Here is a 57,671-nt window from a genome sequence, read left to right on the forward strand (position 1 = left end):
TGCAAGACGAGGAAACAGCCGCCCGCATCACGGTTCGCGCACTTCTGAACCATCGCAACGGAATCGACGGTGACCTCTTCATCGACAAGGGTCGCGGAGACGACGTCGTCGAACGCTACGTCGAGGGCCTGCGCGACTTCCGTCAGGTTCATCCCCTCGAGGACGGCTTCGCGTACTCGAACTCCGCGTACGTCCTTGCAGCTCGTATCGTCGAGGTCCTTCGCGGAGGCATCTGGGACGACATCCTCAAGGAGCGGATCATCGATCCGCTCGGCCTCGAGCACACACTCACGTTGACCGGAGATGCTCCGAGATACTCTGTGGCAGCAGGACATACGGGAAACTCTGTCGTGATGCCCGTCTGGCCGATCACGCGCTCGATGGGGCCGGCCGGCTGCATCACTGCCAGCATCGGAGATCTACTCACGTTCGCCGAACTCGGACTCCTCGAAGGACAGAGCGTCGGCGGCGTGCGGATCGTGTCGGAGGAATCAGCCGCCGCGATGCGTACACCCGAAATCGACATCAGCGATCTGTTCCCGGACAAGTCGGGTTGGGGCTTGGGCTGGTTCCACGAAACCTGGTCGGGCGAAGAAATTTTCGGGCACGACGGCAGCACCATCGGGCAGCATGCCTATCTGCGTATCTTCCCCCGCCACAATGTCGCGATCGCGCTGCTGACCAGCGGCGGCAAAGCAGACGGCCTCTACCGCGATCTCTTCACCGAAGCCGCGGCCGCGTTGGTCGGACTCGAACCTCCGCAAGCCCTCGCCCCGAACCCCGCGAGTGTGGAGTCGATTCCGGATTCGGTTCTGGGTAAGTACAGCTCGGGCGGAATAGCAATCGAGTTCCGTCGCGGAGAGTCCGCTGACGAAGCCGTGATCACCGTCATCGGCGACGTCATCCCGAATCCCGAGGAAGACGAAACAGCTCCCAAGAAGCCTGCAGCGGTAGCCACTCTCGTACCGTCGCAGATCCCCGGAACCTGGACCACCCGTCAACCGGGAGCCGCCGGTTGGACGACGGTACGGCCGCACCGCGACGGCGTATACGTCGGATTCCGCTTCCTACCACGGGTTAACGCGTGACCATGACCGATACACATACGATTGCGGAAACACAGAACGCCGAAACACAGAACGCCAGCGAACTCGAGGAATCAAAGATGCAAGAACAGCTTCAAGAACTCGTCGATCAGTGGAGGGTCGAGGCAAACATCCCCGGCGTCTCGGTCGGTATCGTGCACGGTGACAAGGACATCGTCGTCACCAGTGGCATCGAAAGCGTCGAAACCCAGCTCCCGGTCACCGACAAGACGATGTTCATGATCGGCTCCACCACAAAGGTGTTCGCCGCAACAGCCGCGATGGCACTCGTCGAGGACGGACTGCTCGACCTCGACACCCCGGTGGTCGAGTACGTCCCCGAACTGACCTTCGCCGACGAAGAAGCCACCCGCACAGTCACGATGCGTCATCTCCTGACCCACACCGGCGGATTCACCGGCGACGCGGGCCTCTCGGCAGGCTGGGGCGAAGACGCCCTGGGACGCTCGGTTTCACGGCTGAACGAACTGCGACAAGAGTTCCCTGTCGGAGAAGTATTCTCCTACAGCAACTCCGGATTCGTTCTCGCCGGACATGTCGTGGCCAAGATCAGCGGACTGACCTTCGAAGAGCTGGTCAAGCAGCGTGTTCTGGACCCTCTGGAAATGAAGAATTCGGCGTTCCTGCCCTGGGACGTGATGACCCACCGGTTCGCACTCGGCCACTACATCCGCGACGGTGTGCCGTTCGTATCCAACGAAACCGGACTGGACCGCGGCATGATTCCCTGTGGTGGAATGTGGTCCTCGGTGCGAGACCAGCTCGTCTGGGCACGCTACGCGCTGTCGGGCGAACGCCCCGGAGAAGGACAACCACTCGACGAGTCCACTCGGTTGCTGATGCAGAAGCCGCAGCGTCCCGCAGCGATGATGTTCGAGGAAGTCGGCCTGGGATGGCTGCTGACTCGGTACGGAACCACGCAGGTAGTGCGGCACGGCGGAAACGTCAGCAATCTCCAGGTCTCCGAGTTCATGACGGTGCCCGAGAAGAACTTCGCCGTCACCGTGCTGACCAACGCACTCGGCGGCGGAATCGGCAAGAAGATCGTCGACTGGTCCATGGCCAATCTCACTGAACTACCCGCGCCGGCATCCCTCGACGTGGTCGAGCCCGAACCCGCTGCCGTCGATGCAGTCCTGGGCAAGTATCAGGCAGGCTCGCTGACGATGACCGTCGCCCCCGGTGACGAGGGAATCGGCATCCGGATGGGTAGCGCGCAGGACCTCGGCGAATACGAGGACATCGTCTGGCCGCCGGCGATCCCGATCGCCTTCGTCAACGACCATGACTTCGCTGCTCGCGCCGACACCACCCGGGCGTTGGGCCGCTTCGTCACCGACGAGACCGGTCGCGCCGTGATGCTCGAATTCGGCGGGCGTACCGCCAAGCGAGTGGCGTGATCCTGTAGGCGGGTGACGCGGTCCGAACAGGTGCGATCGATCTCTTCGGTCTCACCGGACCGCGTCACCCGTTTTTGCGTCTGCGGGCTGCCGACCATTGCTCGGTTCTGGCAGAACATCGACTTTGGTGACAGTGAGAAAGGCGACCAGCGCGACGATCACGATCGTGAAGACAATGCTCACCACCGTCGGCCCGAATCCCAATCCGCCCTCATCTCGGTCTTGGGTCAACAGGTCACCGATGGACGCCCCCAGCGGACGAGTGACAATGTATGCGATCCAAAATGCAAGTACAGCATTGAGTTTCAGGCCGAAGTGAGCGGCGGCCACTACGGCGATCACGACGCCGAACAACAACGCAGACTTCGCATACCCCAGGTCCACCTGTTCGGCAATCAAGTCTCCTGCCGCCGTTCCGAGTGAAAATGTGAACAGGATGGCGAACCAGTAGAACGCTTCGCGCTTCGGTGTGCGAATGCTGTGGATGGACAACGTCCGTTCACTGGCAAACCAGATCCCGAACGTAGCGGCCAGCGCAACCGCAAAGATTCCCGTACTCACTTCGAGCGGTACACCGAGATTGTCGGTCAGAATATCGGTGATGAGCGTTCCGACTACGCTGATCAGAACTACCACCAGCCAATAGATCCACGGTACATACTGTTTCCGCGTGAACTGGATGATCAGCGCGATGACCAAGAACACCGAAGTCAACGCAGCGGTGCCGATCAGCCCGATGCCGAGATCCGCGTCGAGTGAATCCGCGGCAGTCTCCCCCACTGTCGTTCCCAGAATCTTGATCAGCCAGAAGTACAGCGTGACCTCAGGGACCTTGCTCGCCATTTCACGCGTGAACGCCATGTCGGCCAGCGTGGCACGTGGATGTTGAAAGGAAGCTGAGAACGTTCGCCGCGGTTGCGCCCGAGAGTACAGACTGGACGTCATGGAGCATCTTGCGTCGTCGATTCTGCACCCGTCCCGGTGGAGCGTGCGCGCCCGTTCGACCGTGGCATCGACACTCGTGATCGCCTTCTGCCTGGTGATCGCCGGGCTTGCACTGGTTTTCGTGCTGGCGAACTCCCTGCATCTGTCCGCACTGAACAGCTCCGAAGCCCGTGCCACGCAGTTGGTCCAGCAGCTCAACGGAAAGAACCCGGCCGAGCTTGATCCTTCGCTTCTGTCCACCGACAGTCAGATCGGGATCGTGCAGATAGTCGACGCCGATCATCGAATAGCGGCGCAGTCTCCCGGAACCGAGAGCGGCCTACTGTCCGAACAGCTTCTCGGCCCCGACGAGTCGGACACCTTCGGAAGGGTCAAGAAGTCCGACGACGAGGACTACTGGCTGATCGGGCGAGGTGCTCAGACGCCGACCGGACCGGTCACCGTCTTCGTCGGCGCTGACCGTGAACCGGTTGAAACCGTAGTGACCACCGTTGCCGTTCTGCTGGCTATCGTCGGCCCCCTCGTGCTGGGGCTGGCTGCGTTTGCCACCTACCGCCTGGTCGGTTCGGCCCTCGCTCCCGTCGAACGCATACGCGCTCGGGTGGCCTCGATTTCGAGTGGGCGACAGGGTGAACGAGTGCCTGTCCCAGCTGGGAACGACGAGATAGCCCGGCTGGCAACAACAATGAACGACATGCTTGCACGCCTCGACGAAGGTGCACTGGCTCAGCAACGATTTGTCAGCGATGCCTCACACGAATTACGTAGTCCACTGTCCACGATCACGACGGCTCTCGAACTGGCACACCGACGCCCGGATCTCCTCGACGACGCGTTGATCGAAGACGCACTACTTCCCGAGGCGCGCCGCATGCGGCAGCTGATCGAAGATCTGTTGATTCTCGCGCGCTCGGACGAAAGCGAACTCGAAAAGATCGGTACCTCCGTCGATGTCGACCTGGACGACATCTTGTTCGCCGAGAAGAAGAGGATCGACGGTTTCTCCGAGGTTGCGGTCACCGCCACCGTGGCGCCGGTTCGCGTCTCCGGAGACCCCCGAGCGTTGACACGAATGGTGCGCAACCTGGTCGACAACGCAGTACGGCACACCGAGACCCTAGTGCATCTCGAGTGCTCCGAGGCAGGCCACGATGCCCATATCGTGATCGAGGATGACGGCCCCGGAATCCCTGCAGCAGAACGCGAACGAATCTTCGGGCGCTTCGTACGCCTCGATCAGCCACGGTCGAGGCAAGGAGGTGGGTCCGGACTTGGACTTGCCATCGCGTCGGAAATCGTTGCGGCGCATCGCGGAACGATCACCGTCAGCGAGAGAGCAGGTGGCGGAAGTCGATTCGAGGTGACAATTCCGGTGCCGAACGGATGAAGATCAGGCGGTGCCGACAAACCGGTACCCGACACCTCGGACGGTTTCGATGCTGTGAGTTCCGAACGGCAGGTCGACCTTCTTACGTAGGTAACCGATATAGACCTCGACGATGTTCTCGTCACCCTCGTAATTGGTGTCCCACACGGACCGAACGATCTCGGTCTTCGTGACCACAACTCCGTTGTTGCGCATCAAGAACTCGAGAACGCTGTACTCCCTTGGCGTCAAGGTCAATTCGTTTCCCGCTCGGCTGACCAGATGTTTAGCCGGGTCGAGAGACAGGTCGCCCACGGTGAGTATCGCCGGACGTTGCGGAGCGCCACGACGTACCAATGCGCGCAGCCGAGCGAGAAGCACGACAAACGAGAAAGGCTTGACCAGGTAGTCGTCGGCACCGAGGTCGAAAGCATCGGCGAGGTCGTATTCACCGTCCTTCGCCGACAGCATCAGGATCGGCGTCCAGATCTCCCGGGCGCGTAGGTCCCGAACGATGTCGTATCCGTGTTTGCCAGGCAACATGATGTCGAGGACGATCACGTCGAATTCCTCGCTGCTGGCCGTCGCGAATCCGTCGTCTCCGTTGTGCTCAACGGCGGCCACGAACCCCTCGGCGACTAATCCCCGCCGGATCGTCTCGGCCAGGCGTACTTCGTCTTCGACCACCAGTACTCGCACCACCGGCCCCGTTTCGTCGACACGCAGTTGTTCGGATGCATCCAGTAGAGCAGAGAGTTGGCCCAAGGCCGAGTTCCGTTCAGCGTTTCTTCAGCTTCGGATCGTCACACTGCATTCATGCCTGCAACTGTGTCGACCGTGCGAAACGTGGTTACCGAAGTCCTGACCGAGAGCACCACCGCGGAGATTGCGGTTGCCGCAATCGTGGTGGCCGCAGCGCTGTTCGCATTCGGTTCGATCTATCGGGCGTCCAGCGTTCGCTCGACAGTCCTCCGCGCTTGTGGACTCGTGCTGGCACTGGTGACGCTATCGATCCAGGTATATCGAAACGGGTGGTTGACAAGCCTCGACGGGCCGGTGACCGACTGGATGGTCGATCACCGGAGCGGCGCCCTTGATCAGATCGCAGTGGCAGTAACAGATCTCGGCAGCCCTGTCGCCACTGCACTGCTCGGGATCGCCTGCGGTGCACTCATCTCGTGGCGAGCACGCTCGGTGGTCCCGGGCTTGATCGTGGTCGGAACCGTCGGCGCCGCGGCGGTCGCCAGCACGGTAGTCAAAGCGCTTGTCGGTCGCGAACGTCCGCCGACCAACATCCAGGTGCTTCTCGAGACCGACCACTCGTTCCCGTCTGGTCACGTCACCGGGACCGCTGCACTGTTCGGCATCGTCGTCCTCGTTCTGAGCGCGCACCGCACACACGCCGTCAAGAGACTACTGATGCTCCTCGCCGTGACAGTCACAATCGTCGTAGCCCTGACTCGCCTGTATTTGGGAGTTCACTGGCTCACCGATGTCATCGCCGGGGCCATTCTCGCGACGCTTGCGGTCACCGCGGGCGGCGCCGTCTTCCGGTTCGTCGAAGGCCGCTCCAAGACGAACGACCGCACTTCCTCTGCCTCTCGCGATAGGGCGCTCGTATGACGCTCGCACTCACCAGCGGAATTCTGAACCCCGATACCCTGCTCTCCACGTTCGGTCTGATCGGTTTGCTTGGGGCGGTATTCATCGAAACCGGTCTTCTGTTCGGGTTTTTTCTTCCCGGCGATTCGCTCTTGTTCACAGCTGGTGTCCTCGTCGCACAGGAGCAGCCATTCGTTCCGCTATGGGTTCTCCTCGTGACCATCCCCATCGTCGCTGTGATCGGCGACCAATGCGGCTACCTTGTCGGACGCGCAGCGGGCCCTGCGGTTTTCGATCGACCTGGAGCCAAGCGGCTTGGTCCCGATCAACTTGCGCGGGCAGAAGCATTCTTCGAGAAGCACGGACCTCGTACCGTCGTCCTTGCGCGATTTGTTCCCGTCATCCGAACCATCACCCCAGTAATGGCGGGTACTTCACGGATGCCGTATCGAACCTTCCTGACATACAACGTCATCGGAGGACTCGCTTGGGGAGTTCTCGTTCCGGTACTCGGCTACATGCTCGGAGGAATCGAGTTCGTTCGCGCCCACATCGAAATTATCCTCATCGCTGTCGTCGTCGTCTCGATTCTGCCTATTGCTGTGAATTACTTGCGCTCTCTGCGAGTACCGACCATCCAGGCTGAACAAATCGAGATTCCCGAGTGATTACTGCCGCTGCAGTGAGCTCTGCAGAACTTTCAGCACTTCACGAGCCGCAGTCGGCCCGGTATTGAGGTAGAAGACGTCGTCGTCGACAGCAACGGCGTGGTTGGCAACAACACCATGTAGCTGCGCCCACAACGGCGCGTTCGTCAACGCCGCCGGGTCCCCGCCCTGCACTCCGTAGAAGATCCAATCAGCGTCCGCCACGTTCAACTCCTCCTCACTGATGTCTCGGGAGGTGTCGTCGAATTGCTGCGACTCCGGACGCGTCAGGCCGGCATCCTGGGCGATACTGCCGGTGAACGAAGGAATGCCGAAGATGCGCAGGCGATTTCCATTCTGCCGGGTGAACGACACCGTCGGCGGCGACGAGAGGGAAGCTCCGAGTTCTGCGGCATCCGCGTTGAAGGTATTCAGTAGTGCTGTCGCCTGCTGTGCCTTGCCTACTCCGTCCGCAACGAGCAGGAAGTCCTGCTTCCAGTAGACACCGGTCCCCTGCGTTGCCACGGTGGGTGCGATTGCCGAAAGCTGGTCGTACAGCGAATCAGCATCCTTCCCTGCAACATTCATCAAGATCAGGTCTGGATCGAGCTTGACGATCGCTTCGAAGTTCGGTGTGAAGCGCCCACCTGCGTCGACGACATCACTTAGCTGAGTTCGGAATTCGGGGTATGCGGCCAACAGGTACGGCGGCACCAGGTCCGCACCGTCACCACGGGTCGAACCTGCCGGCACGACACCGAGCGACAGGAGTGCATCGGCCTGTCCGGTCGAGATCACTACAACCTTCTCCGGCTGTGATTCGATCGTGGTGTCCCCTTTAAAGTGTGAGACGGTGCGGGGAAATTCGCCGTCCGACTTCCCGCTCCCCATGCCGGCGGGGACTTTTCGCGGAGCGACAAACGCAGAGTCCGACGGCGCCGACGCACTGATCTCAGGATCTGTGGTCGAAGCGTTCTCACTCGCGCAGCCACTGAGAGTCGCCACCAAGGCCAGTGCGCCGATCAGCAGCGCACTGCGTGACTTTATTCGAAAATTCATGATCGTGTCCCGTACGTCGTGAAGCATGGCTGCTTCATGTTCCGTCATGGTTAGGTGAGCCTACCCTTTAGAGAACTGTAAACTATATCTGTGCCAGATACAGTTTCAGGGCGTGGCTCACACGGGGCTGATCGCTACCCTGATCGCGTGCCCACAGCAGAAGAATCATCGAGATCACTCATCGCTGCGGCCTTCGAATTACGTCGAGCGCTGCGCGAATACATGGCTACGTCAGGCACCGACGCGACGTTGCCCGAGGCACAATCCGAAGTACTTCACGATGTTGCACACCATCCGGGCACTCGCATCGGGGCTGTCGCCGACCGTCTCTCCAGACGCCCGAACACCGTCAGCACACTGGTGCGCACACTCTCCGACAAAGATCTGATCGAGCGACGGCCCGATCCCACGGACGGCCGAGTGAGCACGCTTTACGTGAAGGACGAGCGAAGCGCGCGACGGGACCGTCGGTCCGAACTACGCATCGGTGTCCTCGCCGAAGAACTGGAGTCCCTCGACGAGGGCGACCTCGGCACATTGACCGCTGCCATCGGCATCCTCGACCGGGTCAATCGATCATTGCGAGATCACGCACCGCGGTGATGCTGCTCAGGTGACTTTCCCGCTCTTCTCGTAGACGTCGGCAAAACGCTTCATCTGCTCGGTGATGCCCGTCAGGCTGTACCCCGTACGAAGTTCGACCGACGCAACCTGGCCTGAAACCACAGCCGGAAGCCTGGTGAAAGTCGGCGAATTGAGCTCCGGTGCATCCGACCAAGTCGGCGGAATCAGGAGGAGATCAGCCGGAAAGACGCCCGGCTCTTCCCAACTCGCCGAAGCCCAGAAACCGTCCTCGCTGTCGAGCTTCGCAAATTCGACGCCCATCGTTTCGAGAATACTTCCGAGCGGAGTCCATCCCGGCACCGCGTAGTCAAGGCTCGACTCCAACGGAATCACGTATGCAACAGAGATATTCGACCGCGAAGTGGCCAAGTCGCGCACCCGGTCACCGAGTGCACTCAACTCTTCCCGCTTCGCCGCGTAGACCGGCGAGGCGTCGGTGCCGCCGATACCCTGGACCAACGAACTGAAGCTGTCCAGCGCCGCTTGCGCCCCGTCGGTGATCTTGACGCCGGCAATGGGAGCAACCTCTTCGACGCGAGCGATATCGTCACCCCAGATGCTGCCGAAGTTTCCACCGTTGTACGAACTCCAGATGTCGATGACGAGATCCGGGTCCACTGCCAGGAGTTTCTCGGCACTGATGTCTGTGTCGGTCTCGCTGACATGGGCGATTCCGCTGAAGTCGAATGCATTCAACGTGGATTCGTCGAGCCTGGAGAATCCGATGATGCCGACCGGAACGACGCCGTATTCGAGTAGCACCGGCGCGGTGTCCGCCGTCGCCACAATGCGTTCGGGGACCTTGTCGAGCGAAATCTGCTGCCCACGCGCATCTACATACGTCCACGCTTCACCGTCGGACTTCGTGTCGGTCGTCGAGGTGCCACACGCTGCCAGCACCGTCGAAAGTGCCACTGCCACAGCCATGAAGATGGCCCTGCTACCGCGTTGGGAACGCGGCGCAACAAAATCGTTCACTTCTGCCCCATGCTGTCGAGCGGGTTTCGGGAGAACCCCGAACCCGGAAAGTAAAGTAAGCCTCGCCTACATGGTTAACGGTAGAGCGGATCAGGAATTGACGCAATAACGGAGTTTTGTCAAAGAATGTCGAAATCCGATCAGCGGTCCGCGTTCTTTCGAAATGCCATCGGCGTGACACCTGTGGACTGCTTGAAGGCTGCGACGAAACTACTCGGCGTCGAGTATCCGATCTGCTCTGCCACATCAGCCACCGCAATGCCTTGGCCGAGCAGGGACATCGCCACGTTCATCCGAAGCAGTACGCGCCACTGGCCGAAACTGACGCCGGTATCCACTTTGAATCGACGAGCCAAAGTGCTGGTACTGACACCGATCTCGTTCGCCCAGTCTTCGAAACTGCGTGGATCGTCCGGTTGGGACAACAGGTCGAGCGCAATCCGGCCGACCGGCCCCGAATCGGGAATCTTCATCGCTCCGCGCTCGTCGCCTGGAACAACGAGGTCGAAGAACACTCGCTCGGCGCGGCGCCTCGCTTCGTCCGTCATCTCGCGAGCACTCAGATGAAGAAACAACTCGTACAGAAGCGGCGTGCCGTGCACCGCAACCGGGTGATCACCGAGCGAAGGTCCCTGCCCTACAGCGCAATACACGGTCAAGAATTTCGCACCCGCGGCAACGCGCACCGAGTGCCGAACCAGTGCCGGTATCCACAGCCCTCTGCCCGGCAGCAACGTCCACATCTGAGCGCCTGAGCGTACAACCACAATGCCGGAACGAGGAAACAGAATCTCGTTCGATCGGTGTGCGTGGGTTTCCCACGTCACCGGCTGATCAGCACTCGACGCACCACCCCACAGAACCAAATCCTCGGGCTCGTCGTCCAATTCGTGTTCGGATACCACCAACTCGTCGTTCGACGGCACGCCCCACCGGAGCCAGTCACCGTCGATCTCGGATTTTGTCCGCCTCACGTCTACATCCCTGGATCGAGCGTCGTCTGTCCAGGTGACTGTAACCGCTACCCACGCCGAACAGGTGCGGTGGAAGTCGATCCCACCGCACCTGACCGCGAGTTGCCGCTCTAGTTCATGTCGTTCGCAATGATGTTCTCGATATTCCGTTCGGCCAGAGCGGTGATGGTGACGAACGGGTTGACTCCGACGTTGCCCGGAACGAGGGATCCGTCCATGACGTACAGACCCGGGTACTCCGGCAGACGACCGTAGCCGTCGGTCGCCTTGCCGAGCACACAACCGCCGAGGGGGTGGTACGTCAACTGGTCGCCCCACGTCTGTGTCGGGCCGAAGAGGTCGGTCCGGTAGATCGTGCCTTCCTTCTTGTTGATCTTGTCGAAGAGCTTCTTCGCCATGTCGATCGACGGCTGGTTCTGCGAACGCTGCCAGTTCAAACCGACTTTGCCTGTTGCCGAGTTGAATTGGAACTGCGCACGTTGCGGATTCTTGGCAATCGCCAAGTACAGGCTGACCCACAGTTCGGTGCCGGCCGGGAAGGGTGCGATTTCCGCGAAGACAGGTGCGGATGCATCGGCCCAGTTGTCGATACCCATCACGGGGATCGCCGACTGCTTCGCACCGGTGGCATCCCACATGTGATTGGCGCGGCCCACCATCACGTTGCCGTTGTGACCCCATTCCTGGCCCACAGCACCCGGCAAATTCGCCAGCTGCCCTTGCGCTTTCATCGCGACCAGGAGCTTACTGGTGCCGATACTGCCGGCTGCGAAGAAGACCTTGTCCGCCGTCACTGTCTTGGTGCCGACAGTGTTGCCCTGCTCGTTGATCTGATTCATCACCACTTGATAACCACCGCCGGTCGCGGCCGGGGCAACCGAGGTCACGACGTGCAGAGCTGAGATGGTGAGCTTGCCGGTGGCGGATGCCGCAGCGAGGTACGTCTTGTCCAGAGACTTCTTTCCCGCGTTGTTCCCGTAGATGACCTCACTCACCAGGGCGGACTTGGTGACCTGGCCTGCAGCTTCCTGCTTCATGTAGTTGAAGTCGTAGACATTCGGCACGAACGTTGTTGTGTAACCGGATCTCTCAGCGGTCTTTCGCCCGGTCCGCGCGAACTTGTAGTACTCGGTCGATTCGAACCAGGCCGGGTCGATGTTGTTGACTCCGAGCGCGGCGTTGGCCCGCGGGAAATACGTCGAGTACATCTCGTTGGAATCGACCCCGGGCAGGATCTCTTCGAAATAGTTGCGCTTGGGTGTGACAGCCATACCGCCGTTGACCAGCGACCCACCGCCGACCCCTCGGCCCTGGTAGACCTTGATCCCGCCGAAGTCCTCGGCGTCGAGAACACCGACATACCGGTTGATGTTCTTGTCCACCGAGCCGCCGGAGAAGTGTGAAACCGGTTGAACTGTACGGTCTCTGAGCCAGAAGGATCGACCGTCGGGCGACAGCATCGGGCAGAAGATCTTGCCGTCGGACCCTGGTGTGGTCCACGACTTCCCCATTTCGACCATGTGTGTGTCGATGCCGGCCTGCGTCAACCGAAGTGCCGCAACGGCCCCGCCGTATCCGCTCCCGATCACAAGCGCGGGGACACGGTCTCCGTCGTTCAATGCTCGCCTGGGCGCAGCGGCCGCCGTAGTCCACGAGGACGAAAGCGCAGCGGCGCCCACAGCTAATCCTGTTGCTGCCAAGAAGTTTCTACGCGAGAGCGTGGAATTGGTACGTGCGTGCCGTTCGTTGGATCCAGCGCGAATGCTCAAGTGTGCCCTTCTCTTTCCGTGACCCCCGCGCTGAGATATACCGGGAGAAACCGAACGAGAAGTCCATACTCATGGGTAACTTCGAGGAACCGTTGATTTTCCATGAAAAGGGCCGATGAACAGAAAGTTCACCGGCCCTCCGAAAGAACGAGTCAGGGAATTGAGATGCGACCTTCGACGGCGCCGAGTCCGATGTCCTTGCGGAAATGACCGCCGGGAAGCTTGACGTCGGCGATCTTTGCGTAGGCGTCGTCACGAGCTTCGGTCAGATCCTTGCCCACTCCGACAACACTCAGCACACGTCCACCGGCCGAGACGACGGCTCCGTCTTCACGCTTCTTGGTACCGGCGTGCAGGACTCCGTCGGCGTCTGCTCCGGTGATCACGTCGCCGGTGCGCGGGGTTGCCGGGTAGTTCTCGGCAGCAATCACGACCGTGACGGCGGAACCGTCGCGCCACTGCAACGGACCGACCGCATCGAGGGTTCCGGTCGAGGCTGCATTGAGTAGACCGCCGAGCGGCGTTTCGAGGAGAGCAAGCACGGCCTGAGTTTCGGGGTCACCGAACCGGCAGTTGAATTCGACCACGGCCGGGCCGTCGACGCCGATCGCGAGACCAGCGTAGAGAAGGCCGGAGAAGCTGCTACCGCGCGCCACCAACTCGGCAGCGACGGGCTTGACCACGTCGTCGACGATCTGCGTGATCATCTCGTCGGGCAGCCACGGCAACGGTGTGTATGCGCCCATGCCGCCGGTGTTGGGTCCGGAATCTCCGTCGCCGACGCGCTTGTGGTCCTGCGCCGGGAGCAGAGGGATCACGGTTTCGCCGTCGACGAGGCAGAAGAGCGAAACTTCCGGACCGTCGAGGAAGGACTCGAGGAGCACCGGGTGTCCGGTCTCGAGCAGTTCAGCGGCGTGATCGCGCGCGGCGAGACGATCCGTCGTGACGACAACACCCTTGCCTGCAGCCAGTCCGTCGTCCTTGACCACCCAGTTCGGTCCGAAGCGGTCGAGCGCGTCGTCGAGCTTTGCCGGATTGTCGACGATCTCGCTGTGTGCGGTCTTGACGCCGGCGACAGCCATCACGTCCTTGGCGAAAGCTTTCGAGCCCTCGATGCGGGCGGCGTCGGCCGACGGCCCGAAGCAGGCGATACCTGCTGCGCGCACCGCATCTGCGACACCGAGAACCAGGGGAACCTCGGGTCCGATGACGACGAGGTCGGCCTCGACTTTCTTGGCCAGCGCGGTAACCGCGTCACCCGAAGCAACGTCGACGGGATGCTGCTCGGCGATTTTCGCGATCCCGGCATTGCCAGGCGCGCAGATCAGGGCCGTGACACCTGGATCGCGAGCAAGAGAGAGAAGGAGGGCATGTTCACGGGCTCCGGAGCCGATTACTAGTACGCGCACGGGGAACAGACTACGGCCTGCGGTAACAGCGCTCTCGGAGTGCTACGGGTGGGGCCAAGGTCGCAGGGTTCGGCCTTTGTGCGAAATATCCGTTTCGAGATGAGATCATATGAATACCTGAATAGGTGAACAGATGTTTTCGGACACCTGTCCACCGAGGAAAGGACTCCCGTGAAACTCCACAAACCAGGCGTTCTGACGCTCACCGCAACCGCCGCAATCGGCGCACTTCTGATCACGTCGTGCAGTAGCCCGACTGGCACCAACTCTCCGGGCAACAACGACGGCCTGGTCTTGGCCGACGGCTACGAACTGGGCGGCTACAACCCGGTCGCAGGCTTCGGCGCTGCCGGTGAAGCCAAGATGTACGACGGTCTCGTCCGGCTCACCGGCGGCACCGGCATGCCTGGATTCGAGCCGTCTTTGGCCGCGGAGATGCCGACGGCCAACGCCGATGCGACAGTCTGGACGGTCAAGCTCCGTGACGGGGTCACCTTCTCCGACGGATCGACCTTCGATGCCGCCGACGTGGTTGCCACGTACCAGGCGATCCTCGATCCCGCTTCCGCCTCGGAGGCACGGTCGTCGTACGACATGATCAGCGATGTCGTGGCCGTCGACGACAGCACAGTCGAGTTTCGCCTCGCCTACTCGTATGCGCCGTTGCTGACGAAGATGCTGATCGGCATGGTTCCCTCGGAGTTCCTCGCGACACCCGGACTGGCCGCCGAGTCGCCGTTGAACACTGCGCCCGTCGGTACGGGTCCGTACACACTCGTCGACCTCTCACCGGATCGAGCGGTCTTCGAGGCGAACGAGAACTACTGGGACGGAGCGCCGGAGATCAAGAAGCTGACTCTTCTCTACGTTCCCGATGACAACACCCGCGCCCAACGAATGGTGTCCGGTGAGATCGACGGAACCAATCTCCCTCCACTGCTTGCCAATACGTTCTCAGGCAAAGACAACATGTCCGTGACAGCCCATCAGTCGGCAGACTGGCGCGGCCTCTCACTCCCCACGAACAATCCCGTCGCAGGCGACAAAGCCGTGCGCATGGCGCTCAACCTCGCCGCCAATCGCCAGTCGATGATTGACAACGTCCTGGGCGGACACGGCAGAGTTGCCGCCACTCCGATCCCCGAGGTCTACGGCGACTCGTACAACCCGAACGCGACCTTCGCCTACGACCCGGCCGAGGCCGAGCGAATTCTGACCGAGGCCGGCTGGATCGAAGGTGCCGACGGAATCCGTTCGAAAGACGGCCGGCGCGCGCAGTTCACGATCATGTACAACTCCGTCGACACCGTCCGACGTGATCTCGCTCAGGCATTTGCCTCCGACGCTCTCGCCGTCGGCATCGAGGTGGATCTCGAAGCGCTCTCCTGGGACCGCATAGACCCTCGCATCAACCAGGATTCGACACTTCTCGGCGGCGGAGACGAACCTTTCGACCCTGACACACAGGCGTACGACGCGCTGAACTCGAAGTACATCGCACCCGGGGTCGGCAGCATCTACGACAACGCCAGCGACTACTCCAATCCAGCAGTCGACGCAGGCTTGGAAGTAGGACGCCGCAGCCTCGATCCGGCAACGCGTGACGCCGCGTATCGCGACGTTCAGCAGGCGTACGTCGAAGATCCTGGATTTGTCATCCTCGTCTTCCTCGACCATACGTACGTATCGAAGGATTCCGACTGGCAGATGTCCGGACCGGTACTCGAGCCACACTCACACGGTGTGACCTGGGGCCCGTGGTGGTCACTGCAGACGTGGGCCCGAGGGCAATGACAGCGGTCGACGTTCGGGCAGACGCGCCGGCGTCGCGGGGCCACCGTGACAACTCCCGCCGAAAGGCCATCCTCACGATGGTCGGTCGGCGGGTGTTGTTCATCGTGCCGGTGATCGCCGTGGTGTCCGCGGGACTCTTTGCCGCCGCGGCAATTTCACCGTTCGATCCACTGGTCGGCTATCTCGGCACGCGATACATGACGACCAGCGACGCGGACAAAGCGTTGATCGCCGATCAGATGGGTTTCGACAACCCCTGGTACAGCACGTACTGGAATTGGCTCCAGGGTGTGTTCACCGGCGATCTCGGGATCTCCAGATCGTTCAATCAGCCTGTTTCCCAGGTTATCTCCGAGCGTCTGCCGTGGACCCTGCTGCTGGTCGGCATCTCACTCGTCATCGCGATTCTCGCCTCGCTGGCACTCGGTGTTCTCGCCGGAATCCGCAGTGGAGGATTCCTGGACAAGATCGTGTCCGGGCTGAGCGTCGTCGTTCAGGGACTTCCGCCGTTTGTCTTGTCACTGGGGGCCATCGCGCTCTTCGCTTTGACTCTTGGCTGGCTCCCGGTCGCCGGGCTGACCGACGGGGGTGCCGATCCCACACCGGGACAGGTCGTCCGACACTTGGTCCTACCGGTGACGGTGCTCGCCATTTCGCAGATGCCGTGGCTCCTCCTCGCCGTCCGAGAATCCGTCGTGGGTTCGAAAGGCGAAGGGTTTGTGGCGGGCGCAGTAGCGCGCGGAATCCCGACGCCGACCATTACGAAGCGCCACATACTGCCGACGTCACTGGCGCCCTTCGTGAACATCGTCGGCGTGCGATTGCCCGAACTGATAGTCGGGGCGGTGCTGGTGGAAGAGGTCTTCAGTTGGCCGGGGATCGCCGGCGCCATCGTTTCCTCTGCCCGCGACCTCGACATGGCCCTGCTCGCATTCCTCACCGTCGGTACGACATTGACGGTCATGCTCGGCTCACTGCTTGCCGACGTCCTGGTTGCAGTACTCGACCCGAGAGTGAGTACCGATGGCTGAGCGACGCTTCAAGATCGCCCTCGGCGTGCTGATCCTCGTTGCGCTGTACGCGGCGCTGGTCCCATGGTTGGCCGACGTCGACGACCGAGTCACCGACTTCTCGGCGGCCCGCCTGGCTCCATCCTTCGATCACCCGTTCGGAACGGACTCTGCGGGACGAGATCTGTTCGTGCGCATAGCTGCAGGCATTCGAACCTCACTACTCATCGCACTCGCCTGCGCGCTGCTCGCCACGGTGATCGGCGTCGCCGTCGGTACCACGGCTGGGCTGGTCGGCGGCTGGGTGGACAGGTTCGTCATGCGCGGCACCGACGCCGTCAACGCACTCCCCCACCTGTTGCTCGGCATCGTCATCGTCGCGATGTTCCGCGGAAGCATTGCCGCCATCGTGCTTTCGATCGCACTGACCCACTGGACCCAAGTGGCCCGGATCATCCGCTCCGAAATCTTGAGTCTGCGCGAACGACCGTACATCGACGCCGCCATTCTGGCGGGGGCAAGTCGACGTCACGTGATCATGCGCCACCTCGTGCCGGCGACGGCGCCGCAGGCCTTGATCGCGGTCGTTCTCCTCTTACCCCACGCCGTGTGGCACGAATCGACGTTGTCCTTCCTGGGTTTCGGCCTTCCCCCGCACAAGCCCAGTCTAGGAACGCTTCTCGAAGAGGCTCGCAGTTCTCTGCTCCTCGGCGGTTGGTGGACGCTGGTATTCCCCGCCGCAGTCCTCGTGATCGCCACCGTCGCAGTTGCCGTCGCCGGTTCGGCCCTGCGGTCGATGCTCACTCCCCCACGACCTTCGGAGTTGCGACTGTGAACCACGGCCTACGCATCGAATCCCTCACCGTCAGGATCCCTCTACCCGGAGGATCCGTAGTCCACGCTGCGAGCGACATAGACCTCTCGGTCCCGGCCGGCACGGTGACCGCACTCGTCGGCGAATCCGGGTGCGGCAAGTCGATCGTCGCCACATCGGTCATGAACATGTTGCCGCCGACAGCTTCTCGAACTGGAACGGTCACCGTTGGCACCCCCGATCAGGAGATCGATGTCTTCTCCGGCACCGCGTTCCGGGGGCGACATGCTGCGCTCGTTCCACAATCTGCCGCAACACATCTCACCCCCGTTCGAACTGCGAGATCGCAACTGCAAGAAACCATCGACGCGCTCGGCATCGATCACACCTGCGACGCCTTGGCACTTCGCGTCGGACTCGAGCCCTCGGCTCTGGACTGCTACCCGCACGAACTGTCGGGTGGCATGGCGCAACGCGTCGCCATTGCCGGTGCGTTGGCCGGGAATCCGTCGGTGATCGTGGCTGACGAACCCACCGCCAATCTCGACCGCGAACTCACCGACCACGTCATGAGCCTACTTCGCGAGTGCGCGGACGCCGGGGCGGCAGTCCTGCTCATCACCCACGACCTGACATCCCTCACCCGCAGCGGCGTCGCGGATCGACTTGCCGTCATGTACGCATCACGCATCATGGAAACCGGTCCGGCTACTCTGGTGTTCCAGGATCCACTCCACGACTACACCCGAGACCTACTCGGCGCCTTACCTTCCCGCGGTTTGAATCCGATCCCCGGCTCGCCACCGCAACTGACCGATCTCCCCGACGAGTGCGTCTATCACCTACGACGCCCGGAGTCGAAACAGTCCGGTGGACCGACCGAGTTGGTAACCCTCGGCGAACGCACGTACCGAACATTGCGGAAGGTGGGCTGACATGAGTCTGCAGGCATTGGGAATCACCAGTGGGTACCACCGAAACCGACCGGTGCTCGAAAACATTTCCCTCGAGATTCCGTCGGGAAAGTTGATCGGCCTGACCGGGCCGTCGGGAACCGGAAAGTCCACACTTGCAAGAATTCTCGCCTCACTGGATGCACCATGGTCAGGTGAGGTGCGGATCGACGGATCACCTGTCGTGGGTACCAAATTCTCGGTGCCTGCGGCGTTGCGCGGCACGGTATCCATGCTGTTTCAGTCACCTCGTGCATCGACCGACCCTCGGCAGACGCTGGCCTCGATCATCGGGCAACCCGGTGATATTGCCGGCAGGACAATCGATGTGGTCACGCTGGCCGCAGAAGTGGGCCTCACCCCCGATCTCTTGTCCCGCAGACCACACCAGGTCAGCGACGGCCAACTGCAGCGCGCCTGCCTGGCGAGATCGCTGGCACAACAGCCGAAATACCTCATCTGCGACGAGGCGACGGCGATGCTCGACGCTGCCACGACGGCCGCGCTCATTCGGTTGATCGAGAGTCGCGCCGCCGAAACCGACGTCGGCGTACTACTCATCAGCCATGATCGCGAATTACTCGACGCCTGCTGCGACACGGTCCACGACCTCGACGTCATTCGCGCTTAGCGGTGGCCCGAGCAGGGCGTGTGGGCTCGGCTACTGGAGAACACTTTCCCTCGCGCAGCAGTCGGGAATCTGGACTGTTTCGTTGCCGCCTGCACCAAAGAGGCGCTTACTGATCAAACGGCACCGTGAACGACACTGGTTTGCCGGTGGCGCGCGCATACGCGACCTCTCGGCGCGTGGACTCGCCGATGTATCCGGCTGGGTTGACGACCAGAACCCGATCAGCCAGGTCGATCTTGCGCAAGTGGAGCGCGTCGAGCAGTGCCTTCTGCTCGACAGAGATCACCTCGCCTGCTTCACCCGGCGCGACGACGATGACGCCTGCGAACGTCAGGTCGCGGTTCACCTCCCGCATCTCTTCAGCGAATCGGGCAGAGCCGCAAATACAGACAATCTCAGGTCGATCAGGCACGGTTCAGTCTCTCATCGACTCGAGAGCCCGCGGTAACAACAGTCCCATCTGGCACCTCGAGCAATACACCCCAGCCCCAACGAAATTGACCCTTGACTCGAACTGGTGTTCGAGTATGCTTCAGGGAGGGGATCGGGGGATTCAATGAGTGTCTTGTCGTCGGACGTTGTTTCGGGTTCTGCGGTGGGGTTACGCGGACGGTTGTGGCAGTTGACTGCTGCCGAGTTACGTAAGGCTGCTATCGAGGCAAGTGCAGAGATTCTGCGCTTGGAAGCCGTTCGGGTAGCGGTAGTCGACGAACTCTCGATGCGCCCGGACGATCAGGTGATTGCGTCCCGTGGAGTCGGTTCCTGGTTGGCGGCCAACACGATGCTGCAGGTTCGGGACGGAAAGAAGATCGCCGCCCTGGGCGCCGCGCTGCGGCCGTTTCCCGCGGTGGCAGCGCAATTCGATTGCGGGGATTGCTCGGTCGATCATGCCGTGTTGATCGTGGCGTTCTGTGAATCCCCACCGAAGGGGATGCCGGAGGAGGCGCTACCGAAGTGCATCGATTTGTTGTTGGCTGCTGCGTCGGGTGTGGAGGCGACAACGACGAAGGTGCGGAACGTGATCGCGACTTTGGAGCGGTTGTTCGAGTCCGATGAGATTCCACCTGCCGAAGACATCGACCGGAACGAGCTCCGGATCGCCTCGACACTCAATGGCCGGGTGGTGGTGCGTGGGGATTTCGACGCCCTCACCGGCGAAATGCTGTTATCGGCGTTGTCGAATCTGACGATGCCCACCCCAGCACCGGACGGAACTCCCGACGCTCGGTCGGCGGCGAAGCGGACGGCGGACGGGTTCACCGAACTGATCCGCCGGTATCTGGATTGCGCCAAGACCGGAACCGATGGTGGTCAGCGACCGCATGTGAACGTGCACATCAGCGCGCGTGATCTCGCTGAGCACCGGGACTGCGCCGCTGCGCCTTCTGATGGCGGAGAGTCCCCGTCTGATCTTGATGTGGGGCACATGCCGTGGCTCGGGCCTCTGTCGGTGTCGCAGACGCGGTTGTTGGGGTGCGACTGTTTCCTCTCGACGGTGTTGCTCGACGCTCACGGCGCGCCGTTGGATGCGAAACCCGGAAAACGATTGGTCAACGCCGAACAGAGAGTGGCGTTGATCGCCCGAGACAAAGGCTGCGCCTTCCCCGGCTGCACATGCGTACCAGCCTGGACCGACGCACACCACATCCGGCACTGGGCGAACGGTGGTCCGACGGTGATGAACAACCTTGTCCTACTCTGCCGCTCGCACCACCGCTTGATGCACCGCAAAACGGGGTTCGTCGGAAAATGGGAAATCCGCATCGGCGTCGACAACAAACCGTGGTTCATCCCGCCGCCCTCGATCGACCCCGGGCAGCACCCGAGGCCGGCGAACACCACCTTCAAAACCTGAGAACAGCTTCTCGGGCACAACAGAACACGGCCAGGTCCGCATCGGAAGTGCTCCTCCGATGCGGACCTGGCATGCGCTCTTGCTGGTCAGCCCCCAACCGTCAAGTCGTAGAGGGTAACTCCGTCCACTGTTGTGGCGGTGAAGTTTTCGGTCACCCACGTCGAGATAGCGGTAGCGGTGCCCTCGGCGTTCATACCGCCACCCATCCCGCCGCCGGCGATGAAGAAGTGAATCTTGCCCTCTGCCACGTACTGCTGGAACTGCGCGAGCGTCGGCGACGGATCGCTGCCGTTGAACCCTCCGATAGCCATGACCGGTGATTGCGTCGCAAGCTGATAACCCGAGGCGCTGTTGGACCCGATTGCCGCGGCTACCCACGTGAACTGGTCGGAGTTCTCTTCAAGTGTGGACACAACAGCGGCTCCCGGCGTGCTGCCCTGAAGTAGACCACCAGCGCCGCCTCCCATTGCGCCTCGCGTTCCGTCAGTGGTCGATGTGGTGGTACCTGGAGGTGTTGCACCACCGGGTATCTGGCCCATTCCTGCAGGTGGCGTTCCGTCCGTCCGACGGTTACCGCCATCAGCCGTGCCACCGAATCCACCGAAGCCTCCGCGGCCACCGCCGGGCCCGCCCATTCCACCTTCGACGCTCGGTCCGGCCGAAACTATGGAACCGGTATGCGGAGTGTTGATCGTGTCGATCGCGTATGCAGTCGGACCTGCTAGACCGGTGAAGATCGCTGCGAGAATCACTGCCACAGCCAATCGACCTCGCGTCACTGCCGGAATCAGCACTGCCACGGCAGCGACGATGCCGACCACCAGAATGGCCCACCGGAGCCACGGTACGAATGAAGGCGAGCGTCCGAGCAGTACCCACGCCATCGCGACGGTTGCGGCCAATGACACCGCCAGAATGATGCGAACCCAGAGGACGCCACGGTGACGCCACGCCACTACGGATCCTGAACCGATCAGTGCGGCGATCGCCGGCGCCAGCGCAACGGTGTAGTAGGCGTGGAAGATTCCCGCCATGAAACTGAAGGTCAGTCCGGTCACCAACAGCCACAGGCCCCAGACGATGAATGACGCACGCTGTGTATCAGCGCGGGGCGCCTTGCCTCGCAGCACGATTCCAGCCACTAGAAGTATCAGCGAGGCAGGAATCAACCAGGCAATCTGTCCGCCCTGGGCAGATTCGAACAGGCGCATAATGCCGGTACTTCCCCACATACCGCCGCCGGCTCCGCCACCTGGTGCCATACCGCCTGCTGTCATGCCACCTGCTGCCTCGCCCATTCCCGGGAAACCTCCCGCAGCAGCGCCGGCCGCAGCATCACCAGCACCGCGCATTCCGCCGCCGCCGACGCTGCCGGTCTCGTTGCCGCTCAAGCGTCCGAGCCCGTTGTAACCGAGCGTCAGCTCGAGAATCGAATTGTTCTGCGAACCACCGATCCATGGACGTGAGTCGGCCGGCCACAGTTCGACGATTGCCAACCACCATCCGGCGGAGACGATCAACCCGCCCAGTGCAGCAAACAGTTGAAGGACCCGCTTACCCAGTTTCGGCGGTCCGGCGATCAGATAGGTGAGTGCCAGTGGCGGAACCACCAACATGACCTGCAATTGCTTTGTCAGGAAACCGAATCCACAGAAGACGCCGACCAACACGAGCCAGCGGGTTCGGCCGTCCTGCACGGCGCGCATCATCGCCCACACTGCTGCGATCATCAGGAGCACCAGCAGGGCATCCGGGTTGTTGAACCGGAACATCAGCGCTGCTACGGGAGTAAGCGCCAGCACCAAACCGGCGAGGAGTCCGGCAGCGGCACCGAAGTAGCGTCGAACCGTTCCCCACAACAGCGCTACGGATCCGACCCCGAGGAGTGCCTGCGGCACCAACATCGCCCAGGAGTTGAGTCCGAAGATGCGAACCGACAGCGACATCAACCACAGGGACATGGGCGGCTTGTCGACGGTGATCGAGTTGGCAGCGTCCGAAGAACCGAAGAAGAAGGCCTTCCACGACACCGAACCTGCCTGTACCGCAGCGGCATAGAACGAGTTGGCCCATCCGGATGCACCCAAGCCCCAGATGTAGGCGACTCCGGTCCCCACCAACAGCACTCCGAGCGCCCATGGTTCCCAGCGCACCCGACGCTGCGGTTCCGGCGCCGGCACCGACGCGGCGAGTCTCTCTGCAGTGGCGGTCATCGATTGGCTCCTACGGGTTGTGCGGTGCGAAACACCCAGCGCAGTGCGATGAATCGACTCACTGTGGCAACGAGATTGGCAATGACAAGTACTGCAAGCTCGACGTGTTTGGACGCATCGGGTGCCACAACGTCGAGCACGAACAACGATCCGCTGGTGAGCAGCAAGCCGAACCCGAATACGAGCAGGCCCTGCATTTGGTGACGGGCGGATCCTTCCGACCCCCGGATCCCGAAGGTGAAGGCGCGATTGGCGGCGGTGTTGAACACCGCGGTCACCAACAATGCGACGGCATTGGCCCACTGCGCACCCATAATCGAGTGCAGTGCGAGATAGAGCAGCGCGTACGCAAGCGTAGAAATGACTCCCACCACGGCAAAGCGTGAGAGCTGCCCGACCATGCCTCGCGGAACACCCGGAACCAACGGTTCACGTCCGAAACTCGCCCTGAGCTCGGCCAGTGGGAGTGAGCCGGTCGAGAGTGCTCGCCCGACGCGCACCACACCTTTGAGGTCGGCGACTGCCGTGGCGACGATGTCTACCCGACTGTCCGGATCGTCCACCCAGTCGACGGGGACCTCGTGAATTCGCATCCCGGCCCGCTCGGCCAGCACCAACAATTCGGTGTCGAAGAACCATCCGGTGTCCTCCACCAGCGGAAGTAGTTGTCGCGCAACGTCGACGCGCATGGCTTTGAAACCACACTGAGCGTCGGAGAAGCGAGCATGCAGTGCGCTTCGGAGAATGAGGTTGTAACTACGCGAGATGAACTCACGCTTGGGGCCACGGACCACGCGGGACGAACGTGCCAACCGAGAACCGATGGCGATGTCCGAGTGCCCCGAGAGCAGCGGAGCAATCAACGGCATCAGGGCGTTGAGATCAGTCGAGAGGTCGACGTCCATGTACGCGACCACGTCCGCGTCGGAATCGCTCCACACCTGCCGCAGTGCTCGGCCGCGGCCCTTGGCATCCAGGTGCACGACCCGGACGTCGTCGAATTCTTCGGCGAGGGAACGAGCGAGCGCCAACGTACCGTCGACACTGGCGTTGTCCGCGATGGTAATTCGGGCAGAAAATGGCACCTGCGTGCGTAAATGATGGCGCAAGCGGCGCACGCACGTCTCGAGGCCCGCCTCTTCGTTGTATACCGGGACGACCACGTCCAGCACTACAGTCGTCGCGGAGAGCTCCCCTGCGTCCGTGCTGCCCGCGGTCTGCATGGCTTCTGTCGTCATGCGTCCTAGATTTGTCGGGCCGGCTCCGACGAACCTGCATCCAGCCTGGGAGTTTCCTGGCAACCGGACGCGGGCTAATCTCGGGGTATGCCTTCAGTCTTCAGCGCCATCATCAACGGGGATCTACCAGGACGTTTCGTGTGGGAGGACGACGACGTTGTCGCGTTCCTGACCATCGCACCGGTAACGCAAGGTCACGTACTTGTCGTACCGCGCGCCGAGGTCGATCAGTGGCAGGACGTAGATCCTGAACTCTTCGCCAAGGTCACCGCGGTTGCCCGCACCCTGGGTCAGGCTGTGAGGAAGGCGTTCGACGCGCCTCGGGCCGGTCTCCTCATCGCAGGTCTGGAAGTTCCGCATCTTCACGTTCACGTCTTCCCCGCATACGACATGGGGAACTTCGACATCAGTGGCGCCGACACTTCTCCGTCACCCGAATCTCTCGACGAGGCACAGACCAAACTCAAGTCGGCACTACGCGACCTCGGCTTCGAGGCAACTGTCTCGACTCGTTGATCGCGTACCTTCGACCGAATTTCGCTGGCCGATAACTGGACTCCCCGCCGCAGCCTCCAACGGAGGTTGCGGCGGTCGCATTTGTCGCTCCTACCGACCGTGACCTGCGATTGCACACCGAACAGTCCGTTTCGCGCTGTCGCGCGAGCACGAGTTTCGCTGCTACCGTGGGGCGCTGGTCCGGGACCTAGGGCCCTAAAACTAGTTCACGTGTTAACAGTCGGAGGACAAGGGAGCAATGCAGGAACGTGCCAAGATCAGTCGGCGTCAGATTCTTCGTGGCGCTGCCGATCGGTTCGAAGTCACGGGGTACGGCAGCACGAGCATGAACGACATCGTGTCCGCGGCGCAGATGACCAAGGGCGCGGTCTATTTCCACTTCTCGTCCAAAGACGAATTGGCTCAAGCTGTCATCGAAGAACAGCACCAGATCTCGATCACCGCCTTCACCGCAGTTGCAGCCACAGGCGCACCGGCACTGGAACAACTCGTCATGGTGTGCCACGAGATGGGCCGCCAACTTGTCGCGGACCCGATTGTTCGTGCGGGAGTCCGGCTTACCCTCGAATTGGCATCTGCCGACGGTTCGCAAGGTCCGTACCTCGCGTGGATTCGCGAGCTTCGAAAACTGGCCGAGGCCGCGAAGCGCGAAGGCGATATCCGCGACGCCGTGGAGCCGGAATCTGTGGGCCGCGTAGCGATCTCGGCATTCACCGGCGTCCAACTGGTTTCGAACGTACTCACCAGGCGAAGCGATTTGAACGACCGCATCGACGAGTTGTTCACTCTCCTGTTGGCAGGCATCGTCTCCGACAAGCGCCGCGGGGATCTCGACAGCCTTGTCCGCTGCCGGCTCGAAACGTACGCCTCCTGATCTGGAGAACACCCCGACGCCCGGACGATTCGGCGTATCAGCACCGAACCGTGGGCCAACCTTCGTCGATTCGTACAAGACCCTCCGGCACCGACTCACTATCGTCAGATCCACGAATAACCCAGATATACGGATACCGACGAAAGGGCTTCTCGAATGACCGACACCGCCACGTACGTTGAGAGCGCACAGCAGGAGATCGCTGCTGTACTGGCCGAAGCGAAGACAGATGCGTTCGTCCACGCGCGCGACATCGATTCCGGCGAAGAGTTCGGCTACGGCGCTGACGAAGGTGTCATCCTCGCCTCCGTGTTCAAGATTCCTGTTGTACTCCAGTACGCCCGTGAAGTAGCGGCAGGCACACTTGATCCGACCGAGCACGCCACGGTGACCGCCGAGTTCCGCTCCGGCGGCATCGGTATCGGCGGTTGCGCCGACGATGTCACCGCCAGCTGGCGAGATCTCGCTCTGCTCATGATGAGCTTCAGCGACAACGCCGCCACTGATTTCTTGTACGAGCGTCTCGGACTCGACAACATCGTCGCAACGCTGCGCGGGCTCGGTTTGGAGAAGACCAACCTGGTACGTGATTGCCGCGGTCTCTTCAAAACAGTCTACGAAGACCTCGGAGTCGACAAGGAAACCTTGCTGGAATACCCCCCGATCGAAATTCTCCGGACGATTTCCATCATGGATCCGGCCCGCTCCAACTCCAGCACTCCTCGTGAGATCACAATGTTGCTGGCTGCAATCTGGCGGGACGAAGCCGGCCCTGCTTCGGCCTGCGAAGAGGTCCGAACGATCATGAGCAAGCAGGTCTGGCCGCACCGCCTTTCATCTGGCTTCCCCGACGAGGTCACCGTCGCTGCCAAGACCGGAACGCTGGGACTGGTACGAAACGAAGCCGGCGTCGTGGTGTACCCGGACGGCAAGCGCTATGCCGTCGGTGTCTTCACCAAGTCCCACGAGCTCACCCATCGCGCCCCGAAGATCGACGCTTCCATCGGAACCGTCGGCCGCATCGCTGTCGAAGCTCTCCGCAACAACAGCTGATCTGAACCCGCTGAGCAGAACCCGCTGACAAAAAATGCGGGTCGCGCCGAGAAGCCGGCGCGACCCGCATTTTTCGTCTTTCGAACTAGCGTGGACCGCGCAGACGAAGATGCACCATCAACCGGAAGCGGACGTTGGGGTCGTCGAGATCCAACGCGGCCATACCCTTCAACTTGCTGAGTCGATACCGAAAGGTGTTGGGGTGCACGTGCAATGACGCCGCTGCGTCACCGACGTCACCGAAGGCGTTGAGCCACGCATCGAGGGTGTCGACGAACGAGGTCGCATGGGCAGCGTCGTGGCTGGCGATCGCCTCGATAGGCCCGAGGTCCGAAAACCCTTCGGCTGCGGCTTCCGATGCGATCTCCAACAGAATGGCGTCGACGTGGACGCTACTGAAAGTGGCGACGCTGCCCGACGCTCGTCCCGCCAACAACACTTCGAGGGCATGTTCGGCGTCGCGTTTCGATCGGCTCAACTGAGCCGGTCTGGTCACGACCCGGCCGATCCCGATGATCGTGTCGCCGGACGCTCCGGTGCGGTCCAGGAAATCCGAGGCCACACGGAATGCCTGCAGCTCGGCTTCTGCCGGGGAATGCCCTCTCACCGACAGCACCGCGTAGCCGGTTCCGTTGACCAATGCAGCCGCCGACTGCGAGTGGACGGCGCCGAGATGCATGGCCAGAGCGTCGGTCAGCCGCACCACGTGGGCGGCGTCGTCCGGTTTCGATGATCCCTCGAAAGACCTACGGCCCAAAGCCATCACGAGTGCGGGACCGGTCCCGAGGCCGAGGCGATTCATCGCGTCGACCGCACCGGACCCACCGTCGAGCAGGGTTGCGATCAGGTCTGCGCGCAGTCGACGCTCGGCGTCGGCGCCGCCGCGCAACCGCAACATCTGCAGCGCGATCAACCCGGCCGAATCGCGCAGTGCACGCATCCGGTCCTCGGACATCGGCTCACCGGTTGCCACCCACATGGAGCCGAGGAACTCGTCGCCGGCTCTGATGGACACGGCGATACGTCCCATTTTGGTACCGAGGGTCTCGGCAGAGACCCACACCGGATCGTCGCTGCGATAGAGCCGGTCGAAGACCCCTGCCTCTTCGAGCACTCGAATGTACTGGTCAGGAACCTGCCGCTCCAGAACGGTCGCGATACGTGGACCGTCTCCTTCTTCCTGGCGGCCGGAGAAGGCGATGACCCGTGAGCTTCGGTCCTCGATCGTGATCGGGGCATCCAAGAGTGCGCTGACGGCGTTGGCGAAGGCGAACAGATCGCCGGCCGGTCCACCTCCGCGTGAGTGGATATGCCCGACTTCGTTTCGGGCGGAGAGCACCGAATGAAGCAGGCTTGTCAGCTGAACCCACGAAACTCCACGCGACAGAGCCAACAGGACGACACCGGAGGAGATGACGGATTCGCGGTCCGCATCGCTGACCTCGGTGGTCACCCGCGCGACCACCACGCGCACTCCGCGCTCGGCCAGGCCGGCGACGGACTCCGCGATACGTTGACCGCCGGTGATCCCGACCAGCAGCACCATGGAGTCAGCCGTCGAGGGTGAGTCGTCGTCGGGGTCGTGAATGACTACCGAGGCGATCTCCTGGACCGCCTCCGGGTCACCGACAACCGGATTCAGCACCGTAGTTCCCACGTCTTCGAGAAGCCGCACCAAACTGATGCGAGGTCGTACGGTGCCCACGTCTATCACTCCTTCGTCCTGTGAACGAAGTGTGTCATAGTGATTCGTCAAAGCCGATCCATGCCGATCCATTCGACCGACGTGGTAATTGCTTCGAGCAGGTCAGGGATCGGTTCGACGCCGATGCCCGGTCCTTCCGGAACTTTCACGTAACCGTCGTCGAGCACGAACGGCTCGGTGATGTCTTCGGCGAAGTACCGGTCGGAGGCTGACGTATCGCCTGGTAGGACAAATCCAGGGAGCGCGGCAAGAGCGACGTTGGCGGCCCGGCCGATTCCGGTCTCGAGCATTCCGCCGCACCACACGGCAATTCCGTTGGCCTTGCAGACGTCGTGGATTCGACGCGATTCGAGATAACCGCCGACACGTCCCGGTTTGATGTTCACCACGCTGCACGCGCCGATGGCCAGCGCGTCTGCAGTGACCTTGGCGGAGGTGATCGACTCGTCTAGACAGACGGGCGTCCGCATCATCTCGGCCAACCTGGCATGGCCGCGCAGTTCCTCTTGGGGAAGCGGCTGCTCGATCAGCAGGAGGTCGAAGTCGTCGAGCCGCTGGAGATGGCGCGCGTCAGCCAAGGTGTACGCGGTGTTCGCGTCGACCTGGAGGAGTACGTCGTCGCCGAACCGCTCGCGGACTGCGCGAACCGGCTCGATGTCCCAGCCCGGTTCGATTTTCAGTTTGATGCGTAGGTATCCGGCGTCGAGGAAGCCGCCCACCTCGTCGAGCAGTTCGTCGATCGAGTTCTTGATACCCACCGAAACACCCGCGGGTACCCGATCGACCACTGCGCCGAGATACGAGGACATGCTCGTCCCGGCGGCGCGCAATTCGGCGTCGAGGAAGGCGGTTTCCAGGGCAGCTTTGGCCATCGGGTGCCCGGCGAACTGTTCCATCGTCGCGCTCAGTGCGTGCACGTCGGGATCGGTGAGTTCACCCAGAGACGGAATCAGGAACTTGCGAAGGACTTCGGCGGCGCCGTCCGTGTATTCGGAGCAGTAGCGAGGATCGGACATCGCTACGCACTCGCCCCAGCCCTCCGACTCCGAGGTGACGACCTTGACGAACAACACGTCCTTGGTGGTCTCCGTGCCGAACGAGGTTCGAAACGGCGCCTTCAACGGCATTGCAGCCCGGCGCAATTCAACTCCGTCGATCTTCACGATGTAACCTCCGCTGTTGTCCTGCCGACCTGTGTTCCCGGCGCACGGTCCAGCACGTACTTTCCGGTTCTGGTGACGGCGAGAACCACTCCGTTCTCGGCGAGCACGCCCCCGAGAGTTTCGCGGACGGCCAGTCGCCAATCGTTCGCCGCCACCGGGTCCGACTTACGCAGTGCGTACACGTCATTCGGTGTAGCCACCGTGACGAAACGATTCTTCGTCGACTTCAACACGGGCAGGCCGGCTTCGGAGACGGACAGCAGTTCGCTCGCCCCCAAGGACTCGGGAGTCGGGACTTCTCCCGAACCGGCGACGACGTCGGAAACCTTGCTGCTACCGATCTCCCAGTCGATCAACAACCGGTCGCTGTCTGCGCCGCCGTTGAGGCTGTCGTTCATCGGCGCGTAGAAACGCGGCAGATACTGGACTGGAAACGCACCGAGTTTCGAGACGTTGAAATAGGCATTGCGCGCGACGAGCGGGTCGAAAGTCCACCGCACGTGGAGGATTCCTCGTTCCAGTGCCCACGCCCGCTGGAACAGTTTCAACGCCAGGCCGATGTGCCCGTTCTGCACGTTCGGGAGAATCCCCGTGATGTGAGAATGCAACGAACGATGTTGTGGCTCTTCGAAGAAGGCGACCGAGCCACCGATCAGGTCTCCGCCACGAAAAGCACCGGCGACGTAATTACCGGAGTGCGAGAGCGCTTTCATCATGTCCCGGTGTACGGGCGGATTTCCGCTCTCCGGCTGCCACACCTTCTCGAACAAGCCGAATACCTGTTCCAACTCGGCATGCCCGGTGACGGTTTCGATGGTCACACACGCAAGCAGAGCGGCCTGTTCGGCTTGGCTGATCGCCTGACGCATCCGCGAAGGCGAAACACCTCCCACCGGTTGAGCAATCTTGCGTTGGACATTGTTCGGCGACGTCATCGTCACAGTCCTCCCTCCAGGACTCGAGTCACCAGACCGGCCAGCAACGTGGCGCGCGGGATCATCTGATCTATCTCTACGTGTTCTGTGGCTGCATGGGCCCCACCGCCGACGGCACCGAGGCCGTCCAACGTCGGGGTTCCGACTGCAGCGGTGAAGTTTCCGTCCGAGGCACCGCCGACGGCGCAGTCGCGCAGCATTCCCAACCCGCTCTCACTGCTGACCTGATGAGCGAGAAAGTACAGCTTCTCCGACGACGCGGATTCCAGGGGCCCACGGTTGGGTCCTCCGGTCACCGAAATTCGACTTTCGGCCAGCACCGGCACCAGCGCGCGGATCGAACGATCGATGCGTTCCTGTTCCTTCGCCGACCACATTCGAACGTCACACCACAGTTGCGCTTGCGCTGCAACGGTATTGGTGGTGGTTCCGCCACTGATCACCGACGGCACCACCGACGTTCCCGCCGCCGGGTCCGCGAGCTCCACCACGGCCTGAATCTGATGTGCGAGCTCCACTACAGCGTTCACACCGCGTTCCGGTTCCAGTCCGGCGTGTGCAGCGCGTCCCTCGATGTCGACGCAGTACAGCGACATACCCTTGCGCGCGGTCTTCACTGCGCCGTCGGCTGCGGCTTCGAGGACCAGCACTGCGTCGACCTGACGCGCTTGCTCCTCGATCAGTGCGCGCGAGGTCGGGGAGCCGATCTCCTCGTCGGAATTGAGGAGCACGACCACTCCGTCGAGCGACGGAAGCGATGCGAGCGCATGAAAGAGCTGGACGATGCCGGCCTTCATGTCGAAGACTCCGGGTCCGGTGGCGATGTTGTCGGTGACCGACCAGGGCAACTCCGCGAGCGTTCCGAGCGGCCAGACAGTGTCGAAATGGCCCAGGAGCATCACCTTCGGTTCCTTGCCGAAGGACCAACGCAAGTGCTGACGACCGTCGATGCGAATACGTTCCGGTGCGCTCCCGAGATGGCGTTCACCGATCTCGGCCACCACGTCCGCACACGCATCGACTGCGCTGAGGTCGGAACTGGGCGACTCGGCGGTTACCAGTGCCGCCAGGTCCGCCACCATTGTCTTCTTGTCCACTCCGACGCTCTCCTGTCACCGACTTGCAACTTCGCAAGTTCAGCTTGGTCGAACCACCCCGGTCGGATCTTGTCGAAGACTCCTGTCCTTCGGGCCGGGATTCGTCGTGTGCCACGAACGGCTGTCTGTAATAGGCAGCCGTGTCATGAAGCAGGTATGTCAGGTTCCGATCTCGGTTCGAGCGGCTAACAGCTCGGGGAAGAAGCTCAACTCCAACGCACGTTGCAGGAACCCGGCACCACCACTCGATCCGCCGGTCCCCTTCTTCATGCCGATCACGCGCAGCACCGTCCGAAGGTGCCGGAACCGCCACAACTGGAAGCTCTCCTCGAGGTCGACCAACTCCTCGAATGCCTCGTACGCCGTCCAGTGCTGTTCGACGTTCTCGTAGATCGCCTTGACCAGCGGAATCAGTTCGTCGTTTCGCACGTAGGGCGCGCTGACGTCTCGTTCGAGAGCCGACGCCGGAACGTCGTACCCCTGCCTGGACAGGTACCGCCAGAACTCGTCGTACAGTGTCGGCTCCCCGAGCAGGGTCTCCAACAATCGATGGGCGGACGGATCCGATTCGAACACCTTCAGCATGCCGGCGTTCTTGTTTCCGAGCACGAATTCCACGGCGCGGTACTGGTACGACTGGAACCCCGACGAGTTGCCGAGAACGCCCCTGAACTCCGCATACTCCGCCGGCGTCAGTGTCGCCAACACCGACCACTGCTCAGTCAGTGTGGCCTGAATGTGTTTGACGCGCGCGATGCGCTTGAAAGCGACCCGGATGTCGTCGGCAGCTATAGCTGCTCTGGCCGCCCGTATCTCGTGGAGAAACAGCTTGAGCCACAACTCGCTGGTCTGGTGCTGAATGATGAACAAGAGTTCGTCGTGGTGCTCCGGATCGCTCACCGGATGCTGCGAATCCAGGAGGGTATCGAGTCCGAGGTAGGCCCCGTAACTCATCTTCTCGGAAAAATCGGTGACGACGTCGTCTTCGATCTTTCGTGTGCCGTCCGTTGCCGACATCTTCGGTCTCCTTCTCAGAATTTCGCTGGGGTCTGCGGAACGATCATGGCCACCAATGCGGCAGCGCTCGTCGCTCCGACCAGGACTCCGAACGCAGCCATGTACGAGAACTGGTCCACCATCCATCCCATCACGAGCGGCGTGACGAAACCGGCGAACTGACCACAACCGTTGATCAAACCCATTCCGGAACCGAGGAATTCGGCAGGAAGTGCCCTCAACGGCATCGCGAAGATCGACATCGAACACAGACCGCTGATTCCTAGAGCCAAGGTCTCGTAGAACGTGAACATCGCCACGGTGTCGGCGGTGGTCATCAGGAACAACAGGACTGCCGACGTGGCCATACACGGAACCAGAAGAATCCGGGCCCGGTCGTGGAAGTACTTGTCCACCAATCGCCCGCCCAGAATCGTGGCCAAAGCCGTGACGATGAAGGGGATCGCGGCGAAGATCCCCGTGTCGATCAGCGAGAGCCCCTTGTCGTTGAGCAGATAACTCGGCACCCAGGTCATCAGCCCGTACGCGGACATGTTGCTCAGACAGAACAGAATCGCAAACTTCCAGACGGACGCGGACTTGAACACCGCGGCGCGCGAGTGAGCACTCGCCAGCGGTTGCAGCGCAGCCTCGGGATCTTCCGAGATCTTCGTGTCCAACGGTGCCGGCAGCACCAACCACACCACCGTGCCGATCGCGGCGCCGACGATCGCCACCAGCCAGAACGCGTCACGCCACCCCACCGCCATGAGAACCGGTGCGATGATCAGCGGTGCGACGCCAGGGCCGAGATTGTTGGCGCCGAGCATGAAACCCATCGCGGTTGCTCTGGTTTTCGGACGCGTCCGCTCTGCCAACGCCTTGAACGACGCAGCCGGAAAGAGCCCCTGGCTGATGCCGAACATCGCACGCATGACCATCAGCGAGACGAGACCCCACGCGAACCCTGTCAATGCGGTGAACACCGACCACAGGATCAAAGCCACGATCAACAGTGGCCGGGGTCCGTAGCGGTCGGCCAGCATGCCGCCGGGGACCTGCCCGAGCATGTAGAAGATCGCGAAGACCGAGACTACTCCGCCCAACTGTGTACTGCTGAGGGAGAATTCGTCGCCGATCATCGGAAGCGCAAGCCCGATCATCACACGATCCACCATGTCGATCAACCAGATCGTACTGAGCAGTCCGACCGTAACGGTGGTTGTGCGTCGAATCGACTTGTTGTCCATCATTGTTCGAACCGCTCCACCACTTGTGTGCGATGGTTCTTCGACTGTGACGCGTTCCGCCTTCATCAAGCCTCCCGGATTGTCTTGTGCCACATGGACTAGAACGTTGAAAGCCTGATGAAGTGTGACAGCGAACACGTCTACCGCATTGGTTCGTCCCACCAATACCCGAGGCAACGTTTGGTCGATCGGAACATGTTCTGCCCCAACAGATGACAAATGCCGCCGACACACACGGTGTCGGCGGCATTCGAGGTCGAGTCGTTACTGCATTACGTGCGATTGGCGACTGCCACGATCGTCGAGACGCCTGCGGCTGCAAGCCGAGCATTGACAGTGATCAGACCGAGAATGTCGTCGACGCTGCCGAGTGTGTGCGAAATCGTGCGGTCCGAAATCCGTCGCGAGCCGGGAACAGCCTCGGCCAGTTCAGCTCCCGTGGTGGTGGGGTGAACGATCTCGAGGGTCCATTCGTCACGCAGCTCGACCGGCTTCAGAGTGTCGGCCTTGCGCACTGCACGCTCGGCGCCTGCCCGGATCTGCTCGCACGCCAACGACGGCGGCAGCGAATTGGTTGCCGACCATCCATGTGCCTTCTTGACCTCGACGGTCTCCGTCGTCGGCGAGGCCGCGTCCACCAGGCCGCAGATGATGTCGTCACCCGTCACCAGGCCGACGGGAACGCCCTGCGTCGCCGCGTAGAGAGTGTTGACGTCGGTCTCGGAGACGGACTCGCCGTCGAGGCGGACGTCCGCGAACAAACTCGAGAACGTGTGAGCCAGGACGCCGGGGCCACCGGCGGGTGCGTGGTAGCCGACGAACAGGGCGACGTCGTGATCGGACGTCAGTCCCTCCGCCATGCACTGCATCTTCGGTGTTCCGAAGATCAGACGCGCCCGTGGATCCAGGTCGGCGTGAAGCAGATTGTCCATCGTTCCGTGGCTGTCGTTGACCAGGACGCTCGTCGCACCGGCGTCGAACGCACCGGCGATCGCAGCATTGGTCTCGGCGGTCATGAGCATCTGCGCACGGTGGTAGCCGCCACCGCCGCGGATCGTCTGATCGAGCGTCGCGATACCCGCGATACCCTCCATGTCCACCGAAATATAGACGTGCATTCCTGTCCTCCATCGATCTCAATCGGCTGAATTGATAACTTCGCTTTCACCTTCACACTCGAGCGCATCCGTTTCTTGTCCGCTCGAACGGTGAGTCGGCCTCCATTTGGGACGTTCACACCAGAATCCGATACCCGAGCCGTGAAACCATCGGGACATTCGCCGGGCCAGGCGGTTCGACCAACGACAGGAGTGCAACTCTGATGCAGGTCCACGACATCGTGTTCACCGGCGGCCGCGTCGTCGATCCCGCATCGGGAACCGACGACGTTCGGGGCATCGCGATCACCGGCGGCAAGGTCTCGGCGTGGGGTCACGACGCGATCGAAGCCCGGCAAACGATCGACGTGACCGGTCAGGTGATCTGCCCCGGATTCATCGACCTGCACAGCCACGGACAGGAAATCGCCGAGCAGCGACTTCAGGCGTTGGACGGAGTCACCACGGCCCTCGAACTGGAAGCCGGTGTCATTCCTGTCGCGAAAGCATATGCGCGGGCCGGCGCCGAGGGCCGCCCGATCAACTACGGCTACGCGACGTCGTGGGCTCACGCCCGAATGATCGAACTCTCGGGAGCCGATCCCGACGGCGACATCAGAACGCTCCTGCACCATCTCGGTTCCCCGAGCTGGCAGGGCGAACCATCTGCCTCGCAGCGTGCACACATTCTCGAACTTCTCGAAAACGATCTGGCCGCAGGCGCTCTCGGTATCGGAGTGGTGGTCGGGTACGCCCCGAAATCCGATCCGACCGAGTACTTGCAGGTGGCGAATCTCGCGGCCCGCGCCGGTGTTCCCACCTACACCCATGCGCGCCCGCTCATCTCGGCCGATCCGTCGAGCCCGGTGGACGGTGCCGTCGAAATCGCCCGTGCAGCAGCCGAAACCGGCGCACACATGCACTACTGCCACGTCAACAGCACCTCGGGAATGCACGTCGACCATGCACTGTCGGTGGTGGCACAAGTTCAGGCTGCCGGATCACGCGTCACGACGGAGGCGTATCCGTACGGTTCCGGGTCGACGGCCATCGGCGCTGCGTTTCTCGATCCCGACAAACTTCATCTGATGAATCTGACACCACGATCGCTGACATTCGTACCCACCGGTGAACGTATCGCGGACCGCAAACAGCTGGAACACCTTCGGGCAACCGACCCCGGTGGACTGGTGCTGGTGGAGTTCCTCGACGAGAACGACACCGTGCAGCGTGAGTTCCTCGAAAGGGCGATGACTTTCGACCGCGCCGCCATCGCGAGCGACGCGATGCCACTGACCTGGCCTGGCCGTTCGTCTGCCGATGCATTGCAGTGGCCGTTGCCGGAGAAGGCACTCGGCCATCCCCGCGGCGCCGGTACCTATGCGCGTGCGATTCGTACCCTGTACCGCGAGCGCCAACTGCTGTCGCTGTCGGAGATCATCGCGCGCTGCTCGTTGATCCCCGCGCAGATTCTGGAGGAGTCGGTTCCCTCGATGGCGTCGAAAGGTCGGATCAGCCCCGGTAGCGACGCGGACATCCTCGTTTTCGACCCCGAGCGGATCACCGACAATGCTACCTACATCGACGGCACTCGCCCCTCCACCGGAATCAGCCGCGTGCTCGTCGGCGGAGTACCCGTCGTCGAAGGCGGTGCCGTGGTCGAGGACGCGTTGCCCGGTCGTCCGGTACGCCGCTCGTAGCCCGATTACGTTCTGACCTGCATAGTTCTGACAGAAAGTCACTACACATGAACACTTCGTCTGCAATCAACGGCACAATCGATGCCATGACGGATTTCGCGAACCCCCCGATCGGTTGGCAGCACAAGGCATTCGGCACCGACCTCGAAGGTCGCGACGGCTCCGACCTCGAGCCACTGGCGATCTCTGCACTCGACGGCAACCTCCTACTACCCGTGATGACACTCAATCGTGCAGCGATCGAGCACAACGTCGACCTCATGGCGCAGTTCTGTTCCGATCACGACGTGGATCTGGCGCCCCACGCGAAGACCACGATGAGCCCCGAACTGGTTCGTCGCCAACTCGACGCCGGTGCTTGGGCGATGACGGCGGCAACCGTTGCGCAGGCACGCATTCTGCGTGAATTCGGTGTGGACACGATCATCATCGCCAGCCAGGTTCTCGATCCCGCCGGCATTCGGTGGATCTGCGACGCTCAGGCCACCGACCCTGATTTCTTCGTCACCACCCTCGTCGACTCCGTCGAGAGCGTCCGGCTGATGGAACAGTTGATAGCGAAAGTATCACCGGCCAGCCGTATCCGGGTTCTCGTCGAACTCGGATACGACAGCGGACGCGCGGGTGCTCGCACTGTCGAGCAAGCTCTCGACGTTGCACGTGCGGCGGCGCAGTCTCCTTCGTTGACAGTCACCGGAGTCGAGGGATTCGAGGGCATGATGCCCGGAGCCTCGGTGGCCGCCCGTCGCATTTCCGTCGATTCATATCTCAAATCCGCGCGGGTGTTCACGGAAATCTGTGTCGCCGAGAACCTGTTCGAGAACAACTCCGCGAAGGCTCCCAGGCCACTGGTCACGTTCGGCGGCAGCGCTTTCCACGATCTTGTGGTGCGCGAGCTGGCCGGCCGCTGGGCACTCGACAACGGTGTACGCGTCGTCCTGCGCAGCGGTTGCTACATCACCCACGATCACGGTCTCTATGCCGAGACTTCGCCGTGGGCGGATGGTCCGCGAACCCTGCAGGGAGCCGCTGAGGTCTGGGGCGTAGTGCTCTCCATACCTGAGCCCGGCCGCGCGATCCTGGGCTTCGGTCGTCGCGACGTCGGATCCGACGCAGGCTTCCCCATAGTCCTGTGGCGCCGACGCGACGGATCCAACCGATCGGCGCGAGAGCTGACGATCACCGCCCTCAACGACCAGCACGCGTACGTCGACGTTCCAGCTGACTTCGACGTGAAGGTCGGAGATCTGCTCGGTTGCGGAATCTCGCACCCCTGCACCACGTTCGACAAGTGGTCACTGATTCCCGAGGTGGACTCGGACTACCGCGTCGTCGGTACGGTGCACACCTACTTCTGAGAGACCGGTTCCGGTAGTTCCTCGTCAGTCGTCCTTCGGATCACGCGGCAATTCGACGCGGAACGTCGTCCCTTGCCCGAGGGCCGTCTCGACGCTGACGGTTCCGGCGTGCGCGGCAACCAAGGCCGAAACAATGGACAGGCCGAGACCGGCGCCTCCGGTCTCGCGGGTGCGAGAGGTGTCCGCGCGGTAGAAACGCTCGAAGATCCGCGCGGCATCCTCTTCACTCAGGCCCTGACCGGTATCCGAAACCTCGACCACCGCGGAGTTCTCGGTTGTACCGACACGAACTGTGACCTGTGCATCCGGCGGCGTGTGTTTGATCGCGTTGCCCACCAGATTGGCGACTACCTGACGCAGTCTGGCCTCGTCGCCGTGCACCTCGGGTAGGCCTGGGCCCCCGGTCATCTGCAGTTCGACAGTTCGATCCGGTGCGATCGCTCGCGCCGCCTGCACCGAATCCGCCACAACTGCAAGCAGATCCACCGGCTTGTTCTCGAGCGGTCGCTGTTCGTCGAGTCTGGCCAGCATGAGTAGGTCCTCGACCAGGAGACCCATCCTCGACGCCTCGCCCTCGATCCGGTTCATCAGCGTTGCCGTATCCGTCATCGCCCCTTGGCGATACAACTCGGCGAATCCACGGATAGTCGTCAAGGGTGTGCGCAACTCGTGGCTGGCGTCGCCGACAAATCTACGCATCTTCTCCTCGGAACGCCGTGCTGATTCCTCCGAAGCCTCGGTCGCGGCAAATGCGTGTTGAATCTGCGCGAGCATTCCGTTGAGTGCCACGGACAATCGGCCGACTTCGGTGCGGTCGTCACGCTCCGGAACGCGTCGATGAAGGTCGCCGGCGGCAATGGCAGCGGCGGTTTCCTCCACCTCGACCAGGGGACGCAGGCTCCGACGAACGACGAAATAGGCTCCGCCGCCGAGGATCAGCAGAACAACCAGACCGATGCCGAGTTGCAGCCCGACCAAGTCGTCGACGGTCTGCTCGTTATCCGTCAGTCGCACACCGATAGTCGTGGTCGTGCCGTCGCGGACCGTCGTGAGAACTCGCCAGTTCACGTCCGAACCATCGCTCGATCCGACGGTGATCGGGCCTTTGGTGGAATCTTTGGACAGGTCGGGTTCGGTGGTCGTCGACTTGTCGTTCAGGACGATCACCCGACCGTCCGTGGTCACGGTCCGGACGAAGAAGGGGCTGGGTGGGCGGGTGCCCGGGCCGACGTCACTGGGCGGCTGTAGATCTCTGGTGTGCGGCTTTGCCCAACCGTCGACCGCCTCGTACAGCGTTTTGTCGGTTCGCTGGGTCAGTGAATTCTCGAGCGCCGAAGTGACCGCCACGCCCGACGCCAACAACCCCAGCGCCGCCAACACCAGCAAGGCCGCAACCAGGGTGAAGCGCAGCGGCAGTGAGTGGAGACGGAAACGACCCCGCTTCGGAAGCTGATCGTTTTCCGCGGCGGCGATCATTGCCGCGGTTCACGCATCACGTAGCCGACCCCACGCAATGTGTGGATCAGCGGTGTCTCCCCCGTATCCACCTTGCGACGCAGGTAGGACACGTAGGACTCGACAACTCCGACCTCCCCGCCGAAGTCGTAGTTCCAGACATGGTCGAGAATCCGAGGCTTGCTGAGAACAGTCCCGGCGTTGACCATGAAGTATCGGAGCAATGTGAACTCGGTGGGCGAGAGTGCAACCAGTTCGCCCTTCTTCCAGACCTCGCGGGTGTCGTCGTCGAGTTCGATGTCGGCGAACTTCACCCGCGGCGACTGCTCCGGCGCGACACCGCGGCCGGCGCGGCGCAGGATGACCCGCAACCTCGTCACGACCTCTTCGAGGCTGAACGGCTTGGTCACGTAGTCATCCGCGCCGAGGGTCAGGCCGCTGATCTTGTCGTCGAGCGAATCTTTCGCGGTCAGAAACAGGACCGGCGCGTCCACACCGTCGGCGCGGAGGCGTCGGAGCAGACCGAACCCGTCCATGCCGGGCATCATGACGTCGAGAACGATCGCGTCGGGACGGAATGTCCGTGCGACGTCCAGGCCTTGGGCGCCGCTCGATGCAGTTGCCACCTCGAAGCCCTGGAATCGGAGGCTCACGGAGAGCAACTCCACGATGGTGGGTTCGTCGTCGACGACGAGGATGCGGGCTTCGGGGGTCTTGTCGGTCACGAGAACCATCTTCTCCCCTGCCACTGGATTCTCGCTGTATGTTCCCTGGGAGCTTCCTGTGAACGGCTGGGTGCAGGTGAATGGCCGGGTGCAGGTGAAATGCTGGGGTGCAGGCCCACGAACCGGAAGGATGCGGCATGTCACTACCTCCACTGTGGAACATGGAATGCTTGACCTGGCGTATTCCTCTGTTCACCAACAACTCCGATCCCGGCGAGGATCCCGGCTTCGCGGCGCCGGAGTCTTGGGCACAAGCCCTCGCGGCTGTTGCCCAAGATCTGCGTTGCCTGCGATTCGGACCTGAAGTTGTTGTCGATCGTCTGATCTGGGAATTTTCGATAAACAGCGACTACAACGTCACGATCGGCTGGCAAGGCGCACGTGACATCAGCGGATTCAGCTACTTCAACGCACTGTCGATGGATACTGAATTCGCGGACGCTGCGGTGTGGGTCGCCGATATCGTTCAGACCAAATTGGCCGGATACGACTTCGTTCAGTGGCCGAGCCGAGGGCGCCATCTGCTTCTTCCTCGACTTCGAGACGGGGAACCGGTGTGGATGGATCCGCACGGCGATGTGACGATCAGTCGTATCGGCGAGTTGTGCGAAAATTCGACGAATTATGCAGCAACGTAGCCCAGTTCAAATCGCTCAGCTCTACGGTTCGGTGGCGTCCGCGCTGGTCGGCGGTGTGGTGGCCGCGTACGCAGTGGCCGAGTCTCGAGTTGACGACTTCTCGTTCTCCGACGGCCTCACCTCGGTGGTGATCCCGCCGCAGTGGGCGGGAGCAACCGCCGCTGTGGTTGCGGCCGTCGGAGTTGCACTACTACAGCGCTGGGCTCGCGGCGGTCTCGCGACCGTCTTCGCAGTAGCCGGCGCCCTCGCCATCGCGCTACCTGCATTCGTCCCCGTCTCCGCCCAGATTTCGGTGACTCTGAACGCAATCGGAGCCGGCGCTTTCCTCGCAGCAGCGGCATATCCGACGAAGAGTCACCGCGCAGCACAAATTGCTCTCGCACTCGGGGTGACCGCGACGACCCTGTACTTCGGCGCCGCAGACTTGTGGCGCGATCGCGTCGCCAGGTGGTCGCTCACACTTCCGGGCGATTCCTATCCCGTGCCGTCCACGGTTTCCGTCTGGATTCTGCTCGCTGCAACCCTTCTCGTGAGTGGAGTCGCCGCAGTCGCACGACCGCCTCAGGAGCCTGGCGACATCGACACACGCCTGGTGACGCTGGGAGTTGTTCTGCCCCTGGCATTCACGGTTCTCTATGTGTCGTTGGGCTCGACGTCGACATCACCTGAGTCCTGGGTGACTGCAGTGGCGATCTCGGTTGCCGTGACGGTCGCGCTGGCTTGGCGCTTGTCGCCACACGACGGTCGTTTCATACTCGTCGGACTGGCAGTCAGCGCGGTTTCAATCAGCACGACCCGCTTTTCGTCCGACTGGACTTGGGCGATGCCCGCGGGCGCTGCTGCCCTGGCGCTCGGTGTCGTCGTCGGCTGGAAAAGACCGATGCCCCAACTCGGGCTGGGACTCCTTGGCGTGACCGCACTCTCGGGATTGTCGGACAGCCCCCTGACCACGGTTTCGTACTTCGTTGTCCTGCCGCTCGCGTTGGGATTGGCCGTCACGTCTTGCCTGCCTGTTGCCGTCGGGGCAGTCTCGAGCGGGGCGGTGCTGCCCTTCACTCTTACGCTGTTCTCGGTTTCAGCGACCTTCTTGGAGCCGGCCGCGCAAGAATTCGGGTGGTCGAACGGTCCGCTCGTCGAATATGGCCCTGTCACGGTGAACACGCCGACTCCTCTGGCTGTTCTCGCTGCAACGGCGACGATCGTGGTGGCCATGGTGGCCATCCATCTGAAGCGGGTTCGACCGGCGGTGGTGACCTAAATCGCCACCTGATCAGGCCGTAGCGCAGAATTCTGTTGCTATGGTTGGTTGGTCAACGACGACATCCGGACGAGCGCACCGTACCCGGCCAGCGAAAAGACGGTGCCTTGGGAGTTGTTCACCATGGCATGGATCGTGCTCGTCATTTCCGGACTTTTCGAAGCTGTCTGGGCTACCGCACTCGGCAAGTCCGACGGATTCAGCAAAATGTCCCCCACCGTCGTCTTCATCCTCGGCCTGATCGTCAGTATGGCGGGCCTCGCGTATGCAATGCGCACCCTTCCCATCGGGACTGCGTACGCGGTCTGGGTCGGCATCGGCGCCGCCCTGACCGTCGGATATGCGATGGTCACCGGCGCGGAGTCCACGTCGATCGTCAAGATTCTGCTGATCCTGGGAATCGTCGGTTGTGTCGTCGGCCTGAAGGTCCTTCACTGACCGGCGATCCAGGTGAGTGTTTGTGTGTTACCGGTTACAGTTAACGCATGAAACTGCTGGAGATGCTCACGCTTCCCCTACGTGCGGGCATTGCAGCCGCAGAGATCAGTTTGGGGATCGCCGAGCTGACGGTGACGACAGTTCGTATCGCCGTCAGTAATACCGGTGCCGTGACGGCGGGCGCTGCCACCTTGGCGAGCCCCCGCGGACCCATGCAGATGATCCAGCAGTTGTCATCGCTTACTGCAGACGATCGGCCCATCGGGCAGGCCTTGGCCCCCGGTGGGCCGCTCGACCGGCTGCTCTCACCTGGTGGTCCGGTCGACAAACTGACTGCACCCGACGGCACACTCGAACGACTACTCGCTCCCGGCGGACCACTCGAAAGACTTCTGGCCCCGGGCGGACCGTTGGATCGAGTGCTCGCCGAGAACGGCGCTTTGGAGCGGTTGCTCGCCCCGGACGGACTCCTCGACCGAATGATGGCCGAGGACGGCCCACTGGAACGCCTGACAGCACAGGACGGTGCCGTCGAACGCCTGACTGCCAAGGACGGCGTCATCGATCGCGCACTTGCCGAGAACGGCATCCTCGAAACACTCTTGGCGGAAAACGGTGCCTTCGAACGGCTCATCGCCGAAGGCGGCCCGCTTGACCAGATCGTTGCACTGTCCGACACCTTGACTTCGCTTGCTCCCAACCTCGAGCGTATGAGCGCGAGCATCGAGGTACTTCAGGAAACAGTCGGAATCCTCAGTGCTGCAGTCGGTCCACTCGGAGAACTGGCCGGCAAGCTTCCCAATCGATGGCTCAAGAGCCGAAGCGATCGCCCAGGGCCGGACCTTCCGATCGAATCGGCATAACAAACGGTTACTCGCCGATTACGCGGTCAGTTGTTGATCACGATATTGAGATTGATGATGATTCCGCCGAAAGTCAGGATCGTGTTGGCCAAGCCGACCGTCATTCCACTGTTCAGAGCCGCGATCAGTCCGTTCATCGTCGTATCCCCTTCACTGTCTACGGGTTACGCGTACAAGATTGTGCGCTGGCGCTGACAATAGGCCAAGTTCGCGACCTGCGCGCCATTGCGGAGAAAACTTGTACTTCGGTCGCAGTTTTCACGTTAACTGTTGCAGGACAACATAATTCCGAAGTTGGCGCACTACCCGCTAATGGCCGAATCAAACATCACGATTGGGCATACGTGGCGCGCCCCACATAACCGTCCGGCCCATCAGACACTTGTCCACCGAAACAGAGTGCACAACAGTTAGTCCGGTGCAACAATGAGACGAATCGGACATGCCTGCGACGTGATGGGGAAGGGTGGTTGAGACAATGACGGCGCCGCGCATTGCCAGAGAACACCGCGCCCCTGCCGGGGGCCGAAATTCCGCTGCGCAAGACAGCTTGGACGCTGCCTCGGACGCCTTGCAATCGCTCTACGCACACCTCGATCCACATGCCCAGGCAGAGCAATTCCTCGAACAGGTCTGCAAGCATGCCGTCGACCTCATCGCCGACGCCGACATGGCCGGCATTGCCATCGGGGGTTCGGATTCGACGTTTCGAACCGTAGCCGCCACCCACCAACTTGTTCGTACCGTCGACTCGATCCAATTCCGACTGGATTACGGACCGAGCGTGACGTCGTCACGCACCGGCACGGTTGTACGCGCACATGCCAGCGAAGCCCACAGTCGGTGGCCTCAATTCGCAAGCGCGGCAAAGGCAGTCGGCGCCGTCAGCTTCTTGTCGATGCCGCTACCCGGTAGAGATCGCCCGCTCGGAACTCTCAATCTCTACAGCCACGACCTCCGAGGTTTCACCGGAGCCGACGCGGCATTGCTCCAACTCTTCGCCGTCACCTCGGCCTACGCGCTGCACAGCTCGCAGCGCCTCGACATGGCCAGAAAGCACGCGATGGACCTCGAGCGTGCACTCGAATCGCGAGGCGTCATCGAACAGGCCAAGGGCATCATCATGGGCACCCACCGCGTCGACGCCGACCGAGCCTTCCGCATCCTCATCCAGGACTCGCAGCGAAGCAACGTCAAACTGCGAGTGATTGCCCAGCAGTACATCGACGGCGCGATCGACCCGCGCCAGGCTTCGAACAAGCCTGAGACCAACTGAACCTGGCAGGCAGCCGAGAGACCTGGCAAACACAGCGTCTCGGCAAACACAGCGTCTCGGCAAACGCAGCACCTGAGCAAACACAGAGGCACCCACCACATTCTCGGTGAGTGCCTCTGAGTTTCGGAGCCTCCTGTCGGGATTGAACCGACGACCTTTCGCTTACAAGGCGAGTGCTCTACCACTGAGCTAAGGAGGCGAAGACCGACGCGTTGCCGCGACTGACTTTGCGGAGCCATCATATCCAAGCCGTCACGGTGGCCGCGCCCGGGTCACGTTAGATAGCGTGGGCCCCATGCGCAACTCCCACTCCGCCCCCTGATGGCGAAATTCACCGAAGTACTCACACGCCTGACGGGAAACCGGCAAGCCACCGTCGACACGGTCACGTCGGCTCCCGCGCCGCTTCAACCGATCGACCTGACAGACGACGCCGTCGTCGCAGAGGTCCTGGACCTCGCGGTTCGGGTAGGCGAAGTCCTCCTCGCATCCGGAACCGCAGCCATGGACACCGCTGAGCAGGTGCAGTTCATCGCCGCCACGTACGGCCTTGCCCAGTGTGACGTCGACGTCACGTACAACTCGATTGTGCTCTCTGCCTATCGCGGCCCCACGCGACCGCCGGCGAGCACGATGCGCATCGTCCACTACCGGTCGATGGACTTCACACGACTGGCGGCTGTCGACCGTCTGACGCGTCGCATCCGCCGTGAGGCGATCACCCCGGACCAAGCGCACGACGCTCTCACAGCCATCACGACGGCGCCGCACCCGTACAACCGGTGGACCGCGACAATGGCCTGGGCGGCGATGGCGGCTTCGGTCTCCGTCCTGCTCGGGGGCGGGTTCCTCGTTGCCACAGTCGCGTTCTTGACGACGATGGTGATCGACCGCGTCAACCGTGTGCTGAACCGGTTCGGGTTGCCGTTCTTCTTCCAGCAGGTTGTCGGTGGCCTCATCGCGGCTGCGCCCGCTGCCACGCTCTATACGTTTCAGGACCAGCTGGGGATCAGTATCCGGCCCTCACTGGTCATCGCGGCCGGAGTTGTCGTCCTACTGTCCGGGCTGTCGTTGGTGGGCTCGGTCCAGGACGCGATCATGGGTGCACCCATTACAGCTGTCGCGCGGTTCTTCGAAGTGGTGATGATGACGGGCGGCATCATCGCGGGTGTCGCAATCTCACTGCGGATGACCGGAATGTTGGGTTCGACGCTTCCACCGATCAACGTCGAAGTATCGACCATCACCCAGTTGCCGATCCTCATGCTCTCCGGCGCCTGTGCGTCGGTCTTCTATGCACTCGCCTGCTACGCCGAGCGTCGTGCACTCACCGCGGCGTTCCTGGGCGGTGCGGCAGGCAGTGGTGTGTCGATCTTCGTGCAGACACTCGACGTCGGCCCCGTGATCGCGGCCGCGATCGCAGCGACAGTCGTCGGCCTTGCCGGTGGTCTGATGGCTCGCCGCGCCCTGACGCCTCCGCTGGTTGTCGCGGTCGCAGGCATCACTCCGCTGCTCCCCGGTCTTTCGCTGTACCGAGGCCTGTACGCGCTGCTCAACGACCAGGTACTGATCGGGTTGACCGCCTTGCTGTCGGCCTTCGGTATCGGCTGCGCCCTCGCCGCGGGCGTGACGCTCGGCGAATGGGGAGCGCGGACGCTTCGTCGTCCACGAATCCTGATGCGCGTGGACTCGCTACGTCGACCGATGGTCCGCAAGCGAAGGCGTCGAGTTCCCGTCACCGAGAAGTAGGCGTCGTTCAAGCAGAAAGAGCTGGGCACCTGACGGTGCCCAGCTCTTTTCTGTTCACTCGGGGGTTCCGAGCGGTGAGAGAATCAGCTCTCGACTGCGTGCTTTCCGCCGGCAGCCTGATCGGCTTCCATGGCTTCGCGCAGGCTCTTCGGACGCATGTCGGTCCAGTTCGCCTCGACGTATTCGAGGCATGCCTTGCGGCTGTCTTCACCGAACACCACGCGCCAGCCGGCGGGGACCTCGGAAAACGTGGGCCACAGCGAGTGCTGGTCCTCGTCGTTCACCAGCACGTAGAAGCGGCCGTCTTCGTCATCGAAAGGGTTAGTGCTCATCTCGCCTCACTCGTTACGTACGTGTCTTGTGCGCCCAGACTAGCAAGCGCACCAGTTCGGTTCTGGTGGCTCAGTACCGACGCCAGAATCTCCCCCGCCCGCACTGCCACGTTCGACAGCAGCGACGACGTCAATCCGTGAGTCTGTTCTGTCCCACCCTGCAGATAGATACCGCCTGTCACGTCCTCCGTTACAGCCAGTCGATAATCCCGACTGACGTTACGCGGAACGGACGAATCCGGCACGAGTTCACCCAACAAATTGTCCAGCGGTGCCGGGGTGAAACCCGTGGCCAGAATGAGTGCGTCGCACGAGAGCGTGTCGGTCAAGCCGTCGAGATTGCTACGAACAGCCAGTTCGATGCCGGATTCGGTCTCCACGGCACTCGTGATCTCCGAGGCCCGACGCATGAACAGCCGCCGCGGCCCGCGAACCATCTCCTGGTACTCGGTGGCATAGAGCTTGTTGATCAGTTCGATGTCGACGACCGAGTAATTGGTACTGCGGTGCAAATCGAGAAGTCGACGTCGTTCCGCGGCGTCGGCGCCGTGCAGTTGGTCGACGGCTTCGGGATCGAAGATGCGATTTGCGTAAGGGCTGTCGTCTGCCGGGCTGTAGCCGTAGCGGGCAAAAACACTGTGGACTTCGGCGTTCGGGTAGTTCGCATGCAGGTAGTCGACGATCTCCGCGGCACTCTGACCGGCGCCGAGAACGACGAACCTGTTGTGTACGGGCTCTGGCATTGCTTCGAGGTGGAAGAGGAACTGGTGATTGTGGAAGCACCGGGACGACGGCGTTGCCCACTCCGGGATCCGCTCTTTCAGTCCGGCGCCGACGACGATGTTGCGCGCGATCACCGTTTCACCGTCGGCCGTGCGAACCGCAAAGCGATCCACCGCGCCGTCGGAATTCCTGATGCCCTCGACCCCGTCGACGGTCGTACCGAACTGCACGTCCGCGTCGACTCGTCGAGCTGCCCAGCACAGGTAGTCGTTGAACTCGTGGCGCGTGGGAAAGAAGGTCTGGTGGTTGACGAAGTCGACCAGACGCCCCTGCTCGAACAGATACGAGAAGAAGCTGTATCCACTCTGTGGGTTGCGGAACGTCACCAGGTCCTTCGGAAACGCGATCTGCATCGTGGCACCGTCGAGCAGCATCCCGGGATGCCACGCGAACTGAGACTGCTTTTCGAAGTACCGCGCGTTCACCCGATCAACGGCTGCACAATTTGCATTGTGCTCTTCGACAGCGATGGCCAACGCAAGGTTGGCCGGACCGAACCCGACGCCGACGATGTCGACCACTGCGGGTTCGGCGCTGGAGTCTCTCGGTGATTCACTCATTACAGGTAGTCCATCCCCGACGGGACGACCTGGTACGGCCGCCAATCGATGTCCCGAAGTAAGTAGCAAAGGCTACCCTTAATGAGGTGAGGGTATCAACACTGCGAGCCCCCGTATAGCGGTCCACCCCGCGGAGCGATGCGACGTATGTCATAGTTTCGCCCCCTCGCTCACGTCATCGCCTTCGACGAGCGCCGCAGCCTCGATCACGTCGACCAGCTGACCTGCCCATTCACGGACCGCGCCCGCATCGACGCGGTCGGCACGGAACCCGAGAGTTGCAAAAACAGGCCCTTCGCCGACCGGCTCGTAAAAACTCAACGTCACATCGGCATCGGGCACTCCCACCGGAATCGGTACGAGAGAACCGAAGTCGCCGAGCCCGTCCAAATCGGCCTGTTGGTGATGGATCACCATCACCTGAGGTCTCATGGACGCCGGATTACCCAGTGCCTGCTCGACATACACATATGAGACGTCCTGATTGCTCAGCGCTTCCAGATTGTTTTCCCGGATGCGAGCCAGCAATTCTGCAAACGTCGGACTACCGGACGTATCCGTGCGCAGGAGAACAACATTGAAGAACGATCCGATCATCGGTTCGAGACGGGGATCCGACCTGCCCGCAACCAGTGAACCAATGGGAAGATCGGTACCCGCGCCGGCCTTCGTGAGAACGCTGGCCAGTGCGGCCTGCAGGACCATGAACATACTCGTGCCGGTGCGCGCAGCCAGAACGTCGATTCCGGCGTGCAGATCCGCGTCGATGTCGACAGCGACCACGTCACCTCGCGGCTCCGAGTCACCTTCCGGCAACGGAAGATTCACACTGGTCGGTATTCCGTCGAGCGCATCCTGCCAGTACGTAAGTTGCTTCGACGCACGACTGGTTCCATCAGAGGGGTCACCCAACAGTTCGTCGGACCACACGGTGTAGTCGGCGTACGTCAACGCCAACTCGTCCCAGATCGGTTGATCTCCCTGCGACCTGGCCGCATAGGCCGAGACCAGATCTCCCAGCAAGGGCACAACGGACCACTCGTCGACGGCAATGTAGTGCATGACGAGAAGCAGTGTCCGAGAGCCGTCTTCACCGAGCACCAGATGAACCCGCAATGGCGATTGCTCACGCAGATCCATCGGAAGTTGAGCCAGTTCGAACACCACTCGACCCACATCGCCGGCGCCGACATCGACCACATCGACAGTCGGCCGCACCGATTCTCTTGCCACGACGATGCCGTCGACCTCGACGAAGGTTGTCCGCAGTGGTTCGTGCCGCGACGTCACATCGTCCAAGGCGTGCCCGAGAATCTCCGGATCGATCTTCGATTTCAGGGTCAGCGCCAGAGCGTGGCTTGCTTGCGGGTGCTCGCCGGCCGAGCGGAACAACTCCCACTGACGACGTTGCGGCGCAGACAGACCCATCGTCTCCGGACGTTTGACCGCCGACGCCAGGATCGGACGCCCACCTTCCGAACGCGCAACGACGGCGGCCAACTCCGCAACACTCGGCGCGTCGAATACGTCTCGAATACTGACGTCCACGCCGAACGCTTCGCGAATGCGACCGACCAGTTTCATCGATGCCATCGAATGCCCACCGAGTTCGAAGAAACTGTCGTGGACTCCGACGCTCGGGAGTTGCAGTATCTCCGCGAAGGCAGCCGCGACCGTGGACTCCACCGCCGTGCGAGGAGCAACATCTCCCGCCAGCTCCGACCAGTCGGGGGCAGGCAACCCCTTACGGTCGAGCTTTCCGTTCGGCGTCAGCGGCAGCGGACCGTCAAGGGCGACAACCAAGGTCGGAACCATGTAGTCGGGCAACGACACTGCCGCGAGGTTCCGCACTGCCGTCGTGTCGACGACAACACCGGGTTCCGGTGACACGTAACCGACCAGGCGCGTGATTTCGCCCTGTCGATCCGCGACGACCGTCGCCTGCTTCACCGACGGATGGGCACTGAGTGCGCCTATGATTTCACCCAATTCGATTCGGAAACCACGGATCTTGACCTGATCGTCCACGCGGCCGAGGAAGTCGATGTTCCCGTCCGAGCGCCATCGCGCGCGGTCCCCGGTGCGGTACATGCGATCGCCCGCGCCGAAGGGATCTGCGATGAATCTCTGTGCCGTCAGATCGAATCGGCCCAAGTACCCTCTGGCCAGGCCGCGGCCTGCGATGTACAGCTCGCCGGATACCCCCGGCGGAACCGGACGCAGTTGATCGTCGAGCACATACGCCTGTTCGTTGGGATCAGGGATTCCGATGGGCACAGCACCGTTCCAACCGGGCTCCGCCTGCCACAGTGTGTTGTTCACCGTGGCTTCGGTGAGACCGTACGCGGCAAGCAAATTCAGCCGTTCCGCCCATCGCCCGATCAGCTCCGGCGGCACCGTTTCGGTTCCGACCAACACCGTGCAACCCTGCGGTACTTCGCATCCTGCCGGCAGGGCGGCCAGCAACGAGGGAGGGATGATTGCGTGGGTCACGCGATTGCTCGTCATGAAATCCGTGAGCGCCGGACCGGCAACTCGGGCGTTCTGCGGCACGATCACCAGGGTGCTGCTCGTGCACAAAGCCATGGCCAACTCGAATACCGCAACGTCGAAGCCGACCGAAGCGAACTGCATCACCACCGAACCCGGTATCAGTCGCATCCGAACCTCGGCTGTGGCAACAAGGCTCGGGATACCGTCATGGGACAGGACAGCTCCCTTCGGCTTGCCGGTCGATCCCGAGGTGTAGATGACGTACGCCGCGTGGCTGACGCCGACTGGTGGCCTGGGGGTCTCGACGATCACTGCCTCGTCCAGTTCCCTCCGGATCAAAGGATCGTCCAAGAGGATTCGCTCGACACCGACCACATCGTCGATTCGAGAACTCTCCTCGGAGGTGGACAGCAGTATCGAGGCGCGGGAATCGGTGAGCATGTACGTGATGCGTTCGCTCGGGTGACTCAAGTCCAGGGGAAGATACGCTGCCCCCAGCTTGAGCACGGCGAGGACCGACGCGACCATCTCCACCGAGCGCGGGACGGCAAGTCCCACCACGTCTTCGACCGACACTCCGCGGCGATACAGCAGACCGGCTATCCGGTCACACTGCTCGGAAAGCTCGCGGTAGGTGACTTGTCCTGTCTCGTCGCGCACCGCGATCGCCTCGGGTGTAGCAGCGACCCCACGCGCAAAAGCGTCGTAGAACGTCTCTTCCGGTACGTCGACGGCGGTGTCGTTGAACGAGGTGACAACCTGCTCGAGTTCGCCTGGCAAGAAGATGTCGATGTCACCGATCTCGATGTCGGCCGATTCCACGACTGCTGCGATCACCGATTCCAATCGGTTCGAAATTCGCTGTGCGGTCTCGCGATCGAAGAGGTCACTGCCGTATTCGAGCCGGACGTCGATGCAGCCTTCGTCGCCGAGATACTCGGTGAAGTTGAACACCAGATCGAACTTGGCCGTGTACTCCTCGAGTTCGAACGGATCCCCGCCCATCTCCTCGCGACTGTGATAGCCGACCATGACCTGGAACAGCGGGTTGCGTGCCAAAGTACGCGGCGGATTGAGACGCTCCACCACAGTTTCGAACGGAACGTCGGCGTTGGCGAAGGCCTCGAGATCTCCCTCGCGAACGCGATCCACCAGCTGCCGGAACGTCGGGTTACCCGACGTATCCGTGCGAAGCACAATGGTATTGACGAAGAAGCCGACGAGTTCGTCGAGCCCCTGTTCACTGCGCCCGGCCACGGGAGCCCCGAGCGGAAGGTCTTCACCCGCACCGAGCGCGGTCAGCAACGCCGCCGACGCCGCGTGCAGGACCATGAACATCGAACTCTGGCTCTCGCGCGCCAGATCTCGCAGTGCAGCGGTGGTGTCTACGCCTAACCGTGTCACCACTGCGCCACCGGAGAAACTCGGTCTTGCCGGTCGGCTCCGGTCGGCGGGGAGCAGCAGTTCTTCCGGGGCTCCGTCCAAACTTTTCGCCCAGAAGTCCAACTGCGTACTCAGGACGCTCGACGGATCGTCGGCGCCGCCCAGCAATTCCCGTTGCCACAGGGTGTAATCCGCGTACTGAACGGGAAGCGGTTCGAAAGCTGGTTCTTCGCCCTGAATTCGAGAGGAGTAGGCAGACATCAGATCCCGAAGGAACGGGCGATCGGACCATTCGTCGGTGGTGATGTGATGCAGGACGATCACGACGACTACGGCATCGTCTACCCGGATCAGGCGTGCGCGGATCGGAATCTCGTTCGACAGGTCGAACGGACGACCCACTACCACTGCAACTTCGCCGGCGATGTCGGATTCCGCTGAAGGAACTGTCTCGAGATGAACTGTCTCGACCGGAACCGTCGCCGATTGGAGAATGATCTGTTCCGGTGTTCCGTCCACCAACCGGAACACCGTGCGCAACGATTCGTGTCGTTCCACGACGTCATCCAGCGCCGCCGCGAACACATCCGCGTCCAGAGCACCGTCCAGGCGGAGCACGATCGGGAAGTTGTAGGCCGCGGAGCTCTCCTCCATCTGTCCGATCAGCCACAATCGCTGTTGAGCGGCAGAAAGAGGAAGGTGATCCGGCCGAGGCTTCGCCACCAGTACCGGTCGCGTCGATCCCTGCTCGGCCACAATACGTTCCGCGAGTTCCGCGACAGTCGGCGCTTCGAAGAGATCACGCATGGTCAGACTGTTGGGAATGGCGATCCGCGTGCGACTGATCAGTTTGGTGGCCAGAAGCGAGTGCCCACCGAGGTCGAAGAAGTTGTCGTCGACGCCGATACCCTCCACGTCCAGCACGTCCGAGAAGAGTTCGCACAGGACCTCTTCCGTGTGGTTCCGGGGCGCGGTCGCTGTCCCACTCCGCTCCCCCAGCACCGAATCGGCCGTGGGCAGCGCCTTGACGTCGAGCTTTCCGTTGACGGTCATCGGTAGTGTCTCCACTTCGATCACCACCGCCGGAACCATGTAGTCGGGTAGGAGAACTCGTGCTCGCGCACGGTAATCGTGCGCGACGCCCAGGCGCACCGGTGTCACGTAACCGACGAGCCTCTTGACTCCACCTGCCCCGACGTCGACCACCACCGCTGCTTGACGCACGTGTTCGTCGGATTCGAGAACGGAGACGATTTCGCTCGGCTCGATCCGATGACCTCGGATCTTCACCTGGTCGTCGGTGCGGCCGAGGAAGTCCAGGTTGCCGTCACCGCGTCGCCGCACCAGATCGCCCGTGCGGTACATGCGTTCTCCGGTCCCGGCAGGATCGGCGACGAAGCGCTCGCACGTCAGCGCGAAGCGTCCGAGGTAGCCGCGAGCCAAACCGGCTCCGGCAATGTACAGTTCGCCGGCAACTCCGTCGGGAACCGGACGCAGCCAGCCGTCGAGAATGTGCGCAGTCGTGTTCCAGATCGGCTTGCCGACGGTCGGGGTGTCACTGTCGGACGTTCCGCCGCCGAGGGTGTTGATCGTGTATTCCGTCGGTCCGTAGAGGTTGTAACCCACGGTTCCTTCGGTCTCGCGCAGCTTGTTCCACACCGAATCCGGAACGGCTTCACCCCCGAGCAGGACAAGCGGCGGGCGGTGTTGTCCCACACCGTCGTCGAGAAGTCCGCTCTCGATCAGGTGCGTCGCGTAGGTCGGCGTCACGTTGACGACGTCGATGTCCTGTGCGTCGCAGTACGCAACCAACGCCTCGGCGTCACGACGCAGATCCTCGTCACAGATGTGCACCTCGTGGCCTTCCACGAGCCACAGCAGTTCCTCCCACGACATGTCGAAGGCGAAGGACACGGTGTGCGCGATCCGCAGGCGTCGGCCCGCCGCGGCGATCGCCGGTTCGAAGATCGCCTCGCGGTGGTTGAACTGCATGTTCGTCAGGCCGCGGTAACCGGTGACCACGCCCTTGGGCTTGCCGGTCGAACCGGAGGTGTAGATGACGTACGCGGGGTGGTCGAGTCGATGCGGTGTCCCCGGGGCGAATGCTCCGAGTTCCGACGCGGAGAGCGCCCGCGCCGAGATCGTCAGTCTCCTTGCCGCTGTGTCCGGCTCGTCGATCACGATAGTGCGGACGTCCGCTCCTTCGAACTTCGATGCGGCGGCAACGGTCGTCAGCAACACGACAGGATGCGCGTCGTCGATCATCACGGCCAACCGCTCGGCGGGGTGGTCGAGTTCGAGGGGCAGGTAGGCGGCACCGGTCCGCAGTACGGCGAAGAGGGCGACGACCATGTCCACCGACCGTGGTAGACCGAGAGCCACGATCTTTTCCGGGCCGGCACCGCAGTTGATCAGCAACCGCGCCATCCGGTTGATCTCGCCGTCGAGATCGGCGTAGGTCATCCGGCGCTTCCCGAACACGAGTGCAGTGTCGTTCGGTTGCGCCGACGCCGCCTCTTCGAACAGGTCGGCAATGGTGCGCTCCGGCAACTCTCGGCTCTGCGTCTGTTGCGCCACTGCGGGAACCGGTGTCGCAACGACCGAACCTGTCATGTCCTGCGACCAACTCTGCAACAGTTCGACGAAGTGACCCAGTAGGTCCTCGGCTCGACGCGCGGTCACCAGATGCGGATGGAACTCGAACTTGACGTTGACGGTGGTGCCCGGTGTGACCACGACGGTCAGCGGATAGTGCGTGTGATCGATGCTGTCGCTGCCACTGATGTCGTGGGCGGCATTGAGAGCGCCTACTTGCTTCTCGTCCACGAAGTTCTGCAGGACTATCAGCACGTCGAACAACTGACGATGCTCGGAGACACGTTGGATCGAGGCCAAGCCGAGGTAGTCGTACGGCATCAGCGAGAGACGATCCGCCTGCGTGCGACGAAGTAGTTGCTCGACGCTCTCGTTCGGATTCAATTGCAGCCGAACGGGAACGGTGTTGAGGAACATTCCCACCACGGTGTCGATTCCCGGCACCTCGGGTGGCCTTCCGGCAACGGTGGAGCCGAAGACGACGTCCTGTCGACCGGTGGCCGACGCCAGCACCAGGGCCAGCGCTGCGTTCAGTACCGTGTTGAACGTGACGCCGGACGCGGCAGCGCGCTCACGCAATGCACGCGAAAGCGATTCCGACAGAACCACATCACGGCGATCCGGAAGCTGACGTTCGGCGCCCGGCGCCGGCTCGGCAACAAGCGTCGGCTCTTCGAGTCCCGCCAGCGCTCCGCACCACGCCTCGTCGGCGGCCGCTCCGTCGCGGCCGGCCAACCAGGCGAGGTAGGTCTCGAACGACCCCTCGGGTTCGCCGAAGGTGCTGTCGTCGCCGCCGGTGTCGTAAAGCGCCAGAAGCTGGCTGACGACAAGGCCGTTGGACCAGCCGTCCCACAGCAGGAACTGCCTGTTGATCACCAGGCGATCGTGTCCGCCAGGCAAATGCAGCACGCCCATACGCCACAGCGGCGGCGCGGTCAGGTCGAATGGAGTCACTCTGTCTTGGGCAGCAATGCCGTCGGCGCGCTCACGCGCAGTCGAGTCGTCCAGTTCACGGAGATCGTGGACGGCAACCGGAACGTCGAGTCCCGCGCTGAAGAACTGCATCGGCTCGTTCAGACCTTCGCTCACGAATCCCGCACGCAGGGTGGGATTTCGTCGTTGAAGTGTCCGGGCGGCCGCAGCCAACCTGTCTACATCGAGCGTGTGTCCGAAGTCCATCGAGAACTGTGCCGTGTAGATGTCCCTGCCAGCGCTGTCACCGCTGTCTGAGTATCCGGCCTGGAAGTACAGGCCTTCCTGCAAGGGTGAGAGTGGGAGGATGCTGCTGACACCTGTCGGGCTCGCGTCGGCTATCGCGTCGATCTCGGCCTGACTCAGGTCCAGCAACCCCACATCGGACGGAGTCAGGATGGGAGGCCCGTCGTGCTCCACAGCCGCGACCGACAGATCACCGAGCGCCGAAACCCAGCCGTCGGACAGCGCCCGCGCGTCCTCCTCGGACAAATCTTCACTCGCCCAAGCGAAGTCGGCGCGAAGCTCCGAATCCACACTGACGACATTGACGATCAGCCGGTACGGCCCTCCCATGTCCGCGTCGGGATCGGTGGACATGGCTTCGGATTCGCCTGCCAGCGACCATGCGGTCGATCCAGCAGCCGCCGAACGTCCGAGGTAGTTGAACAGGACCTGAGATTCGGATCGCCCCGCCAATGTCGCTGCCGTGCGGGCGTTCACGTACCGCAACATCCCGTAGCCGATACCGCCGTCCGGTGCACTGCGCAGGCTCTCCTTCACCTCGCGCAGTGTGGCTACCGGGTCAGTCCCGGCGTGCAGTCGCGTGGGCGCGATGGTGGTGAACCAGCCGACTGTTCGCGATAGATCGGTTCCCGGTACCAATTCCTCGCGGCCGTGCCTTTCGAGGTCGACCAGAAGTTCACGCTCGCTACGACCGGTGGAACGACGCCAGTGATCGACGGACATCGTCAGTGCTGCCAGCAGAACGTCCGTTCCCTCCGCACCCACCAGTGCCGCAACCGATCCAAGTGCCGCCTCGGAGATTGCTCCGTCCACCGTGACCGTGCGCCTCGAGCCTCCGGATACAACGGCATAGCCTTCGACACCGGGAATCAACTGCGCGCCCGGAGCGGTCACCGTCAGCCAGTGATCGAGTTCGGCAAATCGATGAGCGGAGTGGGCGTGTTCGGCCACCGTGCGGGAGAAAGTGCGCAGCGAAGTTCCGACACCATCGAGTGCGGCGGGCTCTCCGGCCTCGACCGCCACCCAGGCCATCGCCAAGTCCTCGAGCAGGGTTCCCCAGGACACGCCGTCCACGACCAGGTGATGCGCAACTATGGCGAGCCGCCCGAGATTCTCGGCACCACAATCGAACCAGACCACCGAGATCATCCGCCCAGCAGACGGATCCAATCGACTGGTCGCTGTTTCGGAGTGCTCAGTAACGAGTGTTCGCAGCTCGGCGTCGCCCAGTCCCCGCACGTCGACTCGTTCGACGATGTCCGCTGCCCGGACGCTGCCGGGTTCCTGCACCCGCGCCGACCACATTCCGCGGTCGTGTCGGATCAAGGTTTGCCGAAGTCCATCGTGGTGATCGAGTACGGCCTGCAACGCGTCGGTGATCGATTCGAGAGATGTTGCCGGAGAATGGATCAGAACTGACTGATTGAAGCGATCGGTATTGCCCGTCCATTCGGACAAGCGGTGGACCACCGGCAGCGGAACCAGATCACCCACGCCGATGTCGGTCGTGACAGTAGTTGCCGAGGTGACAACATCACCCACTGCTGCGGCGATCGCAGCGGGAGTACGCAATTCGAAGATCTGCCGCGGGGTCAGTACTACCGAGTCCCGACGAGCCAGGTTGACCAGTCGGATCGCCAGAATACTGTCGCCGCCCAGCGTGAAGAAGTCGTCGCGCACCCCGACTCTGGGCAGTCCGAGAACCGTCGCGAAATGCCCGGCGAGGAGGTCTGCAACACCCGAAGAGACACCTCCCACCGTTTCGCCCACCTGT

General features: G+C 62.2%; 45 protein-coding genes, 1 tRNA gene and 1 riboswitch (2 of these 47 only partly in view). Of the genes, 23 read left to right on the forward strand and 23 right to left on the reverse strand.

The features are described 5' to 3' along the window. A protein-coding gene (locus ACFWAD_RS21990; RefSeq protein WP_378547653.1) for a serine hydrolase crosses the window boundary here: on the forward strand, nt 1–1,088 show its 3' end. 2,281 nt of this gene lie to the left of the window's left edge; the window shows 1,088 of its 3,369 coding nt (coding positions 2,282–3,369); the start codon falls outside the window, past its left edge; it ends in the stop codon at nt 1,086–1,088. 2 nt (nt 1,089–1,090) lie between these two features. After that, entirely contained in the window at nt 1,091–2,506 is a 1,416-nt protein-coding gene (locus tag ACFWAD_RS21995; RefSeq protein WP_378535334.1) for a serine hydrolase domain-containing protein, read from the forward strand. Nucleotides 2,507–2,557: 51 nt separating this feature from the next. On the opposite strand, the gene ACFWAD_RS22000 is transcribed toward ACFWAD_RS21995, so the two are convergent. Then, nucleotides 2,558–3,367 carry a hypothetical protein gene (locus ACFWAD_RS22000; protein WP_378547655.1) on the reverse strand — a complete coding sequence of 270 codons (810 nt, stop codon included), beginning with the start codon at nt 3,365–3,367 and terminating at the stop codon, nt 2,558–2,560. 82 nt (nt 3,368–3,449) lie between these two features. Between ACFWAD_RS22000 and ACFWAD_RS22005 the strand changes: the two genes are divergently transcribed. Next, nucleotides 3,450–4,838: a sensor histidine kinase gene (locus ACFWAD_RS22005; RefSeq protein ID WP_378547657.1), complete on the forward strand. Its 1,389-nt coding sequence runs from the start codon at nt 3,450–3,452 to the stop codon at nt 4,836–4,838. 3 nt (nt 4,839–4,841) lie between these two features. Here ACFWAD_RS22005 and ACFWAD_RS22010 read toward each other — a convergent pair whose 3' ends face one another. Beyond that, complete coding sequence (locus ACFWAD_RS22010) at nt 4,842–5,516, reverse strand: response regulator transcription factor (RefSeq protein ID WP_378547829.1); 675 nt, start codon at nt 5,514–5,516, stop codon at nt 4,842–4,844. Nucleotides 5,517–5,633: 117 nt separating this feature from the next. On the opposite strand from ACFWAD_RS22010, the gene ACFWAD_RS22015 reads away from it, so the two are divergent. Both ACFWAD_RS22015 and ACFWAD_RS22020 read left to right on the forward strand, forming a co-directional pair. Next, complete coding sequence (locus tag ACFWAD_RS22015; RefSeq protein ID WP_378547660.1) at nt 5,634–6,440, forward strand: phosphatase PAP2 family protein; 807 nt, start codon at nt 5,634–5,636, stop codon at nt 6,438–6,440. Beyond that, nucleotides 6,437–7,087, forward strand: coding sequence for a DedA family protein (locus ACFWAD_RS22020; RefSeq protein ID WP_378547663.1), 651 nt, complete (start codon nt 6,437–6,439; stop codon nt 7,085–7,087). The genes ACFWAD_RS22015 and ACFWAD_RS22020 overlap by 4 nt, the downstream gene beginning before the upstream one ends. Here ACFWAD_RS22020 and ACFWAD_RS22025 read toward each other — a convergent pair whose 3' ends face one another. Then, nucleotides 7,088–8,125, reverse strand: a complete 1,038-nt coding sequence (locus ACFWAD_RS22025) for an ABC transporter substrate-binding protein (RefSeq protein WP_378547666.1) — start codon at nt 8,123–8,125, stop codon at nt 7,088–7,090. Nucleotides 8,126–8,272: 147 nt separating this feature from the next. On the opposite strand from ACFWAD_RS22025, the gene ACFWAD_RS22030 reads away from it, so the two are divergent. Beyond that, nucleotides 8,273–8,728: a MarR family winged helix-turn-helix transcriptional regulator gene (locus ACFWAD_RS22030; protein ID WP_378547669.1), complete on the forward strand. Its 456-nt coding sequence runs from the start codon at nt 8,273–8,275 to the stop codon at nt 8,726–8,728. Between the two features lie 6 nt (nt 8,729–8,734). Here ACFWAD_RS22030 and ACFWAD_RS22035 read toward each other — a convergent pair whose 3' ends face one another. From ACFWAD_RS22035 to purD, 4 genes are all read right to left on the reverse strand, one after another. Continuing rightward, nucleotides 8,735–9,727: an ABC transporter substrate-binding protein gene (locus tag ACFWAD_RS22035; protein WP_378547672.1), complete on the reverse strand. Its 993-nt coding sequence runs from the start codon at nt 9,725–9,727 to the stop codon at nt 8,735–8,737. A gap of 140 nt (nt 9,728–9,867) precedes the next feature. After that, nucleotides 9,868–10,701, reverse strand: coding sequence for a helix-turn-helix domain-containing protein (locus ACFWAD_RS22040; RefSeq protein WP_378547675.1), 834 nt, complete (start codon nt 10,699–10,701; stop codon nt 9,868–9,870). 110 nt (nt 10,702–10,811) lie between these two features. Next, nucleotides 10,812–12,380, reverse strand: coding sequence for a GMC oxidoreductase (locus ACFWAD_RS22045; protein ID WP_378536169.1), 1,569 nt, complete (start codon nt 12,378–12,380; stop codon nt 10,812–10,814). Nucleotides 12,381–12,622: 242 nt separating this feature from the next. Continuing rightward, a complete protein-coding gene (gene purD, locus ACFWAD_RS22050) occupies nt 12,623–13,879 on the reverse strand; it encodes a phosphoribosylamine--glycine ligase (RefSeq protein WP_378547678.1) in 1,257 nt (418 codons plus the stop codon). A gap of 171 nt (nt 13,880–14,050) precedes the next feature. Between purD and ACFWAD_RS22055 the strand changes: the two genes are divergently transcribed. Genes ACFWAD_RS22055 through ACFWAD_RS22075 form a run of 5 tightly spaced genes read left to right on the forward strand, consistent with a single transcriptional unit; the run spans nt 14,051 to nt 19,081 of the window. Beyond that, on the forward strand, nt 14,051–15,673 hold the full coding sequence (locus ACFWAD_RS22055; RefSeq protein ID WP_378547681.1) for an ABC transporter substrate-binding protein: 1,623 nt from the start codon (nt 14,051–14,053) through the stop codon (nt 15,671–15,673). Then, entirely contained in the window at nt 15,670–16,704 is a 1,035-nt protein-coding gene (locus tag ACFWAD_RS22060) for an ABC transporter permease (protein ID WP_378547832.1), read from the forward strand. The genes ACFWAD_RS22055 and ACFWAD_RS22060 overlap by 4 nt, the downstream gene beginning before the upstream one ends. Continuing rightward, a complete protein-coding gene (locus ACFWAD_RS22065; RefSeq protein ID WP_050655415.1) occupies nt 16,697–17,518 on the forward strand; it encodes an ABC transporter permease in 822 nt (273 codons plus the stop codon). Before ACFWAD_RS22060 ends, ACFWAD_RS22065 begins: the two co-directional genes overlap by 8 nt. Further along, nucleotides 17,515–18,432: an oligopeptide/dipeptide ABC transporter ATP-binding protein gene (locus ACFWAD_RS22070; RefSeq protein WP_378547684.1), complete on the forward strand. Its 918-nt coding sequence runs from the start codon at nt 17,515–17,517 to the stop codon at nt 18,430–18,432. The genes ACFWAD_RS22065 and ACFWAD_RS22070 overlap by 4 nt, the downstream gene beginning before the upstream one ends. 1 nt (nt 18,433) lies before the next feature. Beyond that, the gene (locus ACFWAD_RS22075) at nt 18,434–19,081 is read left to right on the forward strand and encodes an ABC transporter ATP-binding protein (protein ID WP_378547687.1); all 648 of its coding nucleotides are present in this window, start codon (nt 18,434–18,436) and stop codon (nt 19,079–19,081) included. A 106-nt stretch (nt 19,082–19,187) separates the two neighbouring features. Here the strand turns inward: ACFWAD_RS22075 and ACFWAD_RS22080 are convergent, their stop codons facing one another. Further along, entirely contained in the window at nt 19,188–19,436 is a 249-nt protein-coding gene (locus ACFWAD_RS22080) for a hypothetical protein (protein WP_378547690.1), read from the reverse strand. 201 nt (nt 19,437–19,637) lie between these two features. Between ACFWAD_RS22080 and ACFWAD_RS22085 the strand changes: the two genes are divergently transcribed. Next, complete coding sequence (locus ACFWAD_RS22085) at nt 19,638–20,936, forward strand: DUF222 domain-containing protein (RefSeq protein ID WP_378547693.1); 1,299 nt, start codon at nt 19,638–19,640, stop codon at nt 20,934–20,936. A gap of 86 nt (nt 20,937–21,022) precedes the next feature. On the opposite strand, the gene ACFWAD_RS22090 is transcribed toward ACFWAD_RS22085, so the two are convergent. Further along, nucleotides 21,023–23,149, reverse strand: a complete 2,127-nt coding sequence (locus ACFWAD_RS22090; RefSeq protein WP_378547696.1) for an ArnT family glycosyltransferase — start codon at nt 23,147–23,149, stop codon at nt 21,023–21,025. Further along, on the reverse strand, nt 23,146–24,387 hold the full coding sequence (locus ACFWAD_RS22095) for a glycosyltransferase (protein WP_378535297.1): 1,242 nt from the start codon (nt 24,385–24,387) through the stop codon (nt 23,146–23,148). The genes ACFWAD_RS22090 and ACFWAD_RS22095 overlap by 4 nt, the downstream gene beginning before the upstream one ends. Nucleotides 24,388–24,474: 87 nt before the next feature. On the opposite strand from ACFWAD_RS22095, the gene ACFWAD_RS22100 reads away from it, so the two are divergent. The 3 genes from ACFWAD_RS22100 to ACFWAD_RS22110 all read left to right on the forward strand — a co-directional run bounded on the left by ACFWAD_RS22100 (nt 24,475) and on the right by ACFWAD_RS22110 (nt 26,830). After that, a complete protein-coding gene (locus tag ACFWAD_RS22100) occupies nt 24,475–24,903 on the forward strand; it encodes an HIT family protein (protein WP_019747035.1) in 429 nt (142 codons plus the stop codon). Between the two features lie 238 nt (nt 24,904–25,141). Next, nucleotides 25,142–25,777: a ScbR family autoregulator-binding transcription factor gene (locus ACFWAD_RS22105; protein WP_378547699.1), complete on the forward strand. Its 636-nt coding sequence runs from the start codon at nt 25,142–25,144 to the stop codon at nt 25,775–25,777. A 156-nt stretch (nt 25,778–25,933) separates the two neighbouring features. Then, nucleotides 25,934–26,830, forward strand: coding sequence for a serine hydrolase (locus ACFWAD_RS22110; RefSeq protein ID WP_378535290.1), 897 nt, complete (start codon nt 25,934–25,936; stop codon nt 26,828–26,830). Between the two features lie 85 nt (nt 26,831–26,915). Here ACFWAD_RS22110 and ACFWAD_RS22115 read toward each other — a convergent pair whose 3' ends face one another. The 7 genes from ACFWAD_RS22115 to ACFWAD_RS22145 form a co-directional block, all read right to left on the reverse strand. After that, entirely contained in the window at nt 26,916–28,535 is a 1,620-nt protein-coding gene (locus ACFWAD_RS22115; protein ID WP_378547702.1) for a PucR family transcriptional regulator, read from the reverse strand. Between the two features lie 47 nt (nt 28,536–28,582). Beyond that, a complete protein-coding gene (menC, locus tag ACFWAD_RS22120; RefSeq protein ID WP_378547705.1) occupies nt 28,583–29,698 on the reverse strand; it encodes an o-succinylbenzoate synthase in 1,116 nt (371 codons plus the stop codon). Further along, nucleotides 29,695–30,633 (reverse strand): GNAT family N-acetyltransferase, encoded by a 939-nt coding sequence (locus tag ACFWAD_RS22125; RefSeq protein ID WP_378547708.1) that lies wholly within the window; start codon nt 30,631–30,633, stop codon nt 29,695–29,697. The genes menC and ACFWAD_RS22125 overlap by 4 nt, the downstream gene beginning before the upstream one ends. A 2-nt stretch (nt 30,634–30,635) precedes the next feature. After that, complete coding sequence (locus tag ACFWAD_RS22130; RefSeq protein ID WP_378547711.1) at nt 30,636–31,730, reverse strand: M20 family metallopeptidase; 1,095 nt, start codon at nt 31,728–31,730, stop codon at nt 30,636–30,638. Nucleotides 31,731–31,889: 159 nt separating this feature from the next. Then, entirely contained in the window at nt 31,890–32,747 is an 858-nt protein-coding gene (locus ACFWAD_RS22135) for a tryptophan 2,3-dioxygenase (protein WP_378547714.1), read from the reverse strand. Nucleotides 32,748–32,761: 14 nt separating this feature from the next. Further along, nucleotides 32,762–33,979 (reverse strand): MFS transporter, encoded by a 1,218-nt coding sequence (locus tag ACFWAD_RS22140; RefSeq protein WP_378547717.1) that lies wholly within the window; start codon nt 33,977–33,979, stop codon nt 32,762–32,764. A gap of 269 nt (nt 33,980–34,248) precedes the next feature. Further along, nucleotides 34,249–35,094 carry a M55 family metallopeptidase gene (locus ACFWAD_RS22145; RefSeq protein WP_378547720.1) on the reverse strand — a complete coding sequence of 282 codons (846 nt, stop codon included), beginning with the start codon at nt 35,092–35,094 and terminating at the stop codon, nt 34,249–34,251. A 203-nt stretch (nt 35,095–35,297) separates the two neighbouring features. Here ACFWAD_RS22145 and ACFWAD_RS22150 point away from each other — a divergent pair, with 203 nt between their 5' ends. Both ACFWAD_RS22150 and ACFWAD_RS22155 read left to right on the forward strand, forming a co-directional pair. Beyond that, the gene (locus tag ACFWAD_RS22150; protein ID WP_378547723.1) at nt 35,298–36,773 is read left to right on the forward strand and encodes an amidohydrolase family protein; all 1,476 of its coding nucleotides are present in this window, start codon (nt 35,298–35,300) and stop codon (nt 36,771–36,773) included. A 47-nt stretch (nt 36,774–36,820) separates the two neighbouring features. Further along, on the forward strand, nt 36,821–38,131 hold the full coding sequence (locus ACFWAD_RS22155; protein ID WP_378547726.1) for an alanine racemase: 1,311 nt from the start codon (nt 36,821–36,823) through the stop codon (nt 38,129–38,131). A 24-nt stretch (nt 38,132–38,155) separates the two neighbouring features. Here ACFWAD_RS22155 and ACFWAD_RS22160 read toward each other — a convergent pair whose 3' ends face one another. Together ACFWAD_RS22160 and ACFWAD_RS22165 are read right to left on the reverse strand one after the other, a co-directional pair. Further along, the gene (locus tag ACFWAD_RS22160) at nt 38,156–39,607 is read right to left on the reverse strand and encodes a sensor histidine kinase (protein WP_378547729.1); all 1,452 of its coding nucleotides are present in this window, start codon (nt 39,605–39,607) and stop codon (nt 38,156–38,158) included. Beyond that, nucleotides 39,604–40,320, reverse strand: a complete 717-nt coding sequence (locus ACFWAD_RS22165) for a response regulator transcription factor (protein WP_007734368.1) — start codon at nt 40,318–40,320, stop codon at nt 39,604–39,606. Before ACFWAD_RS22165 ends, ACFWAD_RS22160 begins: the two co-directional genes overlap by 4 nt. A 128-nt stretch (nt 40,321–40,448) precedes the next feature. Between ACFWAD_RS22165 and ACFWAD_RS22170 the strand changes: the two genes are divergently transcribed. From ACFWAD_RS22170 to ACFWAD_RS22190, 5 genes are all read left to right on the forward strand, one after another. After that, on the forward strand, nt 40,449–40,949 hold the full coding sequence (locus tag ACFWAD_RS22170; protein ID WP_378547732.1) for a hypothetical protein: 501 nt from the start codon (nt 40,449–40,451) through the stop codon (nt 40,947–40,949). Beyond that, the gene (locus ACFWAD_RS22175) at nt 40,936–42,207 is read left to right on the forward strand and encodes a hypothetical protein (RefSeq protein WP_378547735.1); all 1,272 of its coding nucleotides are present in this window, start codon (nt 40,936–40,938) and stop codon (nt 42,205–42,207) included. Before ACFWAD_RS22170 ends, ACFWAD_RS22175 begins: the two co-directional genes overlap by 14 nt. A 46-nt stretch (nt 42,208–42,253) precedes the next feature. After that, nucleotides 42,254–42,316: riboswitch (guanidine-III (ykkC-III) riboswitch) on the forward strand. A 14-nt stretch (nt 42,317–42,330) separates the two neighbouring features. Continuing rightward, nucleotides 42,331–42,645, forward strand: coding sequence for a multidrug efflux SMR transporter (locus ACFWAD_RS22180; RefSeq protein WP_230815099.1), 315 nt, complete (start codon nt 42,331–42,333; stop codon nt 42,643–42,645). A 47-nt stretch (nt 42,646–42,692) separates the two neighbouring features. After that, nucleotides 42,693–43,508 carry an ABC transporter gene (locus ACFWAD_RS22185; protein WP_230814902.1) on the forward strand — a complete coding sequence of 272 codons (816 nt, stop codon included), beginning with the start codon at nt 42,693–42,695 and terminating at the stop codon, nt 43,506–43,508. 478 nt (nt 43,509–43,986) lie between these two features. Further along, nucleotides 43,987–44,784, forward strand: coding sequence for an ANTAR domain-containing protein (locus tag ACFWAD_RS22190; protein ID WP_378547738.1), 798 nt, complete (start codon nt 43,987–43,989; stop codon nt 44,782–44,784). A gap of 127 nt (nt 44,785–44,911) precedes the next feature. Here the strand turns inward: ACFWAD_RS22190 and ACFWAD_RS22195 are convergent. After that, nucleotides 44,912–44,983 (reverse strand) — tRNA-Thr (locus tag ACFWAD_RS22195). Between the two features lie 122 nt (nt 44,984–45,105). Between ACFWAD_RS22195 and ACFWAD_RS22200 the strand changes: the two genes are divergently transcribed. Next, a complete protein-coding gene (locus ACFWAD_RS22200) occupies nt 45,106–46,533 on the forward strand; it encodes a threonine/serine exporter ThrE family protein (RefSeq protein WP_007734361.1) in 1,428 nt (475 codons plus the stop codon). Nucleotides 46,534–46,616: 83 nt separating this feature from the next. Here ACFWAD_RS22200 and ACFWAD_RS22205 read toward each other — a convergent pair whose 3' ends face one another. The 3 genes from ACFWAD_RS22205 to ACFWAD_RS22215 form a co-directional block, all read right to left on the reverse strand. Next, the gene (locus tag ACFWAD_RS22205) at nt 46,617–46,865 is read right to left on the reverse strand and encodes an MbtH family protein (protein ID WP_003945538.1); all 249 of its coding nucleotides are present in this window, start codon (nt 46,863–46,865) and stop codon (nt 46,617–46,619) included. Then, nucleotides 46,862–48,208 carry a lysine N(6)-hydroxylase/L-ornithine N(5)-oxygenase family protein gene (locus ACFWAD_RS22210; protein WP_378547741.1) on the reverse strand — a complete coding sequence of 449 codons (1,347 nt, stop codon included), beginning with the start codon at nt 48,206–48,208 and terminating at the stop codon, nt 46,862–46,864. The genes ACFWAD_RS22205 and ACFWAD_RS22210 overlap by 4 nt, the downstream gene beginning before the upstream one ends. 150 nt (nt 48,209–48,358) lie before the next feature. Continuing rightward, on the reverse strand, nt 48,359–57,671 hold the 3' portion of the coding sequence (locus ACFWAD_RS22215; protein WP_378547744.1) for an amino acid adenylation domain-containing protein. 7,379 nt of this gene lie beyond the right edge of the window; 9,313 of the gene's 16,692 nt are visible here — the last part of the coding sequence; its start codon lies off the right edge, out of view; its stop codon occupies nt 48,359–48,361.

Origin of the sequence: Rhodococcus sp. NPDC059969 (genome assembly GCF_042738325.1) — a bacterium.
Lineage (GTDB): Bacteria > Actinomycetota > Actinomycetes > Mycobacteriales > Mycobacteriaceae > Rhodococcus_F.

What these genes read in the sequence shown, in the direction of transcription:
- ACFWAD_RS21995 (WP_378535334.1), top strand. Translation starts at nt 1,091, where the DNA reads ATGACCGATACACATACGATTGCGGAAACACAGAACGCCGAAACACAG.
- ACFWAD_RS22000 (WP_378547655.1), bottom strand. Translation starts at nt 3,367, where the DNA reads ATGGCGTTCACGCGTGAAATGGCGAGCAAGGTCCCTGAGGTCACGCTG.
- ACFWAD_RS22005 (WP_378547657.1), top strand. Translation starts at nt 3,450, where the DNA reads ATGGAGCATCTTGCGTCGTCGATTCTGCACCCGTCCCGGTGGAGCGTG.
- ACFWAD_RS22015 (WP_378547660.1), top strand. Translation starts at nt 5,634, where the DNA reads ATGCCTGCAACTGTGTCGACCGTGCGAAACGTGGTTACCGAAGTCCTG.
- ACFWAD_RS22020 (WP_378547663.1), top strand. Translation starts at nt 6,437, where the DNA reads ATGACGCTCGCACTCACCAGCGGAATTCTGAACCCCGATACCCTGCTC.
- ACFWAD_RS22025 (WP_378547666.1), bottom strand. Translation starts at nt 8,125, where the DNA reads ATGAATTTTCGAATAAAGTCACGCAGTGCGCTGCTGATCGGCGCACTG.
- ACFWAD_RS22060 (WP_378547832.1), top strand. Translation starts at nt 15,670, where the DNA reads ATGACAGCGGTCGACGTTCGGGCAGACGCGCCGGCGTCGCGGGGCCAC.
- ACFWAD_RS22065 (WP_050655415.1), top strand. Translation starts at nt 16,697, where the DNA reads ATGGCTGAGCGACGCTTCAAGATCGCCCTCGGCGTGCTGATCCTCGTT.
- ACFWAD_RS22075 (WP_378547687.1), top strand. Translation starts at nt 18,434, where the DNA reads ATGAGTCTGCAGGCATTGGGAATCACCAGTGGGTACCACCGAAACCGA.
- ACFWAD_RS22080 (WP_378547690.1), bottom strand. Translation starts at nt 19,436, where the DNA reads ATGCGGGAGGTGAACCGCGACCTGACGTTCGCAGGCGTCATCGTCGTC.
- ACFWAD_RS22085 (WP_378547693.1), top strand. Translation starts at nt 19,638, where the DNA reads ATGAGTGTCTTGTCGTCGGACGTTGTTTCGGGTTCTGCGGTGGGGTTA.
- ACFWAD_RS22090 (WP_378547696.1), bottom strand. Translation starts at nt 23,149, where the DNA reads ATGACCGCCACTGCAGAGAGACTCGCCGCGTCGGTGCCGGCGCCGGAA.
- ACFWAD_RS22095 (WP_378535297.1), bottom strand. Translation starts at nt 24,387, where the DNA reads ATGACGACAGAAGCCATGCAGACCGCGGGCAGCACGGACGCAGGGGAG.
- ACFWAD_RS22100 (WP_019747035.1), top strand. Translation starts at nt 24,475, where the DNA reads ATGCCTTCAGTCTTCAGCGCCATCATCAACGGGGATCTACCAGGACGT.
- ACFWAD_RS22105 (WP_378547699.1), top strand. Translation starts at nt 25,142, where the DNA reads ATGCAGGAACGTGCCAAGATCAGTCGGCGTCAGATTCTTCGTGGCGCT.
- ACFWAD_RS22110 (WP_378535290.1), top strand. Translation starts at nt 25,934, where the DNA reads ATGACCGACACCGCCACGTACGTTGAGAGCGCACAGCAGGAGATCGCT.
- ACFWAD_RS22125 (WP_378547708.1), bottom strand. Translation starts at nt 30,633, where the DNA reads ATGACGTCGCCGAACAATGTCCAACGCAAGATTGCTCAACCGGTGGGA.
- ACFWAD_RS22135 (WP_378547714.1), bottom strand. Translation starts at nt 32,747, where the DNA reads ATGTCGGCAACGGACGGCACACGAAAGATCGAAGACGACGTCGTCACC.
- ACFWAD_RS22140 (WP_378547717.1), bottom strand. Translation starts at nt 33,979, where the DNA reads ATGATGGACAACAAGTCGATTCGACGCACAACCACCGTTACGGTCGGA.
- ACFWAD_RS22145 (WP_378547720.1), bottom strand. Translation starts at nt 35,094, where the DNA reads ATGCACGTCTATATTTCGGTGGACATGGAGGGTATCGCGGGTATCGCG.
- ACFWAD_RS22150 (WP_378547723.1), top strand. Translation starts at nt 35,298, where the DNA reads ATGCAGGTCCACGACATCGTGTTCACCGGCGGCCGCGTCGTCGATCCC.
- ACFWAD_RS22155 (WP_378547726.1), top strand. Translation starts at nt 36,821, where the DNA reads ATGAACACTTCGTCTGCAATCAACGGCACAATCGATGCCATGACGGAT.
- ACFWAD_RS22160 (WP_378547729.1), bottom strand. Translation starts at nt 39,607, where the DNA reads ATGATCGCCGCCGCGGAAAACGATCAGCTTCCGAAGCGGGGTCGTTTC.
- ACFWAD_RS22165 (WP_007734368.1), bottom strand. Translation starts at nt 40,320, where the DNA reads ATGGTTCTCGTGACCGACAAGACCCCCGAAGCCCGCATCCTCGTCGTC.
- ACFWAD_RS22170 (WP_378547732.1), top strand. Translation starts at nt 40,449, where the DNA reads ATGTCACTACCTCCACTGTGGAACATGGAATGCTTGACCTGGCGTATT.
- ACFWAD_RS22175 (WP_378547735.1), top strand. Translation starts at nt 40,936, where the DNA reads ATGCAGCAACGTAGCCCAGTTCAAATCGCTCAGCTCTACGGTTCGGTG.
- ACFWAD_RS22180 (WP_230815099.1), top strand. Translation starts at nt 42,331, where the DNA reads ATGGCATGGATCGTGCTCGTCATTTCCGGACTTTTCGAAGCTGTCTGG.
- ACFWAD_RS22185 (WP_230814902.1), top strand. Translation starts at nt 42,693, where the DNA reads ATGAAACTGCTGGAGATGCTCACGCTTCCCCTACGTGCGGGCATTGCA.
- ACFWAD_RS22190 (WP_378547738.1), top strand. Translation starts at nt 43,987, where the DNA reads ATGACGGCGCCGCGCATTGCCAGAGAACACCGCGCCCCTGCCGGGGGC.
- ACFWAD_RS22200 (WP_007734361.1), top strand. Translation starts at nt 45,106, where the DNA reads ATGGCGAAATTCACCGAAGTACTCACACGCCTGACGGGAAACCGGCAA.
- ACFWAD_RS22205 (WP_003945538.1), bottom strand. Translation starts at nt 46,865, where the DNA reads ATGAGCACTAACCCTTTCGATGACGAAGACGGCCGCTTCTACGTGCTG.
- ACFWAD_RS22210 (WP_378547741.1), bottom strand. Translation starts at nt 48,208, where the DNA reads ATGAGTGAATCACCGAGAGACTCCAGCGCCGAACCCGCAGTGGTCGAC.